The sequence below is a fragment of the Prosthecobacter fusiformis genome (genome assembly GCF_004364345.1).
In the GTDB taxonomy this organism is placed as follows: domain Bacteria; phylum Verrucomicrobiota; class Verrucomicrobiia; order Verrucomicrobiales; family Verrucomicrobiaceae; genus Prosthecobacter; species Prosthecobacter fusiformis.
Genome location: NZ_SOCA01000009.1, coordinates 57672 through 115062 on the forward strand (window position 1 = coordinate 57672; position 57391 = coordinate 115062).

A 57391-nucleotide genomic window follows, 5' to 3' on the forward strand; every position below is an offset into this window, starting at 1 on the left:
CTGAGAGGACGGGAAAAGATCTTTTCGTTGCGAAGCTTGAGGTAGAGTTCCACCAGCACGAGTTCACAAATGGCGACGTCCTTACGGGTCACTAACGACTTAATGAAATCTGCTGCTTTGGCGTGGAAAGGAGAAGCTGAGTTGGCTGCATGGACGGCCAGGTTGGTGTCGAAGCTGAGCATGGTGTCTTATTCGTGACAAAGAGCGGTCCAGTCTTCTTCGGGAGCCAGCGTTTCCCCCAAATCAAACGCGGCCGGAATCTGCCACTCCGCAGCACGTTCCCTGCCAGGCGGATGGTGAAGGATAATCTCCTCCAAGCCCCGGCGTACCACTTCCGCAAAGCTCATTTCGTTTTCAGCGGCAATACGTTTGGCCTCCCGGAAGAGAGCATCTGGGATTTGAACCTGCGTTTTTACCATGATGGTAATTTGCCAGTTTCAGATGTGTTGTCAATCGAATCCGAGAGCATAACAGACTGCTGAGCGAAGACGCGAGGAGAATGATGTTCCTTCGAGTTGGACCCGTTTTTCCAACATCAATGCAAGGCCACTCATTCGAGGGGCAACTTGCCGAACTTGCTCGAAAGTGGGTTGTAAATCATGCTAGATTCCTGCTGAAACATTTGCATGGCATCCTAGATGTTACCTGCCAGTCTTCAGTGACGCTGCTTGTTTACCAAATCTGTGGCGTAACTTGAGATAAGGGAACTTTGATAACAACGCTTTTTGTTTTTTACCCATCGCTTTGGCTTTCGTTTTGCATTTGGGAAAAAATGCTGACACCGAATAAAGTCTAGATACTAAACTGTTTATCAGTTTAAGCCGAGCTACAGGCTTACGCGCCGCGTTGAGTGCCAGGATATTTTTATCAATATCTTTAAATCGCCGATACGGCAGACAAAGCTTCCCTTTATTCAAAATAATCCCCGTAATCTCTTGAGGACAAGATTTATGATAAGACTTAATTTTGTGTCCGCGAAGACCAGCCCTTTTTAGGACAGGTAAAACACAATCGTGGAGGAATTTTAAACCTGCATTCTCACCTGAGAAGGTCATATCGTCCACATAGACGGTCATCTTCAAACCATGGGCATCTGCGGCAAGTTTAATTTCGTCAAAGACATCTCTATTTGACCAAAAAGAAAACAGCAGGCTTGCAGGTCCTCCAGTCGGTAAATGTCCATTTAGACACACGAGGTCAGCCAATTGAACTGCTACGTCATGTTTTTGATTAAACCACTTCTCAAGACTGCGAATCACTGCACCTCGCTGACAATTCGGATAGAATTTTTCGATATCTACAGTGCATACACGTGTGGACTCAAGGCCGAGATGAGCGCTGGCATTTTTTTCGTAGCTCAATCCTTTTAGCCCTGCCATCATATATTCAGGGTAGTTAATGCGCTGAAGTAATTGGTTTATTCGAACCTGAATTTCCTTGAGTTCAGGATTTGGGTTCTGAACGGCTCTTTTCTTGCCCCGGCTAGTAACAAAAATATGCTGATAATTTGCATCACCAGTCTTTGCTAATCTTCGCAAAACGCTTGGATTGCTTTTTAGCACTGTGGCTAAGCGTTTTTTGGTTCCAACGAAGTATAGCTTTGAAATCTTTATATCCTCATCAGCTCTAGTCTTTGATAGAATCATAATCTGGGAGTGCCCTATCATTCAACCATTCAAGTATTTTGAATATTTTAGAGGCTATATATTTGGGGGGATTTTTGAAAAAAGAAGGGTCGACACATCCCTCCATTTCTGCAAGAAGAAGGAGATTTGAGACAGGAAGATCGAATCCGTCTGCGTACTTTTTAAGTATTTCAAGCCCAGGGACTTTCTTGCCCCCTTCAATTTCACTCACAAGTGAACGCGGTAATTTGAGACGAGAGGCCACCTCAATTTGCTTCATCCCATGATATTCTCTTAAAAGACGAAGTGTATTCCCAATTGTCATGTTTAACTTAAAGTTTTGAATAGGGGAGTTACACTACAAGGTCAGTCTGTATCTTTAAGAGTGTGCTCATGACACTCTAATTGAAGAAATCATCCCAGGTCTTTGTTAACCAACTGACGATCCCGTCCCAAACTTTTGCGCGTTTTAGCGAAAAGAGGGCAATGGATGTCATGATCTTGAAAACCATGCGGTTGATAACCAGGTTCCGGCATCGGGTGCATTCCCGCGCCGTTTTCTGCCGACTTTGTAGTGCCTCGCTTCGGTGAGACTTTTTTCTTTTCATTAGTTTTGTGGGTACGCCCGATGGCTTCATTGCCATCGGTGGCCTCTACGCCCCCACAATTTTCTTTTCCCGGATGACGAAGCGAGTGCACCCCTAACAAACCGCCGAGGGACTGGCCCACTCGGCGATAACCCCCAATCGCAGGCCATGGTGCCGGGGCGGCACAGGCTCCTACAGCTGGCGGGGTAATTGGGACATTATTGTCCGCGAGTTTAAATAAACTCATTCTGACGAGGTCCTTTATTCCGGTTGCTCTCACGTTTTATCATATAACGTGTCTTTTTCATCATTCAAGAAGAAAGTTCTGTTTTTTGCGAACAATTCACGTGTTATTATGCGCATACCGTAGTTTTCTGCCGCTATGGAGTGCATGTCGCAGTGGTCCTCATTTGGTCTTCCATAAGCATAACGCTAAAAAGAACTTGGGTGACCCTGACACATGTCCGTCCTGCGGGATGCGGGATGCGGGCGCGTGCCAACTTGCCTGAGTGAAGGGAAAGGGAAATCCGTGTTATTATCGCTAGCGGGGGTGCATCATAACAGCATCAAAGAATTTGCGAGTGCGCACGGTTCCGAATTTACGGGCTGCACTTTGAAGAGAGCTTTTGCGCAGATGCTTGGACTTTTCGGTGACACGCACTTTTAAAACCTGAGTGTCTTCCGCCAGGTTTTCCAGATTGTTCATCAGATCAACCAACAGGAATTCCTCCGTCATTTTCCTGGGGAAGCCGGGTTTGCGGCGGAATTCAAACTGACGCCCGCCCAGCTTGAAATGGCCATGGCGCTTATGGTTGTAAACGACGGTCTGGTTATAGAGCTGAGTGGTACCCACTCCGAGGGCATTGTAAGCATTGGGCGATGTGATTAAAAAGTCATCGTCCTTTAAAAACGCGCTGACCAGGGTGGCATCATCTGCGGGAGCTTTTCCAAAGACTGTCTGTTTTGGGTGCAGATAAAGGCCGGGCGATAGCTTTACCAGCGCGTCCATTTCCAGAAGCTGTTTGATGTGCCTGTCTACCGCAGTGGACCACCTGGCCAGCTCTTCCCGCCGATACACCTGGCCAGGTTTCAGCCGCTTTCGGAATTCGTTGAGCTTTTTCATGACCGTTGCTGCTTTCTTAAAGATACCAATGTTGGGCGAATGCTGCAAGATTATTCATCCAAAATTCATGCAAAATTAGCAGGTATTGCGGATCAAATCATTAATGAAAGCGTTACCTTGGCCGAGGATTGGGACTCACTTGCCCAACGCCTTCCGAATCACAGGCTCGAAGATGTCGGCTTGGCGCATGAAGCCGAGGTCGCTGGCGTGGGAGGCGTCGGTGGCGCCTTCGGTGTCGGTGCCGTAGAGGGCGTCGCCGGGGATGTAGGAGAGGTTTTTGACGCCTTCTTTGATCAGAGTGTCGTAGGCGGCTTTGAGGGCGGCGTGGTTGTCGGTATGGAACTGCTTTTTGACGGGGGTGATCCAGTCGTTGGTGTAGCGGCGGTCTTCAACGAGGATGATGGGGGTATTGGGCTTGGCGGCGCGGAGCTGTTTCACCAGGGGAATGGTTTTTTCGGTAACCATGGCGGGCTGCATGTTAGGCAGGCAGTCGATGACATACGCGGCGGCATCCACCTGGACGAGGTAGTCACCCACGGCGGCATCCATGCGGCCATTGCCGGAGAACCCGAGGTTAACGACGGGCATGTCCAGGCGGCGGCCGAGGATGCCGGTATGGACCATGCCGGGGCGGCTGGCGCAGGCTCCGTGGGTGATGCTGGTGCCGTAAAAGACGACGGGCTTTTCACGGGGGGCCAGGCCTTCGAACTTGCTGCCCTTGGCGACGCCGATGCTAAGGGATTCGATGCCGTTATACAGGGGCAGGTAGGCGGCGTATTCGCGGTAGCCGGGGGCGAGGCCTTTGATGATCTCGGCCTTGACCTCCTGGGTGGCGGGTTTGGTGACCATGACCCATTTCCATTTGCCGCCGTCTTTTTCATCGCGGGCGTAAAGGTCCACGCCGCTGACGCCAGTGGCGGGCATGTGGGGCTGGCCGATGCGGTCTTTGCTGAGTTTATAATGGACGCTGATGGCCTCGGCATCGGTCTTGAAGCGGACGACCATGCCGGCGCTGTCGCGGCTGAGGTTCCAGACGGCATCGGTCACTTTTCCCTGGGCACTGGCAGGCAGGCGGTCGAACCAGCGGAGGCGCTCCTGGTCCGGGAGGATGCGGCCTTCGACACCCCACTTGGTGATGTCGTGCCATTCCAGGTTGTCCTGTGCCTGTTTGTTGACGCCCATGGCGGGGTCCAGCTTGGAGACATCCGGGGCTTTTTGGGCGTGAGACAGGCTGGCCAGGGCCAGCAACAGGGCGAAGGGAAGAAGACGCATGGTGGGCAGGGTAGGGTTGTGAAAGTGCCTTTCGGCTAAGGCTAAAGATGACGCTGGAAAGGCAGGGAGTATTGCATGGCTTCCATCGGAACGAGCGGAACTTTGATCCGTGGAGGCGGGCGCACGGTATAGGTTTCAAGTATCGAGGAGGAGGTGGGCGGAGCCGGAGGATGGGGAAAAAGGGGGGCGATGGGGAAGAAATGCATTTTATCCCCATTTGGGGATTTTTGAGGTTAAGGCTTTGATTCACAAGTGATTAGGATGGGGGTTTCATGGGGATCTGTTTCCCCATGGGGAAGGGTGTGGGGAAAAGGACGGCCGGGGTGCTCCCATCGCGATGGAATGATGGATCGAGGTAATTCGATGCATATGATTAAATAATATTATATAGATAGGCTATTTTGCAAGTGAGATGGGGAATGCCGGGGCGCGGCGGGATTTCTGCCGGGAGAATTCAGGCCCGGTCTTGCTGAGGGGCGTAGTGTAAGCATGTCCACTCTCCGCACTGTATCCCTGGCCGTGATGGGCCTGTTTTTCATCGCGGCGGGGGTGAACCATTTTTTGAATCCGCAGGTGTATGTGAGCATGATGCCGCCGTATCTGCCGTATCCGGAGACGCTGAACTACATCAGCGGGGCGGCGGAGGTGGCGGGGGGTATCGGGATTTGGATTCCGCGTCTGCGCTGGCTAGCAGCCTGGGGGTTGATCGCTCTGCTGGTGGCGGTTTTCCCGGCGAATGTGCAGATGGCGATGGATGGCTTGCCAGGGCATGATATTCCGACTTGGGTCCTGCTGGGGCGGCTGCCTTTGCAGTTGGTATTCATCGCCTGGGTATATTGGACTTGTCTGGCCAAGAGAGCGCGGGGTGCGACGAAGCGATCCTTTTAGTGAGAATGGTGTCATTGAAGAGGACGAGGGTTTTTCTCAATGGGCAATGGGGAGAAAGGGCTTGCCGACTTGAGGCGTTCTTTTTTACAATCATTTCACCCCATGAAATTTCTTATAAAGCAGGCCCGAATGATCCTGCTGCTGGTGTTCTTTTTCGGGTATCTGGAAGGCGATGGGCTATCAATGGAATGAAGACTCCAACCGCACCCTGCCCAACCCTTTAAACGTCCCCCGCACGGAACGGTCCATGAGCCTGACTGACATCGTGATTCAAAATCGTGACGATGACCCACTGCGGGCGGCGATGGTGGCCGGGTTCAAGACTCTGGGCATCAAGCTCTGAACTCCCAACTCGCCCTTTTTGATTTCAACGTTACCCCTTTCCCATGAGCACGACCCCTTCCTATAAACCGGCTTCCTATAATTCCGTCTCCCCCTATCTGGTGGTGACGAATGCGGCGGCGACGATTCAGTTTCTGAAAGATGTCTTCGGAGGCGAGGAACTGCGGCGCATGCCGGACCCGAAAAGGGAGAACCGCCTGATGCATGCCGAAGTGCGCCTGGATGATACCGTAATTATGCTGGGCGATTGCATCGAAGGTGGCTGGCCTGCCGTGGAGGCCCATGTGCATGTCTATGTGCCCGATGTGGACGCCACCTATGCCAAGGCGCTGGCCTGCGGAGCTACCGGCGTGCAGGAACCTGTGCAGAAGGATGATGAGGACAAACGCGGCGGTTTTAAAGACGCCGGCGGGACGACTTGGTGGGTGGGGACGAAGGTGGATTGACCACACAGCTTCCATATCACCCCTTTATGCCAGAAGAAAGATGTCAGTCGTCGCACCTTAAATTTGATTGTTAACAAAAGTCTTGATTATCTGAATGATTAAAAAAATAAGTTTAAAATTTGGAAGCGCGCCGGGTGAACAAGCGGTATCATTTGATTGTACTCCTGTAACTGTTTTTGTCGGCCCTAATAATTCTGGGAAAAGCAAAGCTCTTTCTGAAATTCTCCATTTTTGCAGTGAAGGTACCAAGGTCGAGAATAATATAATACTTTCGGATTTAATATTCGACGAACCTTCAGAGCAAGCTGCTAAACAAAATTTAGAACACGTAAAACTAATGCCGCGTCGGGGTGAATCACTCCAATTGGGCAACACTATTGTTGGAAAAAAAAGTGTCAGGTATCATATGCCAGAACACGACCTTTTGGCATGGTTGCTGGCTCCAAATACTAACTCACATGCTTTTTGTTTTTATTACCTTTCTTATAACACAATTATACTAAATGGACAAAATCGGATAAACCTTATAGAAGATCAGCCTGCCGGAGATCTTCAACAACCAGCACATTCAAGCTTTCAAGTTCTTTTTCGAGATGATAACAAAAGGTCTGAAGTTCGAAGAATAGTGCATGAAGCTTTTGGTCTATATCTAACTATCGATCCTACTAACCTCGGTCAACTGAGGTTAAGGCTATCTAAGCGGGCGCCCTCCACCGCAATGGAGGAAAGAGGTATTCATGATGAAGCTGTAAGTTATCATTCCGCTTCCCTGCCAATTCATTCGGGTAGTGATGGGATAAAAGCATTTACCGGAATGATTACCGAGATAATTGCGGGCGATCCCAAAATTCTTCTGATTGATGAGCCGGAGGCATTTTTGCACCCGTCTCTAGCTTATAAATTAGGGAAAGAAATTGCTCAAGCCACCTTAGGCAGTGATAAACGAATCTTTGTTTCTACCCATTCTCCTAATTTTGTGATGGGCTGTATTCAGTCAGGCACACCAGTCAATATAGTACGTCTTACATATCGAAACGAAGTGTCGACTGCAAGAATTCTGCCAAACCATGAAATTCTTCGGTTGATGCGCAATCCATTGCTTAGATCTACAGGCGTCCTTGAAGGCTTGTTTTATGAATATGTGATTGTAACCGAATCCGACACAGATAGGGCATTCTACCAAGAAATTAACGAGCGACTTTTAAACTTCAAGCCTGAGTGGGGTATTCCAAATTGTCTTTTTATAAATGCCCAAAACAAGCAGACCGTTAAAACAATCCTCAAGCCCCTTCGATCTCTAGGTATACCAGCGGCTGGGGTGGTCGATATTGATATATTGAAGGAAGGCGGCACGGTATGGACCAGTTTCCTGGAGAGTGGCTTTCTCCCGAGCTTATCGTATCGCCCCTATTCCGATATAAGGGCAGCCGTTAAACAATCCTTAGATTTGTCAGGTTCTTGTATGAAAAGACATGGGGGCCTTACTTTGCTGAATGAGAGCGCGAGGGAGGCTGGTAATAATCTTTTTGATGAGTTGGCGCGGTATGGATTATTTGTCGTGCGTCATGGAGAACTTGAATCTTGGCTTCAAGAATTGCAGGTGTCACATCATGGACCCACTTGGCTCATAGAGGTGTTTAATAAGATCGGCGAAGATCCAGATAAGCCAAATTACTTAAAGCCTGGTGATGACGATGTTTGGAGATTTATTTTCCAGATTAAAGAGTGGTTTTTTCGCAAAGATAGGAAAGGCATTCCTTTTTAAGCTCTGCTGGTTCTCGGTCGCTGCGCGACCTTCATCGACCGGCTATTTTCCATGCTCCCTCTGGGAGCGGGGACTGTGGATGGGGGCGTTGATTGGGGGGGAGAGGCGTCGTCTCCGGGGGGCTGGTCAGGGAGTAGGAGTGGCGGCTGCGCCGCAGGAAGATGGTTGCGGACAGGAGTGTCCGCGCTCCGCTCGAGGAGTGCTCGTCGCTGATTTCGGAGTGATGTTTCTCAGCGTTCCGCATGAATGCGGGACTACACAACGGCGGCGGACAGGAGTGTCCGCGCTCCGCTTGAGGAGTGCTCGTCGCTGATTTCGGGGTGACGTTTCTCAGCGTTCCGCATGAATGCGGGACTACACAACGGGTGCGGACAGGAGTGTCCACGCTCGGCTCAAGGGGTGCTCGTCGCTGATTTCGGGGTGATGTTTCCTGCATTCCGCATGAATGCGGGACTACAGAACGATTGTCGAAAATCCGCGTGCGGGGCGTTGGTTCGGAGGAATCCGTGTTGCTAATTCACTGATTCAGATGATGGATGGCAGCTCATGACTGATGGTCAAACTACGGCTGATTTCTTCATTCGTGGCTCAGTGAGCAGGTCTGGTCCTGAGCTCGTTCTGGCCACGAAGCCTTTTGCCGTGGACAGCACCGCTAGGAGCTGGTGGTACGTACTTTCCACAGCGGGGCTGCTGGCGGCGGCGGTGGCGGGCACGCTGCTGGCTCCGCATGTGCTGCTGAAGGTGGCTTCCAGTGTCTTGACCGGGCTGCTGCTGCTGAGGTTGTTCGTCATTTATCATGATCAGCAGCACCACGCTATTTTGCCGAAATCAAAAGCGGCGGAGTGGTTTATGTGGGTGTTTGGCATTTTATCGCTGAGCCCGAGCAGCATCTGGCGTGCTTCGCACAATCATCATCACAATCACAATTCGAAGATCAAGGGTTCCCACATCGGCTCCTTTCCTATCATGACGCGGGAGCATTTCGAGAAGGCTCCGAAGTCGGCACGCTGGCTGTATCTTTTCATGCGGCATCCGCTGACGATCCTGTTTGGCTACCTGACGATTTTCCTGCACGGCATGTGCCTGCGGCCCTTTGTGATGAAGCCGCGTGAGCACTGGGATTGTTTCATCTCCGTTTTAGTCCATGCGGGTATCGCGGGCTGCTTGATCGGTTTTGCGGGTTGGCAGGCGTGGCTGCTGACGCAGATCATCCCGCACTTCATCGCCAGTGCGATCGGTTCGTATCTCTTTTATGCGCAGCATAATTTCCCGGGCGTGGCGTTTTACGACAAGTCTGGTTGGACGTATGACCGCGCGGCGCTGGAATCCAGCAGCTACATGAAGATGGGGCCGGTGATGGCGTGGTTTTCCGCGAACATTGGCTACCACCACATTCATCATCTGAATGCGCGCATTCCCTTTTACCGTCTTCCGGAAGTGCTGGAGGCTCTCCCCGAAATGAGGAACCCGAAGGTGACGACGCTGAAGCCCTTCGATATGTATCGCTGTCTGAGCCTGAAGGTCTGGGATACGAAACAGCAGAGGATGGTGGCGCTGGATGGTACAGACCGGGAATAGGGGACCACGGTCTGACCGGGCATAGGTTACGCCACCGATGATTCCTCCACCGGGCGGGGTGGTTTTTTGTTCTTGGTTTTCCAGCGGTCGTGGACCCAGAACCAGTTGGCGGGATCCCGGCGCACGCCGACTTCCAGGGCGGTATTGATGTCGCGCATCAGGTCTTCGACACTGCGGCGCTTGCCGTTTTCCTCCATGCGAAGGGGTTCGCCGATTTCCAAGACCCACTTGCCCAGGCCGACGCGGTAGCAGATGGGCACGAAGATGACGCACTTGTAGCGCATGGCGAGGATGACCGGGGCGCGCGTGGTCCAGGCGTAATAACCGAGGAAGGGCAGCTCAATGCCGCCGCTGCGGTCCGCCTGATCGCTGGCCAGAATGAGCAGCTTGCCGCCCTCTGACATCGCGCGTTTTAAATCATCGGCACCGGTGCGGCGATCCACCAGGATGTTCCCTGAGACGGTGCGCATGCGGTACACGAGCTGATCCAGCTTCGGCGGGCGGATGCCGCGATAGGTGGCTACAGCCCGATACTCAGGGATGAGCGCGGACATGCGGTTGGCCAGTTCGAAATTGCCGAAGTGGCCGCCCGTGAAAACACGATTCACCAGCTTTCCGTCCGCATCCACGGCGCGCACGGCTTCCTCGCCTTTGACGGAGAAGATGGTGCGGAGCTGGGCGTCGTTCATGGCCATGCCTTTCATGGCGCAGCAATAGACCTCACCCAGCCGACGGAAATTTTCTTTGGCGATGGCGCGGATCTCCGCCGGGGACTTTTCACCCGCGAAGCACATGGTCAGATTTTTCAGGGCGACGCGGCGATGGCGGGCATCCACCCAATAAGCCAGCGCGCCACCCCAGCGGCCAATGCGCGCCACCCAGCGGACGGGCAAGGCCTGAAAGAAAGCTAAAAAGGCGCGAGCAATGAGGTAGAGGAAATGTTCCATTAGGAGTGACCGGGGCCGCAGGGGCTGTAGTCGTGGCCTTGGGGCAGGTCAATGGTGCCGTTTGTACGTCGAAGGGTAGGCGGACTTTCTGGCTGCTAATGCTCAGGGTGATCGTTATTTACCGAAATAGATTTCTGCCGAGAGATGCGAAGCATGACGTGCAGTGCCGTATCGCGATCTTGGGTTGGAACGATACGACCGACGGTCAGGGCACCACGAGCGGATATTTGGCAGCCTTCCCTCAGCTTGATCGTGGCATTTTCATAAGCAAAACAATGTGCTTTCATTTTCTAGACCTAAGCTGTTGATAAATGCTATTTAGTTCTAGCCAAAACTCATCAGATTCGTCAATTAGGGATCGATTGCATATGAATCCCAAGTGATAAATTGAGCTTTCGTTTGAACTTCCATCCTTGGATAAGGTTACAAGAGTTTCTTTTTCTTCATAGTAGATGCATTGTATGCTCCAGCTATTAAATATTTTGGTCGGGGCTAACGCTGAAAGGCGGTTGGAGATGGATGTTATCTCCTTTCCTGGAATTTCTGATTCTACATGAAAGATAACATCCATGGATGAGCTAAAATAAAGCTCTGTGTTATTCGTTTCATAAAGCGATGTAAATGCACAATTGAGCGCACTCTCAAATAGATAGTCACAATAGGTTATATCGCCATCCGCTCCAACTTGAACTATCAGATTCAAACTGTTCTCTTCTTGAGGAGCAATCACTTTGACGCCTGACCCACTTCTAGCAATTAAAACTCCGGTGAATGGTGTTATAATATTTGCTCCAATGGGCTCCGCATTCATACTCTTGGTTTATATACTCGGATGGATCTATTAAATACAACTCGGAATTAAATGAGCCCAGACCGTTGGATTTTAATAATGATATCAGATCCTTAGGGACTTTGAATTCTAACTGATCCAGTTTCGCTCTTTCAACCAAGGAAGTTATTTTGTTGAATATCATAAACCAATTTTGCTGAGCTCGCGTGAACCCATTTGCCACCCATTCAGTCAAAAGGTGTGTGTGATTCTTGCAGAGCAAATGGGGGGCTTCTGAACTCGAATTGAATTGCTATGCCGACGGATCGTCGGCGCTCCATGGTCCGCGAGCTGGGGCTAACTGGCCAAGTTCCGCGCTTTCATTTCCCCGAGGGTCCAGGCGTATTCTTTGACGAGTTGATCGACGACATCGCCGGTGTGGAGGTCGCCGGGGAGGACTTCCCAGGTGTAGGTCTCCATCTCGATGTGCTGGCACTGGGTGGGGTTTTGGCTGAGCCAATCCATGGTGCCTTCGAGGTGGTCGCGGGTGCTTTGGAAGCCGTCGGTGGGCTGGGCGTGGAGGGGGATGTGGAAGTGGACGCGCCATTCTTCACCCAATTCGGCGGGGTTTGTCTGGGCGAATTGGAGGGCATCCGGCAGGTCCTTGAATCGGCGCAGGGGGGTGGTGGGGCCGTAGTCGGCGATGACCTGGTGGAAGTATACGGGCTCGTCAAAGGCGCGGAGTTTTTCCACCATGTCCGGGGTGGGCTTCAATTTCAGCGCGGAGCTGAAGTGGAGCTTGCTGAGGCGGATGCCGGCGCCGGTGATGCGGGAGAGGGCGCGCTTGGGGGTCTCGTACTCGATGGCGAGGTGGCAGGTGTCGTAGTTGAGGCCGATGAATTTGAAGAAGTCTTTGTCCTGGGGGTGGCGGTCGTAGTAGAGGCCGAAGAATTTGAGGACCTCGCCGCTGGTCTCGAAGAGGCCGAGGGGCTCGGGCTCGAAACCGAGGTGGAGATCGTGACCGGTGGCGGTGGAGACGGTCTCGATATGCTCCCGGCAGAGGCGGACGTTTTCGAAGATGGCGTTGATTTCGTCGCTGCCGATGGGGAAGGTTTTGTGGGAGCCGGGGAGGGTGCTGACGCTGCCGCTGGCACCGGGGGGGAGGAGCTGGGCGAGGATATCGAAGAGGCGGTTGGTGTATTCCAGCCGGGCTTTGGACGTCCAGTCCGGGAGGAAGACTTGTTCTTTTACCCGGGTGCCGTGGAAGGAGCCGTAAGGGAAGCCGTTGATGGTGAAGACGTAGCAGTTATTGGCTGCGAGCCAGTCTTTGAATTCGGCAATTTTGCCGGGGGCGAGGAGTTCCAGGGAGGCCTGATTGCCGAGACGGAGGCCGATGCCGTAGGGCTGGTCCGGGCTAACGCGGGCTTTGACGCGGAGGGTGTAATCCCGAAGTGTGGCCCAGGTCTGTTCCCACGTTTCACCGCGGTGGATATTGGTGCAGTAGCCGAGGTGGATGCCGTGGTTGAGAAGCATGGGGTGGGGGGAAGGGACGAAAGGGGGAGTTTGCGGTGGTTTTAGGGGGTTTGCAATCGGGGGGTGGGTGGGGAGCGGAAAGTGCTCAGTGCTCAGTGCTCAGTGCTCAGTGCTCAGTGCTCAGTGCTCAGTGCTCAGTCAGCAGGCAGGGGGGGAATAGGGCTTAAATGGCTTATAGGTCCTAGGCGGTAGGTAGGTGAGGCTGGGGGATGCTGGGAACCTATTCCACGGTGACTTTGAGGGGGTGAGCGTAGGCTTGCCAGGCGGTGTCGATGGCTTTGGCATCGGCGGGGCCGTCGGTGAGGATGAAGCGGTATTTGGAGGTGTAGGGCTGGCCGGGCTGGATGGTCCAATCGCCGCCCTGGGAGGGGGCGATGCAGAGCTGGGGGTTCTTCGGGTTTAGGCGGAGGGGCTGGGGGAAGCGGAAGTTTTCCGGGTGGATAAGGATGGCCATGCCTGCGGGCTGGCCGTCCACATCGCCGCCCATTTGGACCCATTGGGCCTTGGTGGAATCGCCTTTTTTGCGGTCGTCGCCATTGCTAGTGAGCATGGTGACTTTATCCACGGGATTCCACTGCTCATGACCGCGTACGCCGAGGCCGCCGTAGTGGTATTCGGGAAGTTTTAAGGGGGAATCGGTGGCGCAGGTCTGGGTGGAGACGAGATCCAGGATGTAGGCGGGGCGGTCGCCGGTGGTGAGGGCATAGGCGGTGACTTCCCAGGTTTCATCCAGGACGGGCTTGGTGGTGCCGCTGTTGTGATCCAGGAAACGATGCTTGCTGAGAAAGCCGGCCTGAACGGGGCCGCCCCAGGATTTGAGGAGGGAATCGAAGCGGACCTCGCCGAGGATCTGGGCGGCGATTTTGTCTTTGGAGTCGCTTTTTCCCTGGTTCCAGAAGTCGGGGTGCTGGCCTTCGAATTCGGTCTTGGTCCAGGCGAACCAGATGCCGCGGTGCCAGCGGTGGTCGGCAGGATGGTTGCCGGTGATAAGGCGGCCGCCGGGGGTATAGACGGGGTGGAGGTGGGCACCGTGTTTAAAGACCTCCGGGACACCTGCGGGGACATCGCCGGGTTCCATCTGGTAATCGAAGACGGGCTGTGTTTTGCCGTGGGTGTGATGGGTGAAACGAAGGAGGCTGCCGGACTTTTCCACGGTGAGGCCCTGAGGTGCAGCGGGTGGGCTGGAGGGGGTGATGGCAAACGTGATGTTTTCACCTTTACCGATCTGTGGGACGATCATCACGGCCTGGCCGGTGGCATCCACCTGGAGGGTGGAGACGATGCTGCCGCCTTTTCCGGAAAGGGTATGCTGGCCCTGCCAGTCCTGGGGAGCAGTGAAGGTGACGATGGCATTTGTCTGGTCGGCATCGCCGCCATGGACGGTGATGCTGCCGGGGGCTGCGAGCAGAGGTGCGCTGGCCAAAGCGAGCAGGAGGAGCAGGATTGGTTTCATGGTGGGCAGAGGTAAACGTGGGGCCTGTAGGCCATTGTTCATCACTCTGCGCATCAAGGATGCCTCGGCGGGCTGCGTGCCCTGGGATTTATTCGCGGACGAGGGGGGCGAGCTTTTCCTTCAGGAGCTGGCGGGCACGGTAGAGGCGCGTTTCAGCGGCTTTCTCCGAACAATCGAAGACCTCCGCCATCTGCCGGTAGGTCATGCCCTGATAGGTGAAAAGGACGAGGGCCTCACGCAGGTCCTCCGGCAGTGAGGCGATGGCGCGGCGGACCTCGCGGGCTGTTTCATCCTCCTCCATGGCCTGGTCTGGCGTGGGGTCTTCCGAGGAGGGATCGAAGCCGGTTTCGCTGAGGGTCTGGAGGGATTCGGCTGGGTGGCGGCTCTGCCAGCGGATGTGATTGGATAGGAGGTTCCGGGCAATGCGGAAAAGATAGGCGGAAAAAGGGGCATGCGGGCGGTAGCGCTGCCGGTGCATGTATAGGCGGACGAAGGACTCCTGGACGAGATCCCGGGTGGCGGCGTGATCATGCGTCATGTGCCAGAGGAAGGATGTCAGCTTATCCTGCCAGCGGGTCATGATCTCATTCAGTGCGAGGTCATCCCCGCCTGAAAGCCGCTGCATGGCGCTGGCATCCGCGTCGGGGATCAAGGGGGGCTGGGGGTTGGTACGGTTTTTGGCAGCAGGGTGTCGTGCTCGGGAAAGAGGTGCGGGAGCATCATTTTCAGATACTTCTGGCCCGCTGTGGGATTCATGGCGGCAGCGACTTTTTTGACGTGCTGAATGGCGGCCCGCTCAGAGGTTTCAAAATGGATTTCGTAATCGCGGATGGCGGCCTGGCCTTCAGCACTGTGCTCGTCGTTGTTTTGAAGAGCGATTTTCAGGCGCTCGCGTGCAATATCCATCTCGGCACACAGGCGGATGCACTCGGCCCGGTGGGCATCGTGGATGGCGCATTCGCGCTCGAATTCCTCCTCAGTAAGGGAGAGGGAGGTGCGCATCCAGGCCAGATTGGCCCGGGTATCCTGCTCCTGTGCGGCGACTTTTCGTGAAAAATTGCGGCTTTGCTGGTGGTTCTGCAAACCACGTGTGATCAAAAAAGCGGCAATTCCCAGGAGCAAGGCCACCAGCAAAGTGTGGCCTGAATTTCTCATGGGGTGAGGGCAGGAGCCAGAGGATTGATCGAGTGAGCGTAAATGCTGACGGGATCTGGCGGCCGGGACGCGCTGCGTATTCCGGCGAAAATACCGATGCCTAATGCCAGTGCCCAGATAGCAAGGCGAGGCGTCGGCAGAGAGAAAAATTCAAAAAGGGCAGTCAGCCAAGGCTGGCGAGCATCGTCGCGAAGCTGCCGGTGCTCGATATCACGCCAGACATCCCTGACCAGTGAGGAAGAGGGAGATGGTGCCTGGACGGCACTTTGAAGAAGTAAATCGAGCTGTGGATCAGTCATAGCTGAAGAGCCTCCGCTTTCTGAAAACCAGAAAGCAGAGGCTGGTTAGGGATTCATTGAATGCGGTCAAAGCACACAAAGATCTTCAGCATAGGTCATGCCTAGATTAACGAGAAGCGACCGGGACCACGGCGATGAGCTGGCCACGGTTGTTAAAGATGAGCTTCTTTTCGACAGCAGGAGGGGGTGTCTGCTTGGCGGTAACGGCATTGACGGTGGCGGTGACCTGGCCGCGATTGTTAAAAACGGTGGTCTTTTCACCAGCGAAGGCGTTGCCACCCAGAAGAGTCATCATGGCGGCGGTAAGGATCAGTGTAGATTTCACAAGAATAGGTTGGTTTGGTTTTTGGAGTTGTATGGGTTCCAGAAGGACGCCCGTTAAGACTGCAAACACCGCGCCTGCTCCAAACCCTTGAGAAAAAGAGAATTTTTTCTTCTTTTGGTTATCTGAGTCCGGCGGTGGGTGCATGGCGAGGTGCTTTCTCCGAAGGAAAAGGGGTGGGAGATGCTGATCCGTGGCACGCAGGAGCGTTGGGGCGTGTAATCTGAAGGAAAAAAAGGGCGGGAGATGCGTTTTAACCCTTCAACTCCATTGTCCCTGTTCAGCGCTCACACTCTCTATGATTGCCCTTCGTCACCTGCTCACTTTCCTGGTTTTCACAGGCACTGTACTGTGCGCCCCAGCGGCCAGCCTGTTTGAACGGGATAATTTAGCGGCGTGGTGCATCGTGCCTTTTGATGCGAAAAAGCGCGGGCCGGAGGAACGGGCGGCGATGCTGGAAAAGATGGGGGTGAGGAAATTTGTTTATGATTACCGGCCTGAGCACATCCCGCAGTGGGACGAAGAACTGAAGGCGCTGAAGAAGCATGACATCGAGCTTTTTGGCTGGTGGTTTCCGACGACCTACAATGACGATGCAAAGAAAACTCTGGAGCTTTTCAAGCGCCATGGAGTGAAACCGCAACTGTGGGTGAATGGCAACGGGGGAGCGGTGCAGGTAAGCTCGCCAGAGGACCAAAAGGAGCGGATCACCAAAGAAGTGCAGAGGATCCAACCGATCTGTGAAGCGGCGGCACCGCTGGGCTGCCAGGTAGCGCTTTATAATCATGGCAACTGGTATGGCGAGCCGGAGAATGCGATGGCCATTATTGAGGAGCTGAAGAAGCAGGGCATCACTAATGTGGGCATGGTGTATAACCTTCATCATGGGCATGCCCATCTGGACCGCCTGGAAAAGCTGCTGCCCAAGATGCTGCCATACCTGCTCTGTCTGAACCTGAACGGCATGGATGTGGCAGGAGACACGAAGGGACGCAAGATCCTGCCGCTGGGCATCGGCAGCGAAGATGTGCGGGTGCTGAAGATCATCGCCGCCAGTGGTTACAAGGGTGTGATTGGCATCCTCAACCACACCCCTGAAGATGCAGAGGGCAGGCTGCTGGACAACCTGGACGGGCTGGCCTGGCTGCTGCCGCAGATGGAAGGCAAGGCAGCGGGGGAAAAACCGGGCTACCGGACCTGGAAGCATACCGCTGCGAAAGTACCTGGAACTGCACCGAAGGGGGTGCAAAAGGCGCAATCAGCACCGTCTCTCAATGCGGATTTTGGCTTGGCGCTTCAAGGAGGACTGGTGCTGGAAGGCAGTGAGGAATACCGCAGGCTGCCGCTAAGTTTGGAATGCAGGGTCAAACTGAACAGTGCAGCCGAGTTTAATATCCTGGTGGCCTTTGAGCCCAAAACATCGGCGACGCATTGGGAGCTTTATAGCTATAAGGACAGCGGGGTATTCAGCGTGTATCTGCCAGGGCGAGGTGGTGAGTATAAGACGACTAACAACATCTGTGACGGCAAGTGGCATGAGGTCATCGCCAGTATGGAAGGGGAGATACTGCGGCTCTATGTGGACGGCAAAATGGTGTTGGAAAAACCGCTGCCACCTTTGCAAGGGGAATCAAAGCCAAGCGGGCTGGCCTTTGGGCAACTGGTGGAAGGAGGCACGGGATGTGACGGGGTGATCGATGATGTGCGCATTTCCCGAGGGCCTATGAAAGCACGCAAAGGGGACCATCCACGCCAGCGCATGGACAACACGCTGGCACTCTGGAACTTTGATGAACTGGAGGCGTTGCTTTCTGGTGCGGCAAAGGCTCCGGCACCTGCGAAATTTAATCCTGAGCGCAAGCCGCTGCGAGTAGGGGAGTACGCACATTGGCAGGCGGAGGTGAACCGTGAACGTGTTTTTGATTATTACGGCAAGCAGGCGGTGCAGTACATGGGCAAACCCATACCGGAATTGCTGCCAGGTTTTCCCGGTCTGGATGGCGGTCAGCAGGGGCACTGGGGAAACCAAAATGATGCGGTGACCTGGCGCGACGGACGCTTTGCGGCATCGGATCTGGGCAGCGTATTCAGTGTGGTTTTCAAAGGTGGCGGATTGACCGTGCCGAAGGGTGTTTGTGTGCGGCTGGAGGATGGACAAAGCGCGGTGTTTGACCCGCTGACGCTGTCGTTTCCGCTGGTGTGGAGTGGCGGATTTGTGAAGCTGACGGATTCGCGCCATGGCTTCATGGGCGGTGGCGTGATGGACGGGAAAATGGTGAAAAAGTATGAATCACCGAAGCTGGAGGCGCATCATTATCACGGATTTTACCGTCACGGCAGCAAAGTGATTTTTTCCTATACGATGGGGGATCAAAAGTACCTCCAATCTTCACCGGACAAATTGGAAGATCTTTCCGCACTGACCAAAGGAGGCCCCGCCCAATGGCCAGAGTGGATCGCGACGAAGGGTGTCATCGGCCAGGGGGAACCCTTCGCCACGGACACGCTGACACTGCCTTTTAACAATCCTTATGGGACACTGTTTTTTGTTAGCGGGCACGATTTCTTCAGCGATGGCAGCGCGGCGATCAGTACGATGACCGGAGAGGTGTGGCTGGTGCGGGGCATTGATGACAAGCTGGAAAAGCTGCGCTGGAAACGCTTTGCCACGGGGCTGCATCAGCCGCTGGGGCTGAAAATTGTGAAGGATCAGATCTATGTGCTGGGGCGTGACCAGATCACCCGGCTGCATGATCTGAACGGGGATGATGAAGCGGACTTTTACGAGTGCATGACGAATGCCCAGGAGACCTCACCAGGCGGGCACGATTTCATCACGGGACTGGACATGGATGCTGAAGGGCGTTTCTACACGGCCTCAGGAAATCAGGGAATTATCCGTGTGGCCAATGATCATGTGGATGTACTGGCGACGGGTTTTCGCAATCCCAACGGGCTGGGGCTTTCACCGGATGGAAGGTTCATCACCACCAGTGTGCAAGAGGGAGACTGGACACCTTCATCTTCCATCTGCCAGGTGGAGATGGGCAAGAACGAAGGAGCGCATTTCGGTGCGGGTGGCCCGAAGAACGGCCAGCCGCCTGAGCCGCCGCTGATGTATCTGCCGCGCGGTGAGGACAACTCGTCAGGCGGTCAGTGTTTCGTAACCGGGCAAACATGGGCTGCCTTGAAGGGGGACGGAAACCTGACGCATTTTTCTCCGGGCACGGGTACAGGCTGGCTGGTCATGCGGCAGCAGGTGGAAGGCCGCTGGCAGGGTGCGGCGGTGCGCATCGCGGGGAGTTTTGATTCGGGGTCGCAAACGGGGAGGTTTCATCCCAAGGACGGGCAGCTTTATGTCACCGGTATGCAGGGCTGGGGCTGCTACACGCCAAAGGATGGATGTTTCCAAAGAGTACGTTATACTGGCGGCAAAGTCGCGGTGCCGGTCGCGTTTGAAGCGCGTGAGAATGGGGTGATGCTACGCTTTGACCATGCTCTGGATCAGGCTGTGGCGGCGAAAGCGGGCAACCATTTTGCGCAGTGCTGGAACTATAACTATAGCGCGGCTTATGGCTCGCCAGAAATGTCTGTGAGATATGCGGATACGGTAGGTCATGATCCGCTGGAGATCCGCAGCGCCCAGGTGCTGGAAGGTGGCAAGGCGCTGTTTCTGGAGATCCCCCAACTGGTGCCTGCCAACATGATCCACCTGCGCGTTGGAGTCGCCGCAGGGCGTGCGCACGATGTCTTCCTGACCGCCCATGCTCTGGCACCTGCTTTTACCGAGTTTCCCGGTTATGAGAAGATTGCCAAGACTTTCATTCCAGCGGCCAAAGGCAGCACCACTGTCAGCAGTAAGCTCAATCCCTGGGCAAAAGGAGAGCCTGGGCGTGAGATCGTCGTGGATGCCGCGTTGGGGCTGCAATATGTGCAGAAGCAGCTCATAGCGAAAGCGGGGGAAAAGCTCACGCTGACCTTCAAAAATCCGGATGTGGTGCCGCACAACTGGTTGTTAGCCAAACCCGGCAGCCTGCAAAAATTGGGCGACCAAGTGAACCTCATGATCACCGATCCGAAAGGCCTGGCCAAACACTATGTGCCGGATTCACAGGATGTCCTGGTCTATACCGACATGGTCAATCCGAAGGAACAGTTCAGCATCCATTTTGAAGCGCCCAAAGAAAAGGGTGAGTATCCTTATCTCTGCACCTTTCCCGGCCATTGGATGGTGATGAACGGGGTGATGAAGGTGGAGTAAAAATGAAAAAGGCCCGGTTGGTCACAACCGGGCCTTCAAATTCTAACCTAACCAGCGGTTGATTTGCCGGTCACTTCAGCTCCTTGATGCGCAAGTTGCGGAACTTGTAGGTGGCACCTTTTTCGCCGTGGTGTTGGATGGCGATGGGGCCGCTGGCGTCCTTGTCGTCTTCCACATCGGTGGTGACGACGCCGTTGACTTCGATCTTCAGCTTATTGCCTTTGCAGGTGATGCGGTAGGTGTTCCAATCGTTGCGCTTGAAGGCATCACCAGCGCGGGCGCGGAAAGCGGCGATACTTTCCTCATTGCCCTTGATGGGGCTGATGAACCACATGCGGCGGCCTTCATCATACAACCCACCGGACCATTTGCGGTCAGGGCTGCCGTCCACTTCAGCCTGGTATCCGAAAACCTTGTTAGGCTGCACATGGGCGCGGAACATGAAACCACTGTTGGCCTGGCCTTCAGGAAGCAGGATGTCACCTTCAAAGATGAAATCGCTGTAGCTCTTGTCCGTGACGACGAAGAATTTCTTTTCGCCGGTGAGGTGAATTTCACCGTCCACGACTTTGATGTTGCCCCATTCGTAAGGGTTGGTCCAACCGGTCATGGTCTTGCCATCGAACAGGGGGACAAAGCCGTCTTCAGCGAAGGAGGACAGGGTGACGGAACCGAGCAGGGCGGTAAGAAGGAGGAGGCGTCTTTTCATGGTAGGGCCGGGATTATGAACCTTCTGGCCGTTGATGCAAAGAGCGGATGTAGGCATTGTCGGGTACGGGTTTCACCGGGCGCTCCGGCGTCTCCAGCATGTCCTGAACCCGGTCCTGGCTGCCTGCGATGAGTTCGCGAATGATCTGCGCCTCCGGGAGATTCTTCCAGTACTTCTGCGGCATCTCCGACTGCATGGCCTTCACTTTCAGGCGCGCAGGATTAAAAATGCTGCGGTAATAGGTACGCCAAAGGTCATCATGGGCATCGGCTGAGGGGGCCTGGCTGCGGTCCATACCGGGGGTGAAAAAAAGCTTCTTACCGTCCCAATGCACGCATTCATCGGGAGTCAGGATGGACCAGTCCATACCGGCAAAACGCTTCTCAAAAAACGGCGCTGCCAGCCTCACAGTATGAAACATCGGTTCAAACCAAGCAACGAACTGCTCCCGGCCGGACTCCTCATCTTGACCAATGAGACGGAAGCGCACAAAGGCATGCATTTTGTGAATGTCGCGGCCGATGGCCTTTGACCACACCTCACACTGACGGATATCGGGGTCGCTGGGTAAATGGAGCAAATGTCGCTCGCCTCCCAAAGTCAGCCGGTATAACAAACGATAGAGAATGCTCCAGCGGCGGTCATCCGTATGGGCGCAGACTCTGGCGGCCAGAGAGAGGAAATCCGGCGGCACCTTGATTTCGGCAGATGCGGGCAAGGAGTACGCCGCGGGTTCTTCAAGCAGCAGACCCGGGCCAGTATGGGCATCGCCCCAGTTTACGTTCTCAGGCCGTACACCCTGTTTCAAAAGCTCCCTGGCCTTACTGCGCCAAGCAGCAAAAGTGGGATCGATGGATGCGGTGATCATGGGCGACTGAAGCATACGTCCTGAGCGACCGATGCGGCAACAGAAGGACCGACGCTAAACGGAATTTAATGGGAGCAAACGGATGCCTTTGATTCAGCGCTTACAGCACCACATTGGTATTCAATACCACAATCATGCAGCACGCTTTTTCAGATCCTTGCGCACTTCCCCGATAAGTTCATCCAACCCGGCATATTTGCCATCACTCCAATCTTGAGTGAAGCCTTCCCGGACCTCTTTCCATAAACGATTCATTTCCAGACGGGCCAGCAACCTCTCTACCAATTCGAGTTCTTCGGCAGGAAGTTCATCAATCAACTTGTGCAGTACCGGGCGCTTTTGCTCCAGCATGAAAGTCGTTTGATCATTCATAACTCCCCTGGCTTCCTTGGCAGCGGTCCTTCATGCAGATAGACGGTGGGGTCTGTCAGCCCGGCGAGGATGAAGGCCTCGCGCCGCTCCACGCAGGTGCCGCAGATGCCGCATTGGAGGTCTTCGCCTTTGTAGCAGCTCCAGGTTTTGCCCATGTCCACCCCCAGCTCATGGCCGAGCTTAGCGATGGCGATTTTATTCATGTCAATGAAGGGGCGAAGCAGCTCTATGCGGGCGTAGGTTCCTTCGCGCATGGCATTGCCCATGGCCTGCATGAAGGGCTCCCGACAATCCGGATAAATGGCGTGATCGCCTGAATGGGCGGCGATAATGAGAGCGTCCACCTCGCGGGATTCGGCGATGCCGCAGGCGATGGCCAGCATGATGCCATTGCGAAAAGGCACCACGGTGCGCTTCATATTGTTATCGCTGTAGTGCCCTTCGGGAATAGCACCGCCGCTTTTCAGCAGGGCTGAATTAAATAGATCATTCACAAACGGCAGGGATACCAGGTCATGAGGTATGCCGAACTGGGCGCAATGCCAGATGGCCAGGGCGATCTCCTTGTCGTTATGCTTGGAGCCGTAATCAAAGCTCACCGCGCCCACCACATTATGATGCTGGCGTGCCCAGTAAAGCGCGACTGTGGAATCCAGACCGCCGCTGAGAAGGATGATGGCTTTGGACATAAGGGGATAAAATCAGTGCGGGGTACTCAGCGAAGCTGCTGGCCACTCCAGGGGAATTTCACGGCTGGGATGCCGGGCCTCACATGTAAGCTGGATGCCGCCGCGAGGGACGAAACGGCCCCGGACGATGGCCTGCTTGGGCGCACAGGCCGCCACCAGATCATCCAGGATGCGATTGACAATGGCCTCATTAAACGAGGCGTGGTTGCGGTAGCTGGCCAGATAAAACTTCAGTGATTTCGTTTCCACGCAACGCTCATCCGGGATGTACAGGATCTCCACATGAGCTGCATCCGGCTGGCCGGTGACGGGGCAGAGGGAGCCGAAATCTGGGGCGCTGAGATGAATGGTGTAATTGCGGCCCGGGGTGCGGTTGGGGAAAGTCTCCAGCGCCGCCTCATCGGGGGAGGCAGGCAGCCGGTGCTCGGAGCGGCCCAGCAGGGTGATGTCGGCAGTGAGGGAATCGGACATGATTTCCACAATGTGCCGGAGCGCGGCCTTATCGCAAGCTCCCATCCGCAGAGCCGCCGACCTTCTTTTCATATTCCCGCCACAGCCTTTCGATGGCTTCCTCAGGATCCTCCAGCATCATGCCCTCCTTAATTTTGCTAGCGAAAAGGCCGAATGAAAACGGGCTCACGACTGGCACCTCCACCAGATACCAGTCCAGAGAGAGTGCGGTCTGGAGAAAGTCCATCGCCCGTGGCAGATCCAAAAAAGTATGCGTCGCCTCGCGGTAAGACTGCACCAGCATGGGGTGGTCCGGCTCGTGCTCGGACAATACGCGAAAAAGGATTTCGGTGCTCCAGCGGAGCTGCTTGATCCTGCGATCCTGCCCGGGGCGGTTACGCGGCACCATGAGGCCCGTTTGTGCCACACCGCGAAAGTTCCACTTCACCAGCTCGCTATCCTGGAGGGCGGCGCGCATATCGGCTTCAGGGTCCGCGTTTTCAAAAAGGACTTTCCATTCTTCCAGACCCAGGTCCTGGAAGGTTTTCAGCGTCAGCAGAAAGCCGTAGTCATCAATGGTGACCATGGCATTTCCACCCACGGCCTTTTTGACCCGGTAGGCGATGATGCGGCTGAGAGCATCATTGGCACTGCGGCCGATGAGAGTATGGAAAAAGAACTGGACGAGGTCTGGCTCGCTACCCTCACGATCATCTACAAAGCGCTCGATGAGGAGTGTGTGCTGCGTGGGAATGAGCGAAACACGTAACTGGTTAAACGCATGCTGGAGGATGGACTGGGCATTGCTGGTGGAAATTTCATATCGCTCCACCAGCCAGTCGCACACTTCCTCTCCAGTCTCCTTCGCGACCCTGGCTGCGAGTTCCGTCCGGAACCGGGCCACCTCACGAGCAAGGCCGGAGGTGAGCGGCATCTTGTTGGCATTCCAGGCGGGCACAGTGGGCAAGCGGCCGGTGGCGTCCTCCACCCGGGCCTCAGCCACGCCTGTTTCCACCAGCCTGACGGTGCGCCCGGCCAGCACAAAAAGATCGCCCGTTTTCAGACGTTTCATGAAGGATTCCTCCACTTGACCTAACCGGCGTTTGCCAAGAAAAACACTGACCATGCCTTCCGTGTGGATCACCCCGATATTGGCCAGGTATTCCCGCTCCACTTTTTTACTGGGGACGGTCATGAATCCATCTACCCACACGATCTTGCCGAAGTTTTCGCGGTATTGTTTTTCCAGTGAACGACCGCCGGCTTCGAGGTAGTTTAGCACGCGGTCGAGCTCTTCTTCTGAGACGTGTCTAAAAGGTGAAGCGGCCCGTACAGTCTCGAGCGCTGCATCTCGGGTGCAGCCACCCTCCATCGCCAGGCCCACCAGATGCTGGGCCAGGACATCCAGCGGCTTTTCCAAAAGGCGCACCTCATCCAGTTGCACCGCACGGGTCATTTCCGCACAAACGATGCATTCCATGAGGTCGTTCACATTGGTGGCGACGAGGATGCCGTGGCTTTCGGCATGGATGCTGTGACCGCTGCGGCCGATGCGCTGAAGAGCCCGGCTGATGCCTTTGGGGGTGGAGATCATCACCACACAGTCCACGCTGCCGATATCAATGCCCATCTCCAGACTGGTGCTGCAGACCACTGCCCGCAGGTCTCCGTTTTTGAGCCGGTCCTCCACCTCCAGGCGGACATCGCGGTCCAGGGAGGCGTGATGGGCTTCAATTTTGTCCGCTAGTTTAGGCAGGCCGTTTTTCAGCCGGTAGGTCACGCTCTCCGTGCTGCTGCGCATGTTGCAAAAGATGATCACGCTGCGGTTACGCTCGACGATCTGGGCGATGTCCTGCATCACTCTCTGCGCGGTGAAACCGGTGGGCGGATAGGGATTTTTGCGCAGGGGTGACAGCACCTCCACCCGGCGGCGGCGCTCCATGCGGGCCTCCACGATTTCACAGTTACGCCCGGTGCCGACCAGCATCTGCGCCAGCAGGGGCAGAGGAGCGGCAGTGGCGGAGAGCCCGATTCGAACAGGCAGGATGCTGGTGCGACGTGCCAACCGCTCCAGGCTCAGGGTCAGGTGGGCACCGCGTTTGTTTTCTGCCAGGGCGTGAAGCTCATCCACGATGACAAACCGCACCTGGCTGAGTGCCTCCGCCCAGCCAGCTTGGGGCAAAAGAATGGCCAAGCTCTCTGGCGTGGTGAGGAGGATATGAGGGGGCTTTCGCTTGAGCTTGGCACGATCCGTGGCGCTGGTATCCCCTGTTCGGAGTCCGATGCGGATGATGTCCGTCAGCCCCATTCCCTCCAGGGGCGCCATGAGATTTTTTTGAATGTCATAGGTCAAAGCCCGCAGAGGGGAGATGTAGATGGCGCAGATGCCGCTGCCCAGCGTCCCGGCCTCATGCTGGCGCACTAGATGATCCAGGATGCCCAGAAATCCGGCGAGGGTCTTTCCGCTGCCCGTGGGGGATGAAAGCAGCACGGACCGTCCGGCCAGAATATGAGGAAGAGTCAGCTCCTGAGCCTGGGTGAGCTGGCCAAAGGAGGCGGCGATCCAGTTATTTAATCGCGGGTGCAGTTGTGCGGCCACGCCCGGTGGTGGGGATGCTTCTTTCTTCGCTGAAGACTTCGGACGGGGCATGTGCCTAAACATACGTGGGCAGCAAGGAAATCAGCCTTCTTTGTCAGGATGCCTCACTCAGGTTAAGCAGGAGAGTTTATGCTCCGCGTGTGTGATATTCAGACGCGAAAAGTCATCCAAAAACGAACTGGGGGGAACGCACCTGCGTAGTGAATTTGATGTAGCGGCTGGTCCTGCTGCGAGATACTGCCTCTTTTGTTGCCTGTGAAACCCCTCACCCGACTGTTTCGTTTACTCCTCATCACGCTGCTGACCCCGGTATTGTTCCTGCTGGGCTGCCAGTCGCGGCTCATTTATTATCCACGTGGCTATGATGAGAATTACCGGCAGACGCTGACCAGCCATCGCGGGGTGGCGATTCCCTATACCACGGGGCAGGGTGCCCAGGTGGCGCATTATATCCCTCCTAAAAAGGGAGGCCAAAACCCCAAGGCCCTCTGGATCTGCTTTGCCGGTAATGGATCCCTGGGGCTGGACTGGCTGAACTATGTGGATCAATGGGACCCAAGCTTTGCCTACCTGATGGTGGACTATCCAGGCTATGGGGACTGCAAGGGAATACCGAGCCCGAGGAAGATCCGTGAAAGCTCGCTGGCGGCTTTTGACGCGCTGGCTAAGCACCTGAACCAATCCCCGGAACAGCTCCGACCACGGTTGGGCGTGGTGGCTCACTCCATCGGCTGTGCAGCGGGATTGATGGCAGCCTCGGAGCTGAACATTTCCAAAATCGTCCTTATCTCCCCCTTCACGACGATGACCGACATGGGCAAACTGCTGCTCGGCTGGCCGCTCTGTCACGTAAACATGCATCGTTTCGACAACCGCCGGGAACTGGCCCAGGTGGTGGAGCAGGGGGCTAAAGTTGTCATTTTTCATGGCACGGCCGATGAAGTCATCCCCATCTCCATGAGCCGGGAGCTGGCAGAGGCCCATCCTGGAAGGGTCACCCTTTATGAGAAGGAAGGCTGGGACCACAACCGCATCCTGCATGGGGTCTCCCAGGAGATCGGGGCCGCCATGTCTTCCATGGTGAAACCGTAATGGCGTAGCTGTGGCGGAACATTTTCTGGCTTGTGAATGGGATTCTTGTTAATGCTGGGGTCTGGGCTTCGTTCCATCCACCCTTCCATGACCATGATCTCACGCCGTTCCTTCATCACCACCAGTCTGGGCGCTCTCGGGGCGTCGGCTTTGCCAGCCATTGAGCCGATCAACCGCGCGGGCAAAAGCCGCATGCAACTGGGGGTGGCGGCCTACAGTTTCCGTGAAAAATTTCAGTGGTCCCGTGGCAAAGAACAGAAAGCCAAGGATGGTGAAAAACTCTGGAGCATCCTGGATTTCATCGACTGGTGTGCAGACAACAATGTGCCGGGAGCGGAGGTGACGAGCTACTTTTTCCCACCGGATGTGGATACCCAATTTCTGCTGGAAGTGAAACGCCACGCTTATCTACGCGGTGTACAGCTCGCAGGAACCGCGGTGGGCAACAACTTCGCCCTGCCCAAGAGTGAGAAACGCGATGAGGAGATCGCCAATGTGAAGCGGTGGATTGACTACGCGGCGATCATGAATGCCCCGCACATCCGCGTCTTTGCAGGCCAGCCGCCCAAAGGCACGCCGGATGAAGAAGCACTGGCCACCTGCCTGGCCGCCTACCAGGAGTGTCTAGACTATGCGGGCGAAAAAGGCATTTTCCTGGGCCTGGAAAACCATCACGGTCTGGTCGCAAAGCCGGAAAACCTGATTCATCTCGTCCGTGAAGCCAAAAGCCCATGGGCAGGCATCAACTGGGACAGTGGCAATTTTCACACAGAAGACCCGTATGGTGATCTGGCCAAAATCGCCCCTTATGCCATCAATGTACAGCTCAAGATGGAGATCACCCATGCAGACGGTAAGACCAAGGAGGCGAGCGATGTGGATCGGGTCATCAAAATCTTGCGCGATGCCAATTACCAGGGCTGGTTCACGCTCGAGTATGAAGTCAAAGGCACGGATGCCTCGGTGGAAATCCCGAAAATCCTGGAAATGCTGCGGCCAAAACTGGCCTGAAAAGTTGGCGGGGGCTAACGCTTCGTAGCCGTTGATGCCCCCCTTTTATAATAACCGTTCACATTCCCCACGCTCCGCCCATGCCTGCTCCCAAACTGACCTCCACCCAATGGCTGATCTGCTTCATTGCTTCGATCGGCTTCGCCTTCGACATTTATGAACTGCTGATGCTGCCGCTGATTGTCGGACCGGCACTGCAAGAACTCATCGGCGCAGCGCCGGGGACACCAGAATTCAACAGTTGGGTTGGGAAGCTGTTTTATATCCCCGCCATCGCCGGGGGTGTCTTTGGTCTTTTGGGCGGTTATCTGACCGACCGGCTGGGCAGACGGCGCGTGCTGACCTGGAGCATTCTTATCTATGCCTTTTCAGCCTTTGCCGCTGGCTATTCCACCAGTGTGGAGATGCTGCTGTTTTTCCGCTGCTTGGTCTTTATCGGTGTGTGTGTGGAGTTCGTGGCGGCAGTGGCCTGGTTGGCCGAGCTGTTCCCGGATCCGAAACAGCGTGAAAAAGTGCTGGGCTATACCCAGGCCTTTTCATCCATCGGCGGTCTGCTGGTGGCTGTGGCCAATGGGCTGTGCATCAAGTATTCGCTGAATTTCCCGGCTATCCACTTCCCCGATTTCCTGAGCGGGATGTTTGGCGGCGGTGTCGTGACCGATGAGCATGCGGCTTGGCGTTATACGCTGATGTCCGGCCTTATCCCGGCGATTCCTCTGATCATCATCCGGCCCTTCCTTCCAGAATCGCCAGCCTGGGCGCAGAAGAAGGCCGCAGGAACTCTCAAACGCCCAAGCCTGGGAGAGCTCTTCACGCCGGAACTTCGTCGCACAACCTTGGTCACGACGGCGATGTTCGCCATGGCGTATGGAGCAGCCTTTGGAGCCATCCAGCACATCCCGCGCATCATTCCAGGTCTGCCTGAAGTGAAAGCCGCATCCGCAGCAGCCTCCGAAGCGGCGGCGACGGCCAATGCAGGCAAACCGCCTGAAGTGATCAAAAAAGCCTCCATCGTGGCAGGCAAAAAGGCTGAGCAATCCATCGCGGCCAATACAACCAAGATCCAGGAAGTGGGCGGTCTGGTCGGGCGCTTTCTCCTGGCGGCGCTGGCCGTGGTCATTGTCAGCCGTCGCAAGCTGCTGCGGTTGTTCGTGGTGCCTGGACTGGCGGTGATGCCCCTGGTTTTTGCCTACTGCGCAGTGACGGGCCTGATACCGCTGCAAATCGGCATTTTCTTCGCCGGGCTCCTGACGGTAGCCCAATTCAGCTTCTGGGGAAATTATCTGCCCCGTGTGTATCCGATGCATCTGCGGGGGACCGGAGAAAGTTTTGCGGCCAACATTGGCGGACGGCTCATCGGCACTTCCTTTGCCTGGGTGACAACCACCCTGGCGACGACGACGGATCTGGCCGCAGCTCCTGCGAAGCTGGCATATACCGCAGCAGCCGTAGGCTTCGGGGTGTATCTGGTGAGCCTCATCCTGTCCTTCTTCCTGCCGGAACCGAAGGAAGAATTGCTGGATTGATCCGAAATTAAAACATTATCCAAAAGGGCGGCAGCGATGCCGCCCTTTTTTATGCCGGGTCGGCGGGCAGCTCCAGCATCTGCCATTCCCCAGGGGCGAGGTTGCCCAGGGTGTAGTCTCCGAAACGGCTACGATGCAGCTTTTCCACATGCCAGCCCTGACTGGCGAACATGCGGCGGACTTGATGATACCTTCCCTCCATGAGGGTGAGTGAGGCGGTAAGGGGGCTGGTGATCTCCAGCTTCGCAGGCAAGCAGGGTTTCTCCTCACCCCGCAGCATGACACCGCCGCTGGCGAAAGTGGCGATGAGGGCAGGGTCCAGTTCACGGTCCACGGTGACCTCGTAGATCTTTTCCACCTCCGCCTTGGGAGAGGTGTAGCGGTGCACCAGCGGGCCGAGGTCGGTGATGAGAATGAGGCCGCTGGTGTTCTTGTCCAGACGGCCGATGCTGGTGACGGCAGGCTTCCGCGCCATCCACTGCGCAGGCAGCAGTTCATAGATGGTCGGTCCTTCGCCATCGCTGTGCGTGCAGACATGCCCAAGCGGCTTGTGCAGCATGGCCAGGAGGCCGTAAGGAGCCTCCAGGGCTGCGCCATCCAGGGTCACGTCCGCAGCCTCCACTTTTTGATCCGGTTTTTTTAAAATGAGGTCTCCGCTGCGCACGCGCCCGGCTTTGACAATGTCCGCGACCTGTTTGCGCGAACCATAGCCGAGGGAGGAGAGAAGCTGGTCGAGGCGGGGCACGGGATCAGGCTAGCGGTGCCAATGATCTGTGCAAGCCTGCGAAGCTATATCCCACGGAGCTTAAAAAGGCCGCAATTCCACGCCTCCGCAATCCTTGCAGAGGGCAGCCCCGGCCTGAAACTGGGCCTGGCAACTGGGGCAATAGCTGACGGAGCCAAGTTGTGGGGCAGGTGGAGCATCGATTTCAGAAACGGGATATCCTTCTTTCTCCAGGTAATCTTCCAAAATACGGCTTTGAAGAACGGCGGTGGAGCCAGACCGATAGCGAGCCTGTTTCCAATAGCGTTTTGCGAGAAGCCTCCAGGCTGCGTCTCCCAGGAGAGCACGGGGGGCCAGGGGATGAGAGGGAAGACTCACGGCTGCATCGGCAAAATGATCCGCTGCGCGCATGGCCTGCTGGGGGAGTAAAGCGATGGCAAGGGTCTTCCAAAAACGCCAAGGAATGCCCTGACTACGCCTGTAAAAGAGAATGGCCTGGGTCAACTGCCAGAGGAGCAGTGCACCTGCTGCCCACAAAACGGCCACCCCTTCTCCCAACCAGCGGTAAAGCGCGACGATGACCATGAAGGTCCACACAAAGATGAAACTGCCGAGGTGACGAAGCGCGCGCGTTCGACTGCTGAGAGACGCGGCCAAGTCTGTGATGGGTCCAGCCTGGAGAGATTGATGCGCCGAAGCAAGGAAACTGGCTTCCCTTTCTTCCTGAGAAAAAGTCATCCATTGTTGCACTTGTTGTTGGGCCTGGAGTGCATGCGCTTCACTCAGGCAGCGAACAGGGAGCCTTGGGCTGAGGTGGAGAGTGCGACCTTCCACTCTTGGTTTCACTTCCTCCCAAGGAAGCAAATGCGGGTGGCGATCATCGAGATTTACCTCCAGCCCTTCAGCAGCGGGGATGAGCTGCCAGGGCAGGGTAACAAGGTGCACCTGCAAAGGTGGCAAGAAACTGAGGAGCGCCGGGCTGCGCCCCCCAAGTGTGATGGGCTGAAACGGCCTATGTCCGCGCCAGTGACTGCCACTGCCAGTGAGCATCTGGCTGCGGGGGGGCAGCCAGCGCACGCACTCGATAAGATAGAGCGCGACAAAAAGCAGCAGCAGGTACTGGCCGTCAGTCATGCACGGTCAGATCTGTTCGCGCTTACCGAACAGTTTGCCAATGAGACTTTTGATGGCCACGCCGGCTCCAACCACCAGCAGGATAGCGGCTTTGCCCAGCTTTCCGACGAAGCCAGCCAGCTTGGCAAACAGACCCATTTTCCCAGCCGCCACGGCCGCACCGCCAGCGACCAGGGCCGTGAGACCATACTTGGCCACTTTATCCCCCGGCTGGTATTCGGCATAACTGTTGCCGGTGAGGTATTGATAACCGGAGATGATGCTCTGGTATTGGGGCAGGAGAGTGGTCATTTCATCAGGCGTACAGACGAGGTCAACCTTCATCACTCCACTGCGGCCCAAGAGTCGGGTACTGTAGTTGATGGATTCGCCATTGGCCGAGCCTACGCGCACGGCCCATTCCAGGTTTTTAGTCTGGTCATTAAACCGGGGTGCCACGGCCCAGCCGAGCAGCTTCAGTTCCCCAAGCCCCATCTCCCGACGGCGCTCATTGCCGATTTCCTGGCCTTCTTGCAAAGAGGCCAGCATGGCATCCGCATCAAGCTTGTCTTTCTCGTCGTCTTTGACGTAGCCAGAGTCTTCAAACTCAAAAATGACCCAAGGACCTTCGCCCTCAGTCGTCAGCATACCGAGCTCGCTCTCACCAGTGAGGTTGCCATAAAGCTCCAGGAGAGAGCGGGTGCCGTTGCCGTCGGTGAAGCGCCAGCCTTGAGGAATATTCACCTGGGCAATGCTGCCCAGAGTGCCAGTGCCCTGGCGGGTCCAGCCAAAGGATTCAATTTTGTCCATGAAGGCCTTCTGCCGCGCTGCGCGCTCCTCTGGCGTAGGCGGGGCCTCTGCCGGAACTTCTTGGGCAGGACAAAAGGAGACAACCAGGCCCATCAGGAGACCTGCCAATGTGAGTGTGCGTAGGTTTGACATAAGATCTCCTTGGAATGGATTTGCGGGCAGATTAACGGAGCACCGAAAGCCGTCGTCAAGTAAAGCATCCAAGCGATTTGCAAAGTGGTGAGGATCTATCCTTAAAAAAGGGCGACTTGCTGGGGCGTCAGTTCACGCCATTGTCCGGGCAGCAAATCTGCGGGCAAGTGAAGCCCGCCGATGCTCTCCCGGTGCAGGGCAGTGACGCGATTTTGCACGCGGTGAAACATGCGCTTCACCTGGTGATAACGGCCTTCATGGAGAGTCAGGCGGGCACGCCGTGGGGCCAGTATTTCCAAAGCAGCGGGCAGGGTGGTCAGGTCTTCCGTATGGAAATAAAAGCCTGCGGCAAAGGCGGAGACGGCTTCGGGCACAATGTCTTCCGCTGTCTCCACCAGATACACCTTGGGCACCAGCTCCAGGGGCTCGGTCACGCGTTTGGACCAGCGGCCGTCGTTGGTCAGGAGGACCAGGCCGGAGGTGTTGCGATCCAGACGCCCGGCGATGTGCAAAGTGTGTTTATCGGGGTCATCCAGCAGGTCGATGACGGTGGGGTGCACGGGATCCGTGGTGGCGCTGAGGATGCCGACGGGTTTGTGCAGCATAAGATAAAGAACCCGCTGGGATTGCTGGAGGACTTCCTCATCCAGCTCAATGCGGGTAAAGCGGCCGACTTCCTCCTGGTTATTCGTGCAGATGACGCCATCTACCCGGATGCGCCGGGCGGCAATCAGCCGATGGGCGGCAGTGCGGCCCATGGAGGATTGTTTGGCCAAAAAGCGGTCCAGTTTCATGCAGGCTCTTCATCGCACGAAGGCATGAGGACGTCCAGAAAAGGGGTGGCAACCCGCGCGTGAGTCCGAGGAAAATCTTTGAGGGCCTGATTGGCTGACGTAGTACACAGCGTGTGACTGCATCCACCTCCCCAGAACCGGACATCCCCGGCGGCTATGACCGCGAAGTGGTGGCCCGTGTGTGGGGCCTGGCCCAGGTCATTCCAGGCAATGACCCGGAGGTGTGGCGTAAAGATGAATTCGGCGCATGGATCCACCGCCATGACTATCGGCATCGGCACAGTGAATTTGGCTGGGAAATCGCCGACTATGGGTATCGACGCCAAGTCGGCGGGCTGGCTTCCCTGCGGCCCATGCAATGGCAAAACCACGTGGACTTCATGGTGGCGGCGAGGCGGCCCGCCGTGATGACGGCAGACGGCCTGCGCAATGCGAGGCAGCTTGTATAAAAGAATTTCTGGCGAGTTCGGTTATAGCCAGCCAGTCTGATTCAGCCTGCCGGTCAGCTCCATCTGACGCTCGAGCTGGGCTGCGTACAGGGCTGCATTCTCCGAATTCGGTTTGCAACGGGTGGATTCATCCAGCGTCACAAGCCTGGCGCAGAGGCTGTCATAACTGACGGTTTCACCTTTTTCGTTAGCCTGGGCATAGGCGGCCTGGATGGCAGCGCCCAGAGCAGCCCCCTCACTGGTATCAAGGGTGACGACTTCCGCATTGAAACAATCGGCGGCGATCTGACGCCAGACACTGCTTTTGCTGCCGCCACCCGTGAGGCGGATTTCCGTGGGGTTCATGCCCAGGTCACGGAAGCGCTTGAGACCATAAGCGAGGCCCAGCGTGGCTCCTTCCACCGCTGCACGGGCGATGTTTTGCGGCGTCATATTACCGGGCCGCAGACCATGGATCACGCCACTGCCGTTAGGAAGATTGGGTGTGCGCTCGCCATTCAGGTACGGCAGGAACATGACTCCCTCCGCCCCAGCAGGTGCAGCCTTCACGGCTTCTTCGAGCTGCTGAAGATCCCATCCCTGCATCAAGCGTACCTGCTCTGTCACAACGGTGACATTCATGGTGCAGACGAGGGGCAGCCACTGGTCTGTACTATCACAAAAAGCAGCCACCTCACCCTGGCCATCCACCACAGGATGGGAGGCGACTCCGTAAAGTGTGCCACTGGTACCGAAGCTGGCGGTGATGACGCCGGGCTTGATGTTTCCTGTGCCAATGGCTCCCATCATATTATCCCCGCCGCCGGCGCTGATGATGACGTTTTCACTGAGGCCCCAGGCCTGGGCAAGCTGTGGACGCAAACGACCATGGACACTCCGGCTGGACCCCAGCTCCGGCAACATGGAGCGGACACGAGGGTCGATGTAATCGCAGAGTTCATAGCTCCATTCGCGGCTGTTCACATTCAGGATGCCCATGCCGGAGGCATCTCCGTATTCCATGCGCTTCACACCGCTGAGCCAGAAATTGATGTAATCGTGGGGCAGCAGGATGGAGGTCGTTTTAGCAAAATTCTCCGGCTCATTCTGCTTCATCCAGAGCAGCTTTGGGATGGTGTAGCCGGGCAGCATGGCATTGCCTGCGAGGGCGATGAGGCCGGGCTGGCCACCGAATTCATGGGCCAACTCCTCACACTGGGCCTGGGTGGAAGTATCGCACCACAGCTTGGCCGGGCGCACGGGCTTATCATCCGCATCGAGGGCCACCAGACCATGCTGCTGACCGCTGACGCCGATGCCTGCGATTTTGGCGCTGTCCGCACCGAGTTTCTCCAGGCACTGTTTTACACAACTGTCCACGGCATCCAGCCAGTCCTGCGGATGCTGCTCAAGGTGCCCGGCAGGCAAGCCATCGATCAAATCATAAGCGCTGTGACCGGAGGCAACAATCTTGCCGCTGTCCAGATCCAGAACGATGGCCTTCGTGCTCTGGGTGCCGCTGTCAATGCCGAGGAAATACATGGTGGTGGGTGGGTGCAAAAGCGCCGCCATCATTGGCAGGCGGACGGTATCACGGCAATGGCAAAAAATGAATCCCGGCAGAAGGATAAAGTCAGAGCCTAGTCACAGCTAAGGCGGGACCGGGGTCATTCTATGCAATCGCCCTGTTGCCTTGGGGGTTCGTCTGCGACACAATGCGGGACACTGATTTAAATCATGGTCACCAAACTCCTTCACACCCGCTATCGCGTGAACGATCTGGACAAGACCGTGACGTTTTACAAAGACGTCCTCGGCCTGCAAGAGATCAAACGCCACAAATCCCCACGCGGCTCTGAACTGGTCTTCCTGAAGACCCCGAACAGCGATGAGCTCATCGAAATCTGCTCCTTCCCGGCCAGCGGCCCAGTCACCCTGGGGCCGGATGTCACCCACCTGGCCTTCGAGGTGGATGACCTGGAATCCTTCGCCAAGCATGCCGCGGAAAAAGGTTATCCGTTTTCAGATGGTCCTACGGAAAGCTCCAGCGGCACGTTTGCCTTCATCGATGCTCCCGAGGGCTATGAAATAGAACTGATCCAATACCGGAAGTAGGCACAAAAGGAGCCGCCGGTAACGTTGATACTCAATAGATAACTTATTATGGACTTCGACTGGATTGGCGTTGCCTTTGATCTCACCAAGCTGCCTCCCAAGGATATTGAGGAGTCGTTTGAAGATCCGTTTTCCCTGAAGCTGCTGCCGGATGATAATGGCGACGGCACTAGCGCCCGCTATTACAACCTGGGCAAGGCCCTGAGCGGGCGTGCTGTTTTCGGGGTTTTTTGGACCGACGGCAAACGCTACCGAGTCATTTATGCCCGAGACATGACGCACACGGAGGCGGATTTTTTTGAGCGCAAGAAAGCGGAGGACATGTAATCATGGAACCATCACGACGCAAAAACGAAACCACGCAGATCCCCCGGTTCAGTGATGAACTGCCGGCGATCCTGGCCTGGAAAGAAGTCCCTTCCTTCGATAGCCCGGAGGCAGAAGGAAAGTTTTGGGAAAAACATCAGGTGGACCCGCGGCTGATGCAGATGTCCATCCACCGCTCAGACGTCCGTGAATCCACCACCATCACGTTGAGATTCGATCCACGGATGCTCAGCCGGATCAAGCGGATCGCCCGGCGGCGGTATTTAAACTACCAGAGCATGATCAAGCAGTGGCTCAGCGAGCGTATGGAGCAGGAAATGAGGGACTGACTTCTGGATTGAGCACAGGCTCACGTAGGGCTACTTCACCGCATGGTTTTCGCCATTCAAAACTTCTTTTCCCGGCTGGCCGGTCACCGCTGGTTTTGGTGGGCATGTGCAGCCATCTGGGGCATTGTACTTTTCACCTTGTCCTCCCGGAGTACTCTGCCTCCTGGACCACAAATTCCGTATCAGGACAAGGTCATACACTTTCTCTACTTCAGCGGTGGAGGGTTCTGTTGTGCACTGGCTCTTTTCAGCCATGCCGTGCCGCCAAAACCAGGCTGGGTATGGTGGCTGACGGGCATCCTTTTTGGAATGATCGTCGGCGCATTGGATGAATACCACCAGACCTTCACCCCGGGCCGCAGCGGCAATGATGCAGGTGACTGGCTGGCCGACCTGACCGGTGCAGGAACGGGGGCCTGGATCGCCTGGATCTTGCTCAAGTGGGTCAGACGGCAGGTGCCGTCGAATCCTGCGTAAACCGGGCCGAGGCGATCACCAGCGGAGTCCAAAACAGCAAGGGCTCATAACGGGCGATGGAAATGAGTGCCCAGACGCTGTCACCATCGAAACATAGTCCCGCCAACCCATAACCGCTGAGCATGAGCCAGACAGGCTCGCCACGCCGGGCCAGACGATAGCTCCTCTGGAGTGCCCACCCTACCAGACCGGCCAGTCCCAAAATCCCAGGCAGCCCACCATGCACAAAGGTATCCCAAAAGACACCATGCAGGTGCTCCGGATACCAGTGCAGGGAGCAGGACCAGCAATCATCATCCGCCCACATGCCTTTTCCCAGTAGCCAGTCCTGCCAGGTGCTCATGCAGCCAATGGCCGCACTGTAGATGAGGAAACGCCCGTTGTCTGACCGCTGCATCGCCGTCTGCATCGGGTTGGATGAAACCACGGTGTCACCAAATTTTCCCACAGCGATCGTCTCGTTTGGAATACCGAGGCGCTTGGAAGCATCCTTGGCCGCCAGATGAGAAAGCAGCGGGGCTGAGACCTGGAATAGCACCAGCGTGCCCACCACCAGGGCGACTGGTTTCCATGAACGCCGCCAGCCTACCGCCAGCAGCAGGACGGCATGCCCGCAGACGAGCGCCATCAAGGCTCCACGGCTCAGGGTCAGGATCGTCGCCAAGTAAAGAATCACCAAGGCCACCAGCCAACGGCGACGATTGCGGGTACCTGTGGAGGCATTCCATCCTGCCGCAGCCCAGCACGCCGCGAAGCCAAACGTCAGGCCTGAATTGACTGAATTCCATCCGCCATAAACAAACCAGTTTCGCAACCGCGACCCGAAAACACCTTCAGGATGCAGGCCATAGAAAATGATCAGACTCACTCCCGCTGCAACGGTGGCCATTGCCACAATAGGCTTGCCCAGAGCGAAGATCACCTGTGGTCGGCGGGCGGTCTGCCAGAGAGTCAGCAAAAAACCCATGAGCAAAAGGCCATTGCCCCAGCCCAGCCAAAGGGCGGAAAGGGTGGCACCGGGAGATTCAAAAATGGAGCTCCGCACCAGCATCAGGCTCCACAAAACGGCCACGCCTTGCATCCAACGGTCCTTTTTCAATGCCTCGGCCAAGTCCTCATGACCCCCGGCCATCAGCCATAAAACAGCCAGGATGAGTCCCCAGGCCAGTTGCAGCCATTGATTGTGCAGTACAAAATAACCGCCTAAGAAACCCGCCATATTTGCCAGCAGCAGGGTCCTCTTCAGAAGAAAGGCCCCATCATCCGCAAGCGCGGCAGGCGAATCAGTCAGCCGCCATGTCGTAGCACCGACGGCGGAAGATGGCGGACGTTGAGGCATCAAAACGATTTCTAACTTACTCCTTTTCTTCACTTAGCCAAGGTCTTCCTGCAATCCCTGCCTCGGCGCTTGCCTGACACACCCACCGCTGCTTTAAATCCCTTAGTTTCTGTAAAAATACTTTACGAGGGGGCAAAAATGCTCCAACTGTTCGCCAGAACATCTAATTTAATACCTGATTATGGCCAAGTCTCCTGCAAAAGAATCCTCCGCCGAGCCGACCAACAAGATCGCCGAAGCACGCGCCCGCAATCTCGACATCGCTCTTCAGCAGATCCACAAGGACTTTGGTGAGGGTTCCATCCTGCGCATGGCGGGCAATGAAAAGGTGGATGTGGCCGTCATCCCTACAGGCAATATTTTGATCGACCAAGCACTGGGCGTGGGCGGTTTTGCCCGTGGGCGTGTGGTGGAAGTTTATGGGCCGGAATCCTCCGGTAAAACGACTCTGACCCTGACCGTCATTGCCCAAGCCCAGAAGGCCGGCGGCATCGCCGCCTTCATTGACGTGGAGCATGCGCTGGACCCCAACTATGCCCGCCGCCTGGGTGTGAAGATGGATGAGCTGCTGGTCTCCCAGCCTAGCTCAGGTGAAGAGGCGCTACGCATCTGCGAAACGCTGGTCCGCTCCAACGCTCTGGACGTCATCGTCATTGACTCCGTGGCCGCTCTGGTGACCCGTCAGGAACTGGAAGGTGACATCGGTGATTCCACCGTGGGTGCCCAGGCCCGGCTGATGAGCGCTGCCCTGAGAAAGCTCACCGCCATCATTTCGAAAGCCCGCACCTGCTGCATCTTTACTAACCAGATCCGTGAAAAAATCGGCGTCATGTTCGGCAATCCGGAGACGACTCCTGGGGGTAAGGCGCTCAAGTTCTATTCCAGTGTGCGCGTGGACATCCGCCGCATCGGTGCCATCAAAAGCAGCGATGGCACGGTGACCGGCAACCGCACAAAGGTGAAGATCGTCAAAAACAAGCTGGCACCTCCTTATACGGAGGCTGAATTCGACATCATGTACAATGAAGGCATCTCCAATGTCGGGTCCATGCTGGATCTGGCCATGGAGCATGACATCCTGCAGAAGCGTGGTTCCTGGATCAGCTATAAAGGCACGCAACTGGCCCAAGGTCGCGATGCGGCCAAAGAGGCGCTCAAAACAGATACCAAACTCTACGAAGAGATCGAGCAAGCCGTCAAAGCGAAGCTGGCCGAGAAGGGAATCTCTACCGGTGGTGGTGGCAGCCCTGCCGCCGCCGCTGCGGAAAAAGCTGAATAAAGATGGCTCATCTTGCCGGCCCTGTCCCCAATTTAAAAGGGGATGAGGGCTGGTGCTAAAGTTTTGGCAGGCGGGTGGAAAGCTGGACCAGTGCCTGGCGCAATTGGGCGAACTGAACAGGCTTGGTCAGGTGAACGACGAAGCCGGATTCGTGCGCTTGTTTGATGTCTTCCTCCATTCCATAACCCGTCAATGCAATGCCATGCAGGCCATACGATGCATGCAATGTTTTCATCAGTTCCATTCCCGTGCCATCAGGCAGGCCGACATCGCTGATGACGCCGTCAAATCGATCTAGGCTGGCTGCCTCAAGGGCTGTGGCGACACTGTCCGCCGTCGTGATGTGATGGCCCGCGCGGGCAAGCAGCCGGGCGAGGACTGTCAGCGTGGGGGCATGGTCTTCAACCAAAAGCAGACGCATCGTCATACTCTCAGTAGGAGACGGAGAAACAGGCCGGGACATCTCCCCTGCCGCACTTTCCGGGGACTCCTTAGCTTTTAAGCTGACAGGCAGTACCACCGTAAAAGCGGCACCGTGTCCAGGACCTTTACTGGCCGCAACAATGCTGCCCGCATGCAGTTCCACCAGAGATTTGGAAATCGACAATCCTAAACCCAGCCCTCCAAAGCGGTGATCATTGGCGAGCCCTGCTTGCTCAAAGGGAAGAAAGATACGACCCAGTTTATCCCTGGCAATGCCGATGCCTGTATCGCTTATCTCAACGACAATCTGGCTTCCTTCATTGCGTGTGCGAACGCTGATCTGGCCACCGGATGAAGTGAACTTGACAGCATTTTTCAAAAGGTTCCAAAAGACCTGCTGGAGCCGGGAGGGATCACACTGAAGGCGGGATAGCGGTGCTTTAAAATCTGTGTGGAGAGTCAGCTTTTTTGCCTGTGCCTCATCCCTGACGATATCCAGCGCCAGCTCAATGAGGGAGTGCACCTCCTGCTCCTGGAGCCGGAGGGCCAGTTTGCCATGGGAAATACGGGTCAGATCCAGCAGGTCATCAATGAGCCGGGCTTCCAGTGCGATATTCCGCTGGATCATGCACAGGGTGTCGCGGGTCGAAGTATCCAGGCTGGCATCTTCAGACAAGGCCTCCGCTGCCATCAGCACAGGTGTCAGTGGCGTGCGCAGCTCATGAGAGAGGGCGGCCAGGAAGTCATCCTTGGCACGATTGGCACGTTCTGCATCTGCGCGTGCCTGCCGGGCTGCTTCTTCAGCCCGGACCAGGTCATCGATATCCGTGGAGGTCCCATACCAACGGACGATGGCCCCATGTTCATCCCGCAGAGGCAGCGCCCGGCCCAGAAACCAACGATAGGCACCCGCACGATCGCGCCAGCGATAGCGGATTTCATAAGGCTCACCGGTATTCACGGAATGAGACCAGCGGTCCAGGCAAACCGGCAAATCCTCAGGGTGCAGGACATCCACCCAACTGGCATCACCTGCATTTCCCTCAGGATGGCCGGTGAATGCATACCAGCGGCGGTTAAAATATGTGACCTGTCCGTCTGGTCGCGCCAGCCACACGACCTGCGGAGTAAGATCCGCGATCTGGCGAAACCGGGCTTCACTTTCCTCCAGTTCCCGGGTCACCCGCACGCGCTCCAAAGCCTCCCAGCACCGGTTCGCCACATGGCGCACGAGGCTGACCTCGGCCTGTGTCCATTGGCGGGGAGTCTTCTGATGCACGGCCATCGCTGCTACAAAGCGGTCATCTTTACGGAGAGGCACGCAGATGACGGCACGAATCAAGGTGGCTTGATAAGCGGTGAGATCCTCCGGCGCAGGCTGATGCTTCTCAATGTCCTGCACGACATAGGTCTCGTCAGCACGCATGCAGCGCAACGCCTCAGTTCCAAACTGAGTAAAGGTAAAACGCCCGACGATGCTTGGCACCGCACGGGTATAGTCTCCTTGGATGTTCATGCTGTCCTCATCCGCTTCAATTTCGGCATAGGCACAGCGGTCAGCACGAAGATGTTCCCCCAGCAAGCGGGCGGAGGTGGCGACGATCTCCGCCGCATTGCTCAGCGGGCGTACCGCATCATCCAATCTCACGAGGAACCCCTGGCGGGCTTCAGCCAGCATTCGTTCAGTGATATCCACAAAAGCCCCCACGCTGCCACGCGGCTGCCCTTGGTCATCAAAGAGCGGCGCAGCATATTCCAGCAGGCGGATCCAGCGACCATCCGCATGCACAATGTTGAGCTCCAGGTCTCGGATTACCTTTCCTTCACGAGCGGCAGTCTGCATGGGCAATTCCTCACCGGACAGCTCCCGACCGGTGTCATCAATGATCTGGAAATTGGCTGGCCTCTCCTCCTCAGGTGCGGTCTTGGAGGCATTCCCGTCACGTTCCAAACCCAGCACCTGGGCAAAGGCGGTATTGACCCGGATCTTGCGGCACTCGCGGTCCAACGCAATCCCGATACCCACGGGCAGGACATCCAACAGTGTTTCCAGTTCCGCCACTCGGGACCGGCTTTCCAGGTTCAACCGCGCCATCTCCATCTCCGTGCCGCGTTTTTCGCTGATGTCCGTGCAGCGAATGGCCACGCGGCTGTCGCTTTTTGCGCCGACGGGAAAGGCATAGACATCAAACCAGCGGCCCATACTCTCCGCACCCTGTACAAAACGGACGGCCTTCTGGTTGCTGGCCACTCCGCCATAGACATCGAACCAATGCTGCTCCAGCTCCGGCACCAGCTCGCGGGCGGTTTTACCCACCGCATTGTGCAGCCCAGTCTGGCCTTCAAAGGCTGAATTCACATCCACAAACCGATAATCAACAGGCCGCCCATTCCCATCCCAGATTATCTCGACAATGCAAAAGCCTTCATCAATGGCATTGAACAGCGAGCGATAACGTTCCTCGCTGGCACTTAAGGCAGCCGCCGTTAGCTTTTCTTCGGTGACGTCCCGGAAGTAAACGGACAGCCCGCCGCCCTGAATGGGAAAGCCCCGCAGGACATACCAGTGCTCCCAGGGCGCATGGAAGTATTCAAAGTCCACCGCCACACCGGCAGCCACTGCATGCCGGAATTCCCGCTCCAGATTTGTCCCCAATGTTTCAGGAAATATTCTCCAGTAGCACTGGCCGAGCAATTGCTCTGGATCTCCCACATAAGGTGAAAAAATACTCCGCGCCGCTTCATTGAGAAAAGTGAAACGCCATTCGCTGTCGAATGCGCAAAAGGCATCCGTAATGCTCGCTAGAATGCGGTCCACGCGTTCTTCACCTTCACCGGGCAGAATACGCACTGAGTCAGTAAATTGGGAGGGTGACGCCATAAACGGCCATGCAAGGTTAAACCTCCATCATTTCCGGTCAAGCCTACGAGCAACAATGCCGAAGACGTTTGGAGAAAAACCTCAAATGCAAAAATGCATCGGTCCTGAAGCATCGCATGCGTTTATTTACCTATTTTTGCCGTTGTAATAAACCAGAGGCAGAGGTTCAGAAAAGGAGGCGGATTACTTGTCTTTGTCTTGAGTATCCTTGCCAGCACGCGTCCGTGATCTGACCAGATGAATACGTGGAGAAGTGCGAATATCGGCTCGCAAATGCGTCTGCATCTGGGCCAGGGCATGGTCATTCGCCTTGCGATTCTCGGAGGCCAGACAATCCCGCGGAACGATGAGATGGTAATCCCGCATGTAGGCATCGTTGGCCGTGTAAAGGACGCAAAGATTCCCGGCGAATCCCGTCAGGATGAGCGTGCTGACCTCCAAATGCTCCAGCAGAATGTCCAGGGATGTGGAGTAAAACCCCGAATGCTTGGGCTTGAGGATGAAGTAGTCTTCTTCATCCGGGAGAAGCTGCTGCACGATGGGCTCACCCGGAACACCGGCTTCAAGGCAATGGCTGACGTGAGACTTGAAGTCTGAACGCCAGCGCCCAAAATTGTCATTCACATAGATCACTGGGACACCGGCTGCACGGGCGCGTTTTTTCAACGCTGCAATGCGCTTGGCCACGGGAAGTGCAAGACGAAGCAGTGAACTGCCACCGGGAAAGTCCATGGCATTGATTACATCAATCAGAAGCACGGCCTGGGCTGCTTTATCCGGGGCGCTACCATGCAGGCTGGCATTATGTGCTGAGGCCATGGCATTAAAATTGTGTTTGAGAATGTGGGGCTTGGAGCGCTTTGGATCCGAAAAGTCCGTGCGGGCTGCAGAGCAGTAGCACCGGGCCATCGTCCTGAACCATGCGTTTCATACCATGCTATCGCTCCACTTAAACCGCCTGGATGTGGCATGCCCGCAGGCATCAAAGAAAGCAGGCTGTTGCGCCGACGGGACACGATGAAGAGGCAGAGTGAAAACCCTGACCTATGAGCCATCTGATCCAGCTTTTGCTGCCCCTTTATGCGAACGACCAGAAGCCTTTTCCTGAAGAGTTCCATGCCCGTGTCGGAGCGGAGCTGACGGAAAAATTCGGCGGGCTTACTGCCTATACCCGTTCACCGGCAGAAGGCCGCTGGAATGATCTAGGGCAGGATGTCCGGGATGAAATCATCATTTATGAAGTGATGACCTCCTCCCTGGATGAACCCTGGTGGGGCCGCTACCGGCGGACGCTCGAAGCGCGTTTTCACCAGGACGAAGTCATCATCCGCGCTCTGCCCATGCAAAGGCTCTGAGGTGCACAAAGGGACTGGGCAAGATTATTTCGTCCTGGCAGTCGGATCCCAGCCACCACCCAAGGCTTTAAAAACAGCGATGAGATTGGTGGCTGTGCGCGTCTGGCTCTCCGCCAGAGAAACTTCCGCCTGCAGCTTCACGCGCTCAGCATCCAGCACTTCCAGGAACCCGGCCGCACCCTGGTCAAAGCGTTGACGAGCCAGTGAGGCAGCCTTAGCGCTGCTTTGCACCGCGTCGGCCAAGTGGTTCCGGCGGTTCTGCTCACGACCATAATCCGTGATGGAGTTTTCTACATCTTCCAGAGCCAGCAACACGGTCTGCTGATAAGTAGCCAGGCGGGCCTCTGTACGGGCACCGGCCGCTTTTACGAGTTGCAGACGACGGGGGCTGTCAAGAAAGGCCCAACTGATGCTGGGACCAAAGGAAAAATTGTCCGCACCATTTTGGCCTAAACCCGTAAAGCTGCCAGCAGTGAGTCCTGCGCTGCCATTGGCTGTGATGCGGGGGAAAAGATCTGCCGTGGCCACCCCAATGCGGGCAGTGGCTGCGGCAAGCTGGCGCTCAGCTGCACGAATGTCTGGACGACGACGCAGAAGCGCAGCCGGGTCTCCCAGGCGGATGGAAGGAAGACGGGAAGGCAGCGGCGCCAGTGTCAAGCGTCCGCGAAGCGCGTCTGGCGGCTGGCCACTGAGCACCCCCAGCCTGTGGAAAGCCTTGTCAACCGCACCCTCCAAAGGAGGAATGGTAGCCAAAGTAGTGCTGAGCTGAGCCTTGGCGCGGGAAGTATCCAGATCGGTACCGCGTCCGCCTTCCAGCAATTTGTTGGTCAGATCCACCGTCGCGCGCTGGTTTTCCGCATTGCGACGGGCCACCGAAAGCTGGTTTTGCAAACCGCGCAGCTCCAGATAAGTACGAGCCGTCTCCGCCGTGATGGAGACAAGAAGGTCATCCCGCCCGGCTTCTGCGGCACCGAGATCTGCCGAGGCAGCCTCCACATTTCGGCGCACCCGGCCAAAAAGATCCAGCTCCCAAGTCGCATCAAAACCCGTGCTATACGTTTCCACATCTCTTGGGAAAGCCGCCGGAAGATTGAAGCCGGAGGAGCGGCTGTTGGTATAGTCGCCACCAGCGGTCACGACCGGTAAAAAGTCAAAACTGGCAAAATTACGCTCCGCCCGGGCTGCTTTGATGTTGGCGATGGCTGCCTTGACGTCCTGGTTTCCCGCGATGGTCTGGGCGATAAGTTCATTCAGTTTCGGATCTCCGAAACGCTGCCACCAGGCCTGCAAAGCCGCCTCATTGGGAGCAGCAGCCAAGGTGCCTGAGGCCTTGGAGCGGAAACCTGACTGAGGGCTGCCTTCAGGTGCAACGTAGTTTGGGCCTACGGCACAGGAGGCCAGGAAAAGTGCCGAAAGGAGGCTAAGGCGATGCATGGGCTAAGAAGACGAAGTTCGGGAAAGTACAGCAGGATGCTTGGAAGGCGCTGCTTACCATGCCTCACAATACGCCAGTGCCAAGCATTGGGTTGTGCTCAAGAGCGATGCCCCTCAGGGCACTCTAAAGCATCTTCATCCTGATTAGCTGCTCACTCCCTGGCCTTCAACCGGCGGATCTGCAAAGTCACCCCGATGATGAAGAGGACGAAAAGCACCCCGGTGGCGGCCTGAAGCTCTGGGCCATTTCGGTCGGTAATTAACGGTGAGCCCAAGGGAAAACGGGTGGACGTCTCCGTGATGGTGGGAATCCAGTGGAAAAAGAACGTGGCGGAATAACTGACCGTGGCCACGACACGAGAACGGACGCCAAACAGAGACCTGTTCTCCGCAGCCCAGGCCAGCCACAGCACCAGTAAGGTGATGATGCCAAGGACATGCGGAGCGCCGAAACCCCCATGCTGGAAGATGCCAAATCCCGTCAGGCAGGTGAGCACTGTCGTGATGACATAGAGCTTTCCCACCCCGTTATTCCAAGTGATGCCGCGATCCCTGATCAGGGCAATGAAGCCGGCGATGAGAGCCACGACACCGATGGCTGTATGAATGACTCCAAGATTGGTTAGGCCGAACATGGATGTGCTCCTCTTTTTGACAGGTTTGTGATTTGAATATAGCCGACTTAACGAAGCCCGCCGGTAACGTAGAGCGTCTCTCCCGTGATCCATCGGGAATCCGGGGAGGCGAGAAACACCACGGCCGGAGCGATGTCGTCCGGCTGGCCAATACGCCCGAGCGGCGTGACGGCCGCAAACGCTTGAAAAGGCTCCACCATGCCTGCGGAGTGCGTGCCTTCCGTTTCAATGGGCCCTGGATTGACCGAATTGATCCGAATCTTCTTCGCGCCCAGTTCTTTGGCAAAGGTGCGGGAGAGATTGTCCACCGCCGCCTTGGTCGCATTATACACGGCTGTTCCCGCAGGTGAAAGGGTGCTGACAATGGAGCTGGTATTGACAATACTTCCCCCTTCAGGGCCGAAGTATTTCAGCGCTTCCTGCGTCGTGAGGATGAGGCCGAGGACATTTAGATTGAACTGCCGGTGAAAATTTGCCTCAGTGATCTGGCCCAGCGCTTCCCCCTCATAGATGCCAGCGTTGTTCACCAGAATATCGAGTGTACCAAAGGCCGCTTGAGTCTCTGCAAACAACCGTTCGATGTCGGCTTTCTTCGCCACATCCCCCTGCACGGCGACGGCTTTTCCACCTGCGCTTTCAATCTCAGCCACCACCTTGTCCGCCCCCGTTTTGCTGGAGGCATAATTGACCACAACGGCAGCGCCTTCAGCAGCGAGATGTCTGGCGATGGAGGCACCGATACCCTTGGAGGCTCCGGTGACGACGGCAACTTTTCCTGAGAGTTTTTTCACAATGTTTTTAGTTAGGTAGTGCAGAGATCAAGATTGCAGAAAGGCCAACAGGTCTTCATTCAGCTGGTCCTTGCTGGTATCTCCCAGGCTATGGGAGCCGCCGGGATAAATCTTCAGAACAGCCCCAGGCACCAGCGTGGAAGAAATCATGGCTGATGCGCCGATGGGCACGATTTGGTCATCGTCCCCATGCACAATGAGGGTGGGTACATCGAACTTCTTCAGATCCTCGGTGAAGTCCGTCTCAGAGAAGGCCTTGATGCAGTCATAAGTGTTCTTGGCCCCTGCCATCACACCCTGCATCCAGAAGGAATCAATCATACCCTGGGAGACCTTGGCACCTGGGCGGTTGAAGCCAAAGAAAGGTCCGCTGGCGAGATCCTTGTAGAGCTGGGACCGGTCCGCCAGATGGGCCGCACGCAAGCCGTCAAAAAACTCCTGCGGCAGCCCCCCTGGGTTGGCTTCCGTCTTCACCATGACTGGAGGCACTGCGCCGACGAGCACTGCCTTGGCCACCCGTGCCGTGCCATGACGGCCGATGTAACGCGTCACCTCTCCACCACCGGTTGAATGACCGATGAGGGTCGCACCCTGGATATCCAGCGTGTCCAAAAGCGCCGCCAGATCATCGGCATAAGTGTCCATCTCATTGCCATGCCAGGGCTGGCTGGAACGGCCATGACCACGGCGGTCATGGGCGATGCAACGGTAACCGTGTGATGCCAGAAAAAGCATCTGCGATTCCCAGGCATCGGAGCTCAACGGCCAGCCGTGGCTGAAAACGACGACCGGGCCTGAACCCCAGTCTTTGTAATAAATCTGTGTGCCGTCTGGAGTGGTGATGGTGCTCATGGAATCAAATGTTTACTGGTATTTATTGGTGACGAAGAAGTCTCCGCAGCGGGGATGCGGCACACCCTCCCCCTTCTTTTCCTTATTGCTGTGCCTTACCTTCATGCCACGAGCATGCGTGTCTGCCTTGCTGCCTGCAATTGGTCAGGAGGCTGAAAATTTACTGCTCCAAAAAGAGGATGCCCTCCTCCTCCTTTCGGATGAGATGCCTGCATCCATGCGGGGAAGATCAGAGTTTTACCAATCCGCGCTGGCTTGCCGCCGCCATGGCTTCGGTCCTGCTCAGGACATTGAGCTTGGTGAAAATGCTCCGCAGGTGTGATTTCACGGTCGTCTCACTGATGAACAGGCTGCCACCGATTTCCTTGTTGCTGAGTCCACGAGCCAGGAGTGTCAGGACGTCTCGCTCGCGCGTGGTCAAAGGAATGCTGGAGAGACCCGCAGCCAGCTTCGTCACCAGCTCGGGTGCCAGGGAGGTCTGGCCTGTATGCACTTTGCGGATGCAGGACAGCAGTTCTTCTCGCGGGGCGTCTTTCAGCAGGTATCCCCGGGCACCCGCTTTGATGGCCTTGGAAATGTCCGTATCTGAATCAAAGGTGGTTAGGATGATGATGCGCGCACCCATATCCTGACGGCAGATTTCCTCAATCGCGCTCACTCCGTCCAGCAGGGGCATACGCAGATCCAGTAGGGCCACATCTGGACGGTGCTGCCTCCACAGGTCCACCGCCTCGCGCCCATTCACAGCGCCGGCCACCACGCTCATGTCCGGCTGTCGTCCGATGATGGCCACCAGCCCTTCCAGCACGGTCACATGATCATCCGCGACCAGGATGCGGATAGGTTCCGAGCCATCATCAGCCAGGCTTTTTGAAAAAGGTTTATTCATAGCAGGGAAGATGACGCGCTGCTCAAGGGAAGAGAAATCAGATGAACTGTTCCATGTCCAGGGCGGCTGATCAAGGCCAGCTCTCCACCCATAGCCTCCACTCGCTCACGGATGCCCAGCAGCCCGAATCCGTCGCTCTTGGCAGCAGGGTCAAAACCGCTGCCATCATCACTTAGTTCCAAGGTGACACGCTGTGGGGTGAAGCTCAGCCGGATGATGAATTCGCCCGCCTGAGCATGGCGGACCGCATTAGTTAGCGCCTCCTGGCTAATGCGCAGCAGATTGCCCTCACACTCGGCGGGCAGCGGTCTCGGATTCCCCTCCAGGACAAAGCTCACCCGCATCGGCGTGCCAAACGTCATCTTCTGGCTCAGGGCTTCCAGGGCCTCCGGCAAGCTGCGCTCTTCCAGCGCCTGGGGTCGAAGTGCCTGCACGGATCTTCGCGCCTCCTTCAAGCTCTCGCGGGCCAGTTCTCGGGCGCGCTGGATGTGATGGTCCACGTTGTCATACAGGCCCTTGGACTTGGCATCCTCTGCCGCCTCCAATTGTACAATCACACCGGTGAATCCCTGTGCCAGGGTGTCATGGATGTCCCGCGCCATCCGGTTCCGCTCAGCCACCACGGCTGTTTCCCGGCTCTGTCTGGAAAGGCGCATCCAGTACACCGCCAGCATGACGTGGTGCGTCAGTGCACGGGTGAGTTCCACTTCCTCCCGCCGGAAAGTGCGCCGCTGCTGGAAGCGAATGCTCACCAGCCCGGTCACCTTCCCTGCCAGGAGCAGCGGTACGCATAGTGTGGTGATGATCCCTAGCTCAGCCAGCCGCTTGATGCTCGCTCCCACCTGCGGATCAGAAATTTGGTCCCCGTACCAGTGGTGAGCATCCGTGTTCTGCCCGTCCTCCAGCCGTACCATGGGTGGATCCGCGTCCAGCATCCCCACGACGCAATGTTTTCCTTCACGGAAAAATTCTGTCCAGACGGGATGGTCTCGGGGTTCGTTTGCGGCCTTGGATCGCGGCGGCTCAAGCTTGGCTGGCAACTGGATCCGGGAATCCTCAAAGTTAGCCACCAGTTCCACCTGCCCCACTGTAGGATTCATCTCCCAGACGCTGACACTGTGCGCTTCCATCTCCTCCGTGAGGGTGCCCAGCACATGCGCCAAAAAATGGTCCGGCTCGGATTCCTGGGACAGTGCATCTAGCGTTTTCTTCAGCGCATTGAGCTGGCCACGGGCCAGGTGCTCGGAAGCGCGCAGGGCTTCATCCGCCAACTTTCGCGCCGTGATGTCCATGAAGTTGCCGATCCACTCCACCCGTTGTCCTTGCTCATTTTCTACGGCCGCACCATCCACCTGGAGATGCTTGATTTTCCCGGAGGGCAGCCGCAGTCGGCATTCAAAACGGTAGTCTGTCTCGTGCCCCGATAACATCTGGAAAAAAAGCCCCACATCCTCAGGATGAATCAAATCGCGCGTCAACTCCCCTGTCGGAGTCACGGACCGATCCACCTCGCAGATGCGATAGGTCTCGTCCGACCAAACCATCTCTTGAGTGCTGACATTCCAGCAAAAGCTACCCGTGGAGCTCAGGCTCTGTGCCCTAGCCAGATAGGCCTCGCTCCGCTTCAGCTTTTCCTGTTCCTGACTGCGCTCAATGGCCACCGCCGCCAGATGGCTCATCTGACCGATCATCCGCTCCTGCTGCGCACTGGGCAGTGATGGAATGCGGGAATAAAGTGCAAAAGTGCCTAGCACTTGGCCACTGGATGAAAACACAGGCGTGGTCCAGCAGGCGCGCAATCCGTGCTTCACTGCCAGCTCCCGGAAAAAGACACTTGGCTCATCTTCCAGCACATCCGCAATGATGACCGGTTTCATCAACGAAGCCGCCCGTGCACAAGGTCCTGCCTCATAGGAATCCAGCAGTCCCTTTAACTCACCCGTATAGCTCGAAGGCAGGCTGGGGGCCGCCCCCAGAGTCAGGCGCACACCCTTTTCATCCAGCAGCAGGATGGAGCATATAATCTCTTCTGATATTTCCTCCACCACGTGGCAAAGCGTTTCCATGAGCACCGGCACCGGCTCCCAGCGTGAGATCATTTCCAGAATGCGCTTCTCCCCAGCCAGCAAGGCTTCCGCCCATTTGCGGTCCTGGATATCGGTATTCGTTCCATACCACTTGATCAGCTTTCCAGCCTCGTCATACAGCGGCACCGCCCGAAAGAGAAACCAGCGGTTGACGCCGTCGGCCCCACGTAAACGCGCCTCTGTTTCACCTGGTGCACCGGAAGCCAGTACTCCTTTCCAATACTCCATCAGGCCCGCCAGATCCTCCGGCGGAATGGCCGCCTGCCAGCCCCATCCGCAAGCCTCCGCCAGCGTCATCCCTGTGTAATCACGCCATCGTTGGTTGAGAAAATCAATGTGTCCATCTGGCTGTGCGCTCCACACCAGCCCGGGGATGGTATCAATGGCGAGCTGAAAAGGCTCTTTTAATTCTGGGTTACCCTCTGTTCTTTCCAGCTTCGAACCATCGCCGGGAAGATCGTCTTTTCGCATTGAATCAGATTTCACTAAACTCAGAGAATCCCAGGAAGCTGGCGGGATCAATGCCGATTGTTCGGTCCAATCGCAGTTAATGCACCTGCGCATCAACCATGGCCTGCCTCATGCTTCATGACGGCATTGCCGCTTGAATCTCCCGGCACTCACCCCAACCATGCCAGACATGCGTAAAACCAAGATCCTTTGCACCCTCGGGCCTGCCACCGAGTCCGCCGAAGTCATCACCTGTCTCATGGACAAAGGTGCTGACATTTTCCGCCTCAACATGAGCCATGCCTCCCATGACTGGGTGCGCATGGTCTATGGCCGCATCCGTGACGCCGCAGCCAAGGGCTCCAAAGAAATCGCAGTGCTTATGGACCTCACTGGCCCCAGCATCCGCACCGGGGATGTGGAGCAGCCCTGGCAGCTTCAAGTAGGTGACTGGGTCGAATTTCGCTGCAAGCCCGATGTTGCCGCCACAGTGCCGCTTTCCGTCACCGTCAACTATCCTGAACTGGGTAAGGATCTCAAGATCGGAGACATCATCATGGTGGACGGCGGCATGATCCAGATCAAGGCCACTGAGATCACCGAGAAGCGTGTCATCGGTACCGTCCTAACCAAAGGCGAGATGAAATCCCGCCGTCATATCAACCTGCCCGGCGTACCCGTGCGCCTGCCGCCGCTCACCCAAAAAGACTACGCAGATCTCGACCTCGGCTGTGAACTGGGTGCAGATTACTTTGCCCTCAGCTTTGCACGCGAGCCTGCCCACATCCAGCATCTGCAGCTCCTCCTGGAGCAAAAGGGCAGCAAGGCACGCGTCATCGCCAAGATCGAAAACCAGCAGGCGTTGCAAAACATCGACACCCTCGTCGAGGCCAGCGGTGGCATCATGGTCGCCCGGGGAGATCTCGGCAGCGAGTGCCCCATCGAGGACCTGCCACTCATTCAGCGCCAGATCGTCGAGCGTTGCTCCTACCATGGCCGCAAGGTCATCGTCGCTACCCAGATGCTGGAAAGCATGATCGAAAATCCCGTGCCCACACGCGCCGAGGTAACGGATATTTTCAACGCCGTCATTGAGCAGGTGGACTGCGTGATGCTCAGCGGTGAAACCAGCGTCGGCCGTTATCCTGACAAATGCGTGGAGGTGCTGGACACCGTCATCCGCCGTATTGAGCAGAAGTATCCCTCCGGCCGCTTCGCCAGTGATGCCCCGCTGAAGACCAACAAGCACAAGACCGTCAAAGCAGCCATTCTTCTGGCCAACAGCATCCCCAACGCCAAGCTGCTCGTCTTCACCCTGCGTGGCGTCATGGCCCATCTGCTGGCCCATCAGCGCCCAGAATACGCTTCCATTTACGCCTTCACTCCGCACCTGCACGTCAGCCGTACCCTCGTCAGCGCACGCGGCGTGCAGCCCTTCGTTTTGCCGTTTGAAGAGGGCAATCCTGAAAAGGCCATCCGCGATGCCATCGAGATGCTGCGTAAAAACGGTCACATTAAAAGCGGCGATCCTCTCGTCATCCTCAGCGATGCTCTCTACGATGGCATCAACGTGGATGCCATCCTCCTCCGGGACGCCTGATAACAGGGAAAACAGGAGCATGAGGGGCGTATCCTGCGCCCATCATGCTTTCCCAATACACCGATGGGGCTTCTTAGCCCTAACACTCTTGATACCGACCAACCCATTGGCTCGACAATCCGGCTCGTGGGCATTCACGCCTTAGCGCTACGCCTGCGTCTTCATCCACTGCTGCAACTCTGCTTCTGTTCCAAGATCCAGAAGATCTTCTGAAAGCTGCTCCAACTGGCTATAGCTTAGCGATTCAATCCCAGTAACCGTCTCATTTAAAAGAATACCCCATTTCTTCCGGGCCTGCCGTAAACACGTCTTCAACACGCCCTGGCCATAACCCTCCTCACGGCCTTCTTCACGGCCTTGGGCAATCAGTTTTTGTGCGATGGACATGGTTTGTGTTCGCAACGTGCGGTTACTCTCCATTCTACGGGCGATCTCTTCCAGGTCAAGGCTACTGTCCACGTTGAAGGCATAGACCAAACTCGTCCGCAGCAACGAATCTGCGATCTGGCTCACAAACTCCTGCGCCAGCCAGTCGAAAAAATCCAGCAACCGCTTCTGGCGTGCAAGCTTCATGAGTTGAAGCACAATCCTCAGCGGCCCCTCATCTTTTTCATCGGCTGGGTTGAATTGCGTGAGGTCCAGCAGTCCGTGGTGAAACTCTGGCAAAAATGGGCACAGGGCCGCTTTTAGATCTTCTGGCAGATTAAAAAGGTCGCTAAACACCGTGGAGACTGTCCACTTGTCTGGACCCTGATGGAGGACAAAGGGCAAGACCGGCGGCAGGGGCAGACCATGCTGCTTTTCATGGGCCAAGAGCAATTCCGTGATATAGGCCAGCAAACGCAACGGCATGGCAGGGTCCACCGAAGTTTGATGCTCAAAGAGAAGGTAAAGGCGCACATCCCGCTGCCCAGCCATAACGGAGAAAACCAAGTCCGAATGCGCCTGCTGGAGGCTGCCTTTGACAAAAGAACCGGGCAGCGGCGCTAAGGACGGCCAGTCTAGAAGAGCCGCAGTTTCCGTCGGAAGATGGCGCTGGAAAAATGCCGCCGCATTTTCAGGCACAGAGAAAACCGCCTTGAAATAGGCATCGTTGGGATGGGCCGCCACATCAGCATCAAGCATGCAGCCAAATTCGGCAGAAGTAAGACGAAAGGCAAGGGCTGGCATGTTGGTTATTCCCTGCCTTCCTTCTTGTGACGAGCTTTGATACTTTCCCTCCCCTGAGCGCTTTGGGCACAAAAATCACCCCATGGCTCCGTAGTCTGCTGCCATGCCACTTCGCTCTCCCCTGCCCTGCCTCCTCTTTGCCATTTGTCTCCTCAGCACTTCACTGCTGGGTCAGGACATCGTGGTCAAAACCAACATCATGGTGGCCATGCGTGATGGCGTGAAGTTGGCGACGGATCTTTACCTGCCTGCGGAGAATGGAATTGAAAAAACTGGCCGCTATCCAGTCGTGCTCACCCGCCTCCCTTACAACAAAGACGGGGCTAAAAAGCTGGGCATGTACTACGCTGCCAATGGTTATGTCTTTGTGGCCCAAGACTGCCGGGGCCGCTATGCCAGCGAGGGCGTGTGGCACTGGATGACCGATGACGGCAAGGACGGCGTGGACTGCGCGAAGTGGATCGGCCAGCAGCCATGGAGTGATGGCAAGATTGGGATGATCGGCACCTCCTATGTCGGAGGTACCCAGCATGCCATGGCCTTGGAGGGTACTCCTGAGCTCACCACCGTCATCCCGGTGGATGCCGTCTCTAACGGCGGTGCCCAGTCCATGCGCAATGCCGGAGCCTTTGAGATGCGCTTCTGGAACTGGATCATGCTCAATGCCGCCAAAGGCAGCGTCGCCTCCCAGGATCCCGCTACCGCCGCGATGCTCAAAGAGATGGTAGACAACCGCCATGAATACCTGAAACACCTTCCCCTGCGTCCCGGCATGACTCCGTTGAAGCATGCCCCGGAATATGAAAGCTGGCTCATTGATGCCATGCGCCACGGTGCCAATGATGAATTCTGGGCACAAAACAACATCCTGGAAAACGCCGACAGTTACAAGGACATCCCGGTTTACCTTGTGGGCGGCTGGTATGATTCCTGGGCTGGCAATACCACGGCCAATTTCACCATCCTCAGCAAGACCCTCAAAAGCCCAGTTTATCTGATCATGGGCCCCTGGATTCATGGTAAGCAGGCAGGCCACAGCCATGGCCAGGTGGACTTCGGTCCCGAAGCTGCCATCCCTGATGAACTGGCCTGGCGCAAAGAATGGTATGACCACTGGCTCAAAGGCCTGGACAACAGCGTGGGCAAATCTGCACCCTTTGCCACCAAGGTACGTCTCTTCGTCATGGGCACTGGAGACGGCAGCAAAACCGAAAAGGGTCTGCTTTATCATGGTGGTCAGTGGCGAGAAGAAAATGAATGGCCGCTGGCCCGCACCCGCCTAACTAAATATTATTTCACCTCCGAAGGCCACGCGACGACCACCCCACCCTCCCTTCAGAAATCTGCCACAAGCTATACCTTCGATCCCAAAAACCCTGTCCCGACCATCGGCGGCAGCATTTCCAGCGGCGATGACATCCTTCTCCAAGGAGCCTGGGACCAACGTGGCGGCGAGCATGTATGGAACTGGCAGAAACCCCTTCCCCTCTCCGCCCGCAACGACATCGTCGTCTTCCAAACCGAGCCGCTAAGCGAAGACCTGGAAGTGACCGGCGAAGTGGAGGTCAAGATGTGGATATCCTCCACCGCTGTCGATACGGACTTCACCGCCAAACTGGTAGATGTCTATCCCGCCAGTGCAGACTGGCCAGGTGGTTTCGACCTCAACATCACCGACGGCATCCTGCGCGCCCGGTTTCGCGATTCGCTGAAGAAAGAGAAAATGATGACGCCGGGCGAGATCTACCCCGTGACCATCCGCCTCTATCCCACAGCCAACGTCTTCAAAAAAGGCCACCGCATCCGTGTGGACATTAGCAGCAGCAATTTTCCCCGGTTTGACGTGAACCCGAACACTGGAGAACCCCTGAATGCCAACCGCCGCATGGAAACTGCGATCAACACCATCCATCACGACGCGGAACATCCGTCCGCCATCGTTCTCCCCTTGATCCCGCGCTGACGGCGTATGACAATTGGCAGCGATGTTTGTTAGAACTTCATTTGCGCGCAGGTTCTCTGCATGCTTGAGGCATAACAACTGCCTGCCGTGAGCCCGTCGTCCCCATCATCTCCTGAAAATCCCGAGCACGAGACCGAAGTGCCGACGGATCTGACGATCGTTGTGGATAGCATCCGCAGCAGTCTGACGCAGGCTCCATTCACCCGTACGCGTGGAAGCGGAGTACGTTCGGCAGATCTGTTGAAGGACAATGACGGCTGGCTGGAAGGAAAATTCCGACTGCTGGAAAAACTGGGGGAAGGTGGCTTTGGCCTCGTCTTCAAAGCTGAGCAGGTTTACCCCATCCAGCGTCTGGTGGCCGTGAAAATCCTCAAGGCGGGCATGGATAGCCAGCAAGTGATCGGCCGCTTTGAGACAGAGCGTCAGTCCCTGGCTCTGATGGAGCATCCCAACATCGCCCGCGTGCTGGACGCCGGCGAAACCGAGCGGGGCCAGTCTTACTTTGTCATGGAGCTAGTGCGCGGGCGCTCCATCACCAGCTACTGCACCAAAAAGGAACTCACGCTGAACCAGCGCCTGGAGCTTTTCATCCCCGTCTGCTTGGCCGTAAATCACGCCCACCAAAAGGGCATCATCCACCGTGACTTAAAGCCTTCCAATGTGATGGTCATGGAGGAAAACGGCCAGCCCATCCCCAAGGTTATCGATTTCGGCATCGCCAAAGTCCTGGAGCAAAAGGATGCCAGCCAGACCCTGGCCACCGGCATGGACCAGCTCGTCGGCACGCCCGGATACATCAGCCCCGAGCAGATCGAGCATGGCAGCTCTCACGTCGATACCCGCTCAGACGTCTATGCCCTCGGCTCCATCCTCATGGAGCTGCTCACGGGCAAGGCCCTCGTCACGCCCATGGACGTGGCGCAGAAACCTCTGCACCAGATCCTGCGAGACCAGGTGGAGCGCGACCCGCCCAAGCCCAGTTCCCGTGAACCTTCCCTTAAAGGTGACCTGGACTGGATCGTCCTCAAAGCCCTCGAGCGCGACCCCGCACGCCGTTATGGAAGTACCGATGACCTCGCCGATGACCTCCGCCGCTATCTGCGCCATGAGCCCGTCCGCGCCTGCCCGCCCAGCCGCTCGTATGTCATCAAAAAGTTTGTTCGTCGGCATCAGTTTGGCGTGGCCGCCGGCGTGGCCATCGCGCTGGCCGTCCTCGCGGGTGGCATTACCAGCACCGCTTTATACTTTGAGGCAGAAAAAAACCGCGTGGTCGCTGAAGAGGCCGGTAGCAGCCTGAAAAAAGAATACTCACG

54 protein-coding genes (2 of these 54 only partly in view) are annotated in these 57391 nt (G+C 56.4%); 18 read left to right on the forward strand and 36 right to left on the reverse strand.

The features are described from left to right. From EI77_RS18580 to EI77_RS18610, 7 genes are all read right to left on the reverse strand, one after another. Positions 1-182: the start of a TA system VapC family ribonuclease toxin gene (locus tag EI77_RS18580; RefSeq protein WP_133796808.1), read on the reverse strand. Its footprint begins 250 nt before the window's first position; the window shows 182 of its 432 coding nt (coding positions 1-182); it begins with the start codon at positions 180-182; its stop codon lies off the left edge, out of view. A gap of 6 nt (positions 183-188) precedes the next feature. After that, positions 189-419, reverse strand: a complete 231-nt coding sequence (locus tag EI77_RS18585; protein ID WP_133796809.1) for an antitoxin — start codon at positions 417-419, stop codon at positions 189-191. Positions 420-641: 222 nt separating this feature from the next. Further along, positions 642-1646: a reverse transcriptase family protein gene (locus EI77_RS18590; protein ID WP_166647357.1), complete on the reverse strand. Its 1005-nt coding sequence runs from the start codon at positions 1644-1646 to the stop codon at positions 642-644. Then, positions 1627-1950 (reverse strand): helix-turn-helix domain-containing protein, encoded by a 324-nt coding sequence (locus tag EI77_RS18595; RefSeq protein WP_133796811.1) that lies wholly within the window; start codon positions 1948-1950, stop codon positions 1627-1629. The genes EI77_RS18590 and EI77_RS18595 overlap by 20 nt, the downstream gene beginning before the upstream one ends. An 89-nt stretch (positions 1951-2039) precedes the next feature. Then, positions 2040-2354 carry a hypothetical protein gene (locus EI77_RS18600; protein WP_133796812.1) on the reverse strand — a complete coding sequence of 105 codons (315 nt, stop codon included), beginning with the start codon at positions 2352-2354 and terminating at the stop codon, positions 2040-2042. Positions 2355-2753: 399 nt separating this feature from the next. Continuing rightward, complete coding sequence (locus EI77_RS18605) at positions 2754-3335, reverse strand: hypothetical protein (RefSeq protein WP_133796813.1); 582 nt, start codon at positions 3333-3335, stop codon at positions 2754-2756. Between the two features lie 135 nt (positions 3336-3470). Further along, the gene (locus tag EI77_RS18610) at positions 3471-4607 is read right to left on the reverse strand and encodes an SGNH/GDSL hydrolase family protein (RefSeq protein ID WP_133796814.1); all 1137 of its coding nucleotides are present in this window, start codon (positions 4605-4607) and stop codon (positions 3471-3473) included. A gap of 489 nt (positions 4608-5096) precedes the next feature. On the opposite strand from EI77_RS18610, the gene EI77_RS18615 reads away from it, so the two are divergent. From EI77_RS18615 to EI77_RS18630, 4 genes are all read left to right on the forward strand, one after another. After that, complete coding sequence (locus EI77_RS18615) at positions 5097-5495, forward strand: DoxX family protein (protein WP_133796815.1); 399 nt, start codon at positions 5097-5099, stop codon at positions 5493-5495. A gap of 386 nt (positions 5496-5881) precedes the next feature. Next, positions 5882-6283: a VOC family protein gene (locus EI77_RS18620; RefSeq protein WP_133796816.1), complete on the forward strand. Its 402-nt coding sequence runs from the start codon at positions 5882-5884 to the stop codon at positions 6281-6283. A 94-nt stretch (positions 6284-6377) separates the two neighbouring features. After that, the gene (locus EI77_RS18625; RefSeq protein WP_133796817.1) at positions 6378-8048 is read left to right on the forward strand and encodes an AAA family ATPase; all 1671 of its coding nucleotides are present in this window, start codon (positions 6378-6380) and stop codon (positions 8046-8048) included. 546 nt (positions 8049-8594) lie between these two features. Next, entirely contained in the window at positions 8595-9626 is a 1032-nt protein-coding gene (locus tag EI77_RS18630) for a fatty acid desaturase family protein (protein ID WP_133796818.1), read from the forward strand. 26 nt (positions 9627-9652) lie between these two features. Here the strand turns inward: EI77_RS18630 and EI77_RS18635 are convergent, their stop codons facing one another. The 8 genes from EI77_RS18635 to EI77_RS18670 form a co-directional block, all read right to left on the reverse strand. Next, positions 9653-10573: a lysophospholipid acyltransferase family protein gene (locus EI77_RS18635; RefSeq protein ID WP_133796819.1), complete on the reverse strand. Its 921-nt coding sequence runs from the start codon at positions 10571-10573 to the stop codon at positions 9653-9655. Between the two features lie 283 nt (positions 10574-10856). Beyond that, a complete protein-coding gene (locus EI77_RS18640) occupies positions 10857-11384 on the reverse strand; it encodes a hypothetical protein (RefSeq protein WP_133796820.1) in 528 nt (175 codons plus the stop codon). 315 nt (positions 11385-11699) lie between these two features. Then, entirely contained in the window at positions 11700-12875 is a 1176-nt protein-coding gene (gene eboE / locus EI77_RS18645; protein WP_133796821.1) for a metabolite traffic protein EboE, read from the reverse strand. A 220-nt stretch (positions 12876-13095) separates the two neighbouring features. Next, complete coding sequence (locus EI77_RS18650; protein ID WP_166647359.1) at positions 13096-14328, reverse strand: DUF6807 domain-containing protein; 1233 nt, start codon at positions 14326-14328, stop codon at positions 13096-13098. An 88-nt stretch (positions 14329-14416) separates the two neighbouring features. Continuing rightward, positions 14417-14980, reverse strand: coding sequence for an RNA polymerase sigma factor (locus EI77_RS18655; protein ID WP_133796823.1), 564 nt, complete (start codon positions 14978-14980; stop codon positions 14417-14419). After that, positions 14977-15483 carry a hypothetical protein gene (locus tag EI77_RS18660; RefSeq protein ID WP_133796824.1) on the reverse strand — a complete coding sequence of 169 codons (507 nt, stop codon included), beginning with the start codon at positions 15481-15483 and terminating at the stop codon, positions 14977-14979. Before EI77_RS18660 ends, EI77_RS18655 begins: the two co-directional genes overlap by 4 nt. Next, positions 15480-15782 carry a hypothetical protein gene (locus EI77_RS18665; RefSeq protein WP_133796825.1) on the reverse strand — a complete coding sequence of 101 codons (303 nt, stop codon included), beginning with the start codon at positions 15780-15782 and terminating at the stop codon, positions 15480-15482. Before EI77_RS18665 ends, EI77_RS18660 begins: the two co-directional genes overlap by 4 nt. Positions 15783-15888: 106 nt before the next feature. Next, on the reverse strand, positions 15889-16107 hold the full coding sequence (locus EI77_RS18670) for a hypothetical protein (protein ID WP_133796826.1): 219 nt from the start codon (positions 16105-16107) through the stop codon (positions 15889-15891). 295 nt (positions 16108-16402) lie between these two features. On the opposite strand from EI77_RS18670, the gene EI77_RS18675 reads away from it, so the two are divergent. After that, positions 16403-20365 carry a LamG-like jellyroll fold domain-containing protein gene (locus tag EI77_RS18675; protein WP_133796827.1) on the forward strand — a complete coding sequence of 1321 codons (3963 nt, stop codon included), beginning with the start codon at positions 16403-16405 and terminating at the stop codon, positions 20363-20365. Positions 20366-20435: 70 nt separating this feature from the next. On the opposite strand, the gene EI77_RS18680 is transcribed toward EI77_RS18675, so the two are convergent. The 6 genes from EI77_RS18680 to EI77_RS18705 form a co-directional block, all read right to left on the reverse strand. Next, positions 20436-21074, reverse strand: coding sequence for a 3-keto-disaccharide hydrolase (locus tag EI77_RS18680; RefSeq protein ID WP_208300409.1), 639 nt, complete (start codon positions 21072-21074; stop codon positions 20436-20438). Between the two features lie 13 nt (positions 21075-21087). Beyond that, positions 21088-21942: a TIGR03915 family putative DNA repair protein gene (locus EI77_RS18685; RefSeq protein ID WP_166647360.1), complete on the reverse strand. Its 855-nt coding sequence runs from the start codon at positions 21940-21942 to the stop codon at positions 21088-21090. A gap of 132 nt (positions 21943-22074) precedes the next feature. Further along, positions 22075-22314 (reverse strand): hypothetical protein, encoded by a 240-nt coding sequence (locus tag EI77_RS18690; protein ID WP_133796830.1) that lies wholly within the window; start codon positions 22312-22314, stop codon positions 22075-22077. Next, a complete protein-coding gene (queC, locus tag EI77_RS18695; protein WP_133796831.1) occupies positions 22311-23003 on the reverse strand; it encodes a 7-cyano-7-deazaguanine synthase QueC in 693 nt (230 codons plus the stop codon). Before queC ends, EI77_RS18690 begins: the two co-directional genes overlap by 4 nt. A 12-nt stretch (positions 23004-23015) precedes the next feature. After that, the gene (gene queF / locus EI77_RS18700) at positions 23016-23474 is read right to left on the reverse strand and encodes a preQ(1) synthase (RefSeq protein ID WP_166647361.1); all 459 of its coding nucleotides are present in this window, start codon (positions 23472-23474) and stop codon (positions 23016-23018) included. Between the two features lie 28 nt (positions 23475-23502). After that, positions 23503-26103: a DEAD/DEAH box helicase gene (locus EI77_RS18705; protein WP_133796832.1), complete on the reverse strand. Its 2601-nt coding sequence runs from the start codon at positions 26101-26103 to the stop codon at positions 23503-23505. 204 nt (positions 26104-26307) lie between these two features. Between EI77_RS18705 and EI77_RS18710 the strand changes: the two genes are divergently transcribed. From EI77_RS18710 to EI77_RS18720, 3 genes are all read left to right on the forward strand, one after another. Then, positions 26308-27144 carry an alpha/beta hydrolase gene (locus tag EI77_RS18710; protein ID WP_166647362.1) on the forward strand — a complete coding sequence of 279 codons (837 nt, stop codon included), beginning with the start codon at positions 26308-26310 and terminating at the stop codon, positions 27142-27144. Between the two features lie 93 nt (positions 27145-27237). Next, positions 27238-28155, forward strand: coding sequence for a sugar phosphate isomerase/epimerase family protein (locus EI77_RS18715; protein ID WP_208300410.1), 918 nt, complete (start codon positions 27238-27240; stop codon positions 28153-28155). An 80-nt stretch (positions 28156-28235) separates the two neighbouring features. Continuing rightward, positions 28236-29681, forward strand: a complete 1446-nt coding sequence (locus EI77_RS18720) for an MFS transporter (RefSeq protein WP_133796835.1) — start codon at positions 28236-28238, stop codon at positions 29679-29681. Between the two features lie 49 nt (positions 29682-29730). Here EI77_RS18720 and EI77_RS18725 read toward each other — a convergent pair whose 3' ends face one another. From EI77_RS18725 to EI77_RS18740, 4 genes are all read right to left on the reverse strand, one after another. Then, entirely contained in the window at positions 29731-30426 is a 696-nt protein-coding gene (locus tag EI77_RS18725) for a pseudouridine synthase (RefSeq protein ID WP_133796836.1), read from the reverse strand. Positions 30427-30486: 60 nt separating this feature from the next. Beyond that, on the reverse strand, positions 30487-31539 hold the full coding sequence (locus EI77_RS18730; protein WP_133796837.1) for a hypothetical protein: 1053 nt from the start codon (positions 31537-31539) through the stop codon (positions 30487-30489). A gap of 6 nt (positions 31540-31545) precedes the next feature. Continuing rightward, positions 31546-32460: a DUF2167 domain-containing protein gene (locus tag EI77_RS18735; RefSeq protein WP_133796838.1), complete on the reverse strand. Its 915-nt coding sequence runs from the start codon at positions 32458-32460 to the stop codon at positions 31546-31548. A 101-nt stretch (positions 32461-32561) separates the two neighbouring features. After that, positions 32562-33254: a pseudouridine synthase gene (locus EI77_RS18740; protein ID WP_133796839.1), complete on the reverse strand. Its 693-nt coding sequence runs from the start codon at positions 33252-33254 to the stop codon at positions 32562-32564. A gap of 113 nt (positions 33255-33367) precedes the next feature. On the opposite strand from EI77_RS18740, the gene EI77_RS18745 reads away from it, so the two are divergent. Further along, positions 33368-33703 (forward strand): hypothetical protein, encoded by a 336-nt coding sequence (locus tag EI77_RS18745; RefSeq protein ID WP_133796840.1) that lies wholly within the window; start codon positions 33368-33370, stop codon positions 33701-33703. A 21-nt stretch (positions 33704-33724) separates the two neighbouring features. Here EI77_RS18745 and xylB read toward each other — a convergent pair whose 3' ends face one another. Continuing rightward, the gene (gene xylB, locus EI77_RS18750; protein WP_243838932.1) at positions 33725-35242 is read right to left on the reverse strand and encodes a xylulokinase; all 1518 of its coding nucleotides are present in this window, start codon (positions 35240-35242) and stop codon (positions 33725-33727) included. Between the two features lie 177 nt (positions 35243-35419). On the opposite strand from xylB, the gene EI77_RS18755 reads away from it, so the two are divergent. Genes EI77_RS18755 through EI77_RS18770 form a run of 4 tightly spaced genes read left to right on the forward strand, consistent with a single transcriptional unit; the run spans position 35420 to position 36930 of the window. Then, entirely contained in the window at positions 35420-35797 is a 378-nt protein-coding gene (locus tag EI77_RS18755; protein ID WP_133796841.1) for a VOC family protein, read from the forward strand. 48 nt (positions 35798-35845) lie between these two features. Continuing rightward, positions 35846-36124, forward strand: a complete 279-nt coding sequence (locus EI77_RS18760) for a BrnT family toxin (protein WP_133796842.1) — start codon at positions 35846-35848, stop codon at positions 36122-36124. A gap of 2 nt (positions 36125-36126) precedes the next feature. Further along, a complete protein-coding gene (locus EI77_RS18765) occupies positions 36127-36453 on the forward strand; it encodes a CopG family antitoxin (RefSeq protein ID WP_208300411.1) in 327 nt (108 codons plus the stop codon). Positions 36454-36495: 42 nt separating this feature from the next. Continuing rightward, positions 36496-36930 (forward strand): VanZ family protein, encoded by a 435-nt coding sequence (locus EI77_RS18770; protein ID WP_133796843.1) that lies wholly within the window; start codon positions 36496-36498, stop codon positions 36928-36930. On the opposite strand, the gene EI77_RS18775 is transcribed toward EI77_RS18770, so the two are convergent. Continuing rightward, entirely contained in the window at positions 36899-38269 is a 1371-nt protein-coding gene (locus tag EI77_RS18775) for an O-antigen ligase family protein (RefSeq protein WP_133796844.1), read from the reverse strand. The two genes, EI77_RS18770 and EI77_RS18775, sit on opposite strands and share 32 nt — an antisense overlap. A 181-nt stretch (positions 38270-38450) precedes the next feature. Here EI77_RS18775 and recA point away from each other — a divergent pair, with 181 nt between their 5' ends. Further along, positions 38451-39548: a recombinase RecA gene (gene recA / locus EI77_RS18780; protein ID WP_133796845.1), complete on the forward strand. Its 1098-nt coding sequence runs from the start codon at positions 38451-38453 to the stop codon at positions 39546-39548. Positions 39549-39603: 55 nt separating this feature from the next. Here the strand turns inward: recA and EI77_RS18785 are convergent, their stop codons facing one another. Continuing rightward, positions 39604-42852, reverse strand: a complete 3249-nt coding sequence (locus tag EI77_RS18785; RefSeq protein ID WP_133796846.1) for a PAS domain-containing protein — start codon at positions 42850-42852, stop codon at positions 39604-39606. Positions 42853-43035: 183 nt separating this feature from the next. Beyond that, positions 43036-43671 (reverse strand): cysteine hydrolase family protein, encoded by a 636-nt coding sequence (locus EI77_RS18790; RefSeq protein ID WP_133796847.1) that lies wholly within the window; start codon positions 43669-43671, stop codon positions 43036-43038. 227 nt (positions 43672-43898) lie between these two features. Between EI77_RS18790 and EI77_RS18795 the strand changes: the two genes are divergently transcribed. Beyond that, positions 43899-44207, forward strand: coding sequence for a hypothetical protein (locus EI77_RS18795; protein ID WP_133796848.1), 309 nt, complete (start codon positions 43899-43901; stop codon positions 44205-44207). Positions 44208-44231: 24 nt separating this feature from the next. Here the strand turns inward: EI77_RS18795 and EI77_RS18800 are convergent, their stop codons facing one another. The 6 genes from EI77_RS18800 to EI77_RS18825 all read right to left on the reverse strand — a co-directional run bounded on the left by EI77_RS18800 (position 44232) and on the right by EI77_RS18825 (position 51366). Next, entirely contained in the window at positions 44232-45641 is a 1410-nt protein-coding gene (locus tag EI77_RS18800; protein ID WP_133796849.1) for an efflux transporter outer membrane subunit, read from the reverse strand. Positions 45642-45793: 152 nt separating this feature from the next. After that, positions 45794-46276, reverse strand: coding sequence for a hypothetical protein (locus tag EI77_RS18805; protein ID WP_133796850.1), 483 nt, complete (start codon positions 46274-46276; stop codon positions 45794-45796). A gap of 47 nt (positions 46277-46323) precedes the next feature. After that, positions 46324-47067, reverse strand: a complete 744-nt coding sequence (locus EI77_RS18810; protein WP_133796851.1) for an SDR family NAD(P)-dependent oxidoreductase — start codon at positions 47065-47067, stop codon at positions 46324-46326. 27 nt (positions 47068-47094) lie between these two features. Further along, on the reverse strand, positions 47095-47919 hold the full coding sequence (locus EI77_RS18815) for an alpha/beta fold hydrolase (protein WP_133796852.1): 825 nt from the start codon (positions 47917-47919) through the stop codon (positions 47095-47097). Between the two features lie 229 nt (positions 47920-48148). Then, positions 48149-48808, reverse strand: a complete 660-nt coding sequence (locus EI77_RS18820; protein WP_133796853.1) for a response regulator — start codon at positions 48806-48808, stop codon at positions 48149-48151. After that, the gene (locus EI77_RS18825; RefSeq protein ID WP_166647363.1) at positions 48805-51366 is read right to left on the reverse strand and encodes a sensor histidine kinase; all 2562 of its coding nucleotides are present in this window, start codon (positions 51364-51366) and stop codon (positions 48805-48807) included. The genes EI77_RS18820 and EI77_RS18825 overlap by 4 nt, the downstream gene beginning before the upstream one ends. A 160-nt stretch (positions 51367-51526) precedes the next feature. Here EI77_RS18825 and pyk point away from each other — a divergent pair, with 160 nt between their 5' ends. After that, positions 51527-52945, forward strand: a complete 1419-nt coding sequence (gene pyk / locus EI77_RS18830; RefSeq protein WP_133796855.1) for a pyruvate kinase — start codon at positions 51527-51529, stop codon at positions 52943-52945. A 147-nt stretch (positions 52946-53092) separates the two neighbouring features. On the opposite strand, the gene EI77_RS18835 is transcribed toward pyk, so the two are convergent. Then, positions 53093-54115, reverse strand: a complete 1023-nt coding sequence (locus EI77_RS18835) for an Rpn family recombination-promoting nuclease/putative transposase (protein ID WP_133796856.1) — start codon at positions 54113-54115, stop codon at positions 53093-53095. 103 nt (positions 54116-54218) lie between these two features. Between EI77_RS18835 and EI77_RS18840 the strand changes: the two genes are divergently transcribed. Together EI77_RS18840 and EI77_RS18845 are read left to right on the forward strand one after the other, a co-directional pair. Beyond that, positions 54219-56078, forward strand: a complete 1860-nt coding sequence (locus EI77_RS18840; protein ID WP_133796857.1) for a CocE/NonD family hydrolase — start codon at positions 54219-54221, stop codon at positions 56076-56078. A gap of 87 nt (positions 56079-56165) precedes the next feature. Further along, positions 56166-57391: the beginning of a serine/threonine-protein kinase gene (locus tag EI77_RS18845; protein ID WP_133796858.1), read on the forward strand. Its footprint extends 2092 nt past the window's final position; 1226 of the gene's 3318 nt are visible here — the first part of the coding sequence; its start codon is at positions 56166-56168; its stop codon lies beyond the right edge, outside the window.

What these genes read in the sequence shown, in the direction of transcription:
- EI77_RS18605 (WP_133796813.1), bottom strand. Translation starts at nt 3,335, where the DNA reads ATGAAAAAGCTCAACGAATTCCGAAAGCGGCTGAAACCTGGCCAGGTG.
- EI77_RS18770 (WP_133796843.1), top strand. Translation starts at nt 36,496, where the DNA reads ATGGTTTTCGCCATTCAAAACTTCTTTTCCCGGCTGGCCGGTCACCGC.
- EI77_RS18785 (WP_133796846.1), bottom strand. Translation starts at nt 42,852, where the DNA reads ATGGCGTCACCCTCCCAATTTACTGACTCAGTGCGTATTCTGCCCGGT.
- EI77_RS18815 (WP_133796852.1), bottom strand. Translation starts at nt 47,919, where the DNA reads ATGAGCACCATCACCACTCCAGACGGCACACAGATTTATTACAAAGAC.
- EI77_RS18630 (WP_133796818.1), top strand. Translation starts at nt 8,595, where the DNA reads ATGACTGATGGTCAAACTACGGCTGATTTCTTCATTCGTGGCTCAGTG.
- EI77_RS18675 (WP_133796827.1), top strand. Translation starts at nt 16,403, where the DNA reads ATGATTGCCCTTCGTCACCTGCTCACTTTCCTGGTTTTCACAGGCACT.
- pyk (WP_133796855.1), top strand. Translation starts at nt 51,527, where the DNA reads ATGCCAGACATGCGTAAAACCAAGATCCTTTGCACCCTCGGGCCTGCC.
- EI77_RS18640 (WP_133796820.1), bottom strand. Translation starts at nt 11,384, where the DNA reads ATGAATGCGGAGCCCATTGGAGCAAATATTATAACACCATTCACCGGA.
- EI77_RS18595 (WP_133796811.1), bottom strand. Translation starts at nt 1,950, where the DNA reads ATGACAATTGGGAATACACTTCGTCTTTTAAGAGAATATCATGGGATG.
- EI77_RS18715 (WP_208300410.1), top strand. Translation starts at nt 27,238, where the DNA reads ATGATCTCACGCCGTTCCTTCATCACCACCAGTCTGGGCGCTCTCGGG.
- EI77_RS18820 (WP_133796853.1), bottom strand. Translation starts at nt 48,808, where the DNA reads ATGAATAAACCTTTTTCAAAAAGCCTGGCTGATGATGGCTCGGAACCT.
- EI77_RS18610 (WP_133796814.1), bottom strand. Translation starts at nt 4,607, where the DNA reads ATGCGTCTTCTTCCCTTCGCCCTGTTGCTGGCCCTGGCCAGCCTGTCT.
- EI77_RS18765 (WP_208300411.1), top strand. Translation starts at nt 36,127, where the DNA reads ATGGAACCATCACGACGCAAAAACGAAACCACGCAGATCCCCCGGTTC.
- queF (WP_166647361.1), bottom strand. Translation starts at nt 23,474, where the DNA reads ATGTCCGATTCCCTCACTGCCGACATCACCCTGCTGGGCCGCTCCGAG.
- EI77_RS18760 (WP_133796842.1), top strand. Translation starts at nt 35,846, where the DNA reads ATGGACTTCGACTGGATTGGCGTTGCCTTTGATCTCACCAAGCTGCCT.
- EI77_RS18590 (WP_166647357.1), bottom strand. Translation starts at nt 1,646, where the DNA reads ATGATTCTATCAAAGACTAGAGCTGATGAGGATATAAAGATTTCAAAG.
- EI77_RS18615 (WP_133796815.1), top strand. Translation starts at nt 5,097, where the DNA reads ATGTCCACTCTCCGCACTGTATCCCTGGCCGTGATGGGCCTGTTTTTC.
- EI77_RS18625 (WP_133796817.1), top strand. Translation starts at nt 6,378, where the DNA reads ATGATTAAAAAAATAAGTTTAAAATTTGGAAGCGCGCCGGGTGAACAA.
- queC (WP_133796831.1), bottom strand. Translation starts at nt 23,003, where the DNA reads ATGTCCAAAGCCATCATCCTTCTCAGCGGCGGTCTGGATTCCACAGTC.
- EI77_RS18730 (WP_133796837.1), bottom strand. Translation starts at nt 31,539, where the DNA reads ATGACTGACGGCCAGTACCTGCTGCTGCTTTTTGTCGCGCTCTATCTT.
- EI77_RS18800 (WP_133796849.1), bottom strand. Translation starts at nt 45,641, where the DNA reads ATGCATCGCCTTAGCCTCCTTTCGGCACTTTTCCTGGCCTCCTGTGCC.
- EI77_RS18735 (WP_133796838.1), bottom strand. Translation starts at nt 32,460, where the DNA reads ATGTCAAACCTACGCACACTCACATTGGCAGGTCTCCTGATGGGCCTG.
- EI77_RS18740 (WP_133796839.1), bottom strand. Translation starts at nt 33,254, where the DNA reads ATGAAACTGGACCGCTTTTTGGCCAAACAATCCTCCATGGGCCGCACT.
- eboE (WP_133796821.1), bottom strand. Translation starts at nt 12,875, where the DNA reads ATGCTTCTCAACCACGGCATCCACCTCGGCTACTGCACCAATATCCAC.
- EI77_RS18690 (WP_133796830.1), bottom strand. Translation starts at nt 22,314, where the DNA reads ATGAATGATCAAACGACTTTCATGCTGGAGCAAAAGCGCCCGGTACTG.
- EI77_RS18685 (WP_166647360.1), bottom strand. Translation starts at nt 21,942, where the DNA reads ATGATCACCGCATCCATCGATCCCACTTTTGCTGCTTGGCGCAGTAAG.
- recA (WP_133796845.1), top strand. Translation starts at nt 38,451, where the DNA reads ATGGCCAAGTCTCCTGCAAAAGAATCCTCCGCCGAGCCGACCAACAAG.
- EI77_RS18835 (WP_133796856.1), bottom strand. Translation starts at nt 54,115, where the DNA reads ATGCCAGCCCTTGCCTTTCGTCTTACTTCTGCCGAATTTGGCTGCATG.
- EI77_RS18705 (WP_133796832.1), bottom strand. Translation starts at nt 26,103, where the DNA reads ATGCCCCGTCCGAAGTCTTCAGCGAAGAAAGAAGCATCCCCACCACCG.
- EI77_RS18635 (WP_133796819.1), bottom strand. Translation starts at nt 10,573, where the DNA reads ATGGAACATTTCCTCTACCTCATTGCTCGCGCCTTTTTAGCTTTCTTT.
- EI77_RS18720 (WP_133796835.1), top strand. Translation starts at nt 28,236, where the DNA reads ATGCCTGCTCCCAAACTGACCTCCACCCAATGGCTGATCTGCTTCATT.
- EI77_RS18660 (WP_133796824.1), bottom strand. Translation starts at nt 15,483, where the DNA reads ATGAGAAATTCAGGCCACACTTTGCTGGTGGCCTTGCTCCTGGGAATT.
- EI77_RS18680 (WP_208300409.1), bottom strand. Translation starts at nt 21,074, where the DNA reads ATGAAAAGACGCCTCCTCCTTCTTACCGCCCTGCTCGGTTCCGTCACC.
- EI77_RS18805 (WP_133796850.1), bottom strand. Translation starts at nt 46,276, where the DNA reads ATGTTCGGCCTAACCAATCTTGGAGTCATTCATACAGCCATCGGTGTC.
- EI77_RS18585 (WP_133796809.1), bottom strand. Translation starts at nt 419, where the DNA reads ATGGTAAAAACGCAGGTTCAAATCCCAGATGCTCTCTTCCGGGAGGCC.
- EI77_RS18825 (WP_166647363.1), bottom strand. Translation starts at nt 51,366, where the DNA reads ATGCGAAAAGACGATCTTCCCGGCGATGGTTCGAAGCTGGAAAGAACA.
- EI77_RS18775 (WP_133796844.1), bottom strand. Translation starts at nt 38,269, where the DNA reads ATGCCTCAACGTCCGCCATCTTCCGCCGTCGGTGCTACGACATGGCGG.
- EI77_RS18795 (WP_133796848.1), top strand. Translation starts at nt 43,899, where the DNA reads ATGAGCCATCTGATCCAGCTTTTGCTGCCCCTTTATGCGAACGACCAG.
- EI77_RS18650 (WP_166647359.1), bottom strand. Translation starts at nt 14,328, where the DNA reads ATGAAACCAATCCTGCTCCTCCTGCTCGCTTTGGCCAGCGCACCTCTG.
- EI77_RS18620 (WP_133796816.1), top strand. Translation starts at nt 5,882, where the DNA reads ATGAGCACGACCCCTTCCTATAAACCGGCTTCCTATAATTCCGTCTCC.
- EI77_RS18665 (WP_133796825.1), bottom strand. Translation starts at nt 15,782, where the DNA reads ATGACTGATCCACAGCTCGATTTACTTCTTCAAAGTGCCGTCCAGGCA.
- EI77_RS18790 (WP_133796847.1), bottom strand. Translation starts at nt 43,671, where the DNA reads ATGGCCTCAGCACATAATGCCAGCCTGCATGGTAGCGCCCCGGATAAA.
- EI77_RS18840 (WP_133796857.1), top strand. Translation starts at nt 54,219, where the DNA reads ATGCCACTTCGCTCTCCCCTGCCCTGCCTCCTCTTTGCCATTTGTCTC.
- EI77_RS18755 (WP_133796841.1), top strand. Translation starts at nt 35,420, where the DNA reads ATGGTCACCAAACTCCTTCACACCCGCTATCGCGTGAACGATCTGGAC.